At 57.4% G+C, this 55,453-nt stretch carries 59 protein-coding genes (2 of these 59 cut by a window edge); 20 read left to right on the top strand and 39 right to left on the bottom strand.

Annotated features, from left to right (window positions below; all coding sequences use genetic code 11):
• Positions 1-474 carry the end of a YbgA family protein gene (locus V7Q49_RS13375; RefSeq protein WP_333852626.1) on the top strand. 486 nt of this gene lie to the left of the window's left edge, so the window shows 474 of its 960 coding nt (coding positions 487-960); its start codon lies off the left edge, out of view; it ends in the stop codon at positions 472-474.
• 142 nt (positions 475-616) lie between these two features.
• The gene (locus V7Q49_RS13370) at positions 617-1,705 is read left to right on the top strand and encodes an AAA family ATPase (protein WP_333852625.1); all 1,089 of its coding nucleotides are present in this window, start codon (positions 617-619) and stop codon (positions 1,703-1,705) included.
• 19 nt (positions 1,706-1,724) lie between these two features.
• Here V7Q49_RS13370 and V7Q49_RS13365 read toward each other — a convergent pair whose 3' ends face one another.
• Both V7Q49_RS13365 and V7Q49_RS13360 read right to left on the bottom strand, forming a co-directional pair.
• Entirely contained in the window at positions 1,725-2,687 is a 963-nt protein-coding gene (locus V7Q49_RS13365; RefSeq protein WP_333852624.1) for a GlxA family transcriptional regulator, read from the bottom strand.
• 26 nt (positions 2,688-2,713) lie between these two features.
• Positions 2,714-3,493 (bottom strand): MBL fold metallo-hydrolase, encoded by a 780-nt coding sequence (locus tag V7Q49_RS13360; RefSeq protein ID WP_333852623.1) that lies wholly within the window; start codon positions 3,491-3,493, stop codon positions 2,714-2,716.
• A 177-nt stretch (positions 3,494-3,670) separates the two neighbouring features.
• Between V7Q49_RS13360 and V7Q49_RS13355 the strand changes: the two genes are divergently transcribed.
• Positions 3,671-3,850 (top strand): hypothetical protein, encoded by a 180-nt coding sequence (locus V7Q49_RS13355; RefSeq protein WP_333852622.1) that lies wholly within the window; start codon positions 3,671-3,673, stop codon positions 3,848-3,850.
• A 73-nt stretch (positions 3,851-3,923) separates the two neighbouring features.
• Here the strand turns inward: V7Q49_RS13355 and nlpA are convergent, their stop codons facing one another.
• From nlpA to V7Q49_RS13335, 4 genes are all read right to left on the bottom strand, one after another.
• Positions 3,924-4,727, bottom strand: a complete 804-nt coding sequence (gene nlpA / locus V7Q49_RS13350) for a lipoprotein NlpA (RefSeq protein ID WP_333852621.1) — start codon at positions 4,725-4,727, stop codon at positions 3,924-3,926.
• Positions 4,728-4,922: 195 nt separating this feature from the next.
• On the bottom strand, positions 4,923-5,321 hold the full coding sequence (locus V7Q49_RS13345; protein WP_333852620.1) for a type II toxin-antitoxin system VapC family toxin: 399 nt from the start codon (positions 5,319-5,321) through the stop codon (positions 4,923-4,925).
• Between the two features lie 3 nt (positions 5,322-5,324).
• Complete coding sequence (locus V7Q49_RS13340; RefSeq protein WP_333852619.1) at positions 5,325-5,585, bottom strand: antitoxin; 261 nt, start codon at positions 5,583-5,585, stop codon at positions 5,325-5,327.
• A gap of 117 nt (positions 5,586-5,702) precedes the next feature.
• A complete protein-coding gene (locus V7Q49_RS13335) occupies positions 5,703-7,202 on the bottom strand; it encodes an MDR family MFS transporter (protein WP_333852618.1) in 1,500 nt (499 codons plus the stop codon).
• A 78-nt stretch (positions 7,203-7,280) separates the two neighbouring features.
• On the opposite strand from V7Q49_RS13335, the gene V7Q49_RS13330 reads away from it, so the two are divergent.
• Positions 7,281-7,940, top strand: a complete 660-nt coding sequence (locus tag V7Q49_RS13330) for a TetR/AcrR family transcriptional regulator (protein ID WP_333852617.1) — start codon at positions 7,281-7,283, stop codon at positions 7,938-7,940.
• On the opposite strand, the gene V7Q49_RS13325 is transcribed toward V7Q49_RS13330, so the two are convergent.
• Both V7Q49_RS13325 and V7Q49_RS13320 read right to left on the bottom strand, forming a co-directional pair.
• Positions 7,937-8,356: a GNAT family N-acetyltransferase gene (locus tag V7Q49_RS13325; RefSeq protein ID WP_333852616.1), complete on the bottom strand. Its 420-nt coding sequence runs from the start codon at positions 8,354-8,356 to the stop codon at positions 7,937-7,939. The genes V7Q49_RS13330 and V7Q49_RS13325 overlap by 4 nt on opposite strands.
• Positions 8,357-8,368: 12 nt before the next feature.
• Complete coding sequence (locus tag V7Q49_RS13320) at positions 8,369-8,647, bottom strand: hypothetical protein (protein ID WP_333852614.1); 279 nt, start codon at positions 8,645-8,647, stop codon at positions 8,369-8,371.
• 29 nt (positions 8,648-8,676) lie between these two features.
• On the opposite strand from V7Q49_RS13320, the gene V7Q49_RS13315 reads away from it, so the two are divergent.
• A complete protein-coding gene (locus tag V7Q49_RS13315) occupies positions 8,677-8,973 on the top strand; it encodes a YicS family protein (protein WP_333852612.1) in 297 nt (98 codons plus the stop codon).
• A gap of 38 nt (positions 8,974-9,011) precedes the next feature.
• On the opposite strand, the gene V7Q49_RS13310 is transcribed toward V7Q49_RS13315, so the two are convergent.
• Complete coding sequence (locus V7Q49_RS13310; protein WP_333852609.1) at positions 9,012-9,959, bottom strand: LacI family DNA-binding transcriptional regulator; 948 nt, start codon at positions 9,957-9,959, stop codon at positions 9,012-9,014.
• Between the two features lie 294 nt (positions 9,960-10,253).
• On the opposite strand from V7Q49_RS13310, the gene V7Q49_RS13305 reads away from it, so the two are divergent.
• The 6 genes from V7Q49_RS13305 (at position 10,254) to V7Q49_RS13280 (ending at position 16,297) form a co-directional block, all read left to right on the top strand.
• Positions 10,254-10,568 carry a PTS sugar transporter subunit IIB gene (locus V7Q49_RS13305; protein WP_333852607.1) on the top strand — a complete coding sequence of 105 codons (315 nt, stop codon included), beginning with the start codon at positions 10,254-10,256 and terminating at the stop codon, positions 10,566-10,568.
• 12 nt (positions 10,569-10,580) lie between these two features.
• Positions 10,581-11,906 (top strand): PTS sugar transporter subunit IIC, encoded by a 1,326-nt coding sequence (locus tag V7Q49_RS13300; RefSeq protein WP_333852605.1) that lies wholly within the window; start codon positions 10,581-10,583, stop codon positions 11,904-11,906.
• Positions 11,907-11,923: 17 nt separating this feature from the next.
• Positions 11,924-13,309, top strand: a complete 1,386-nt coding sequence (locus tag V7Q49_RS13295; protein WP_333852604.1) for a glycoside hydrolase family 1 protein — start codon at positions 11,924-11,926, stop codon at positions 13,307-13,309.
• 15 nt (positions 13,310-13,324) lie between these two features.
• Positions 13,325-13,627 carry a PTS lactose/cellobiose transporter subunit IIA gene (locus tag V7Q49_RS13290; RefSeq protein ID WP_333852865.1) on the top strand — a complete coding sequence of 101 codons (303 nt, stop codon included), beginning with the start codon at positions 13,325-13,327 and terminating at the stop codon, positions 13,625-13,627.
• Between the two features lie 158 nt (positions 13,628-13,785).
• Positions 13,786-15,165 (top strand): carbohydrate porin, encoded by a 1,380-nt coding sequence (locus V7Q49_RS13285; protein WP_333852602.1) that lies wholly within the window; start codon positions 13,786-13,788, stop codon positions 15,163-15,165.
• Positions 15,166-15,391: 226 nt separating this feature from the next.
• Positions 15,392-16,297, top strand: coding sequence for a DMT family transporter (locus V7Q49_RS13280; protein WP_333852600.1), 906 nt, complete (start codon positions 15,392-15,394; stop codon positions 16,295-16,297).
• A 91-nt stretch (positions 16,298-16,388) separates the two neighbouring features.
• Here V7Q49_RS13280 and nepI read toward each other — a convergent pair whose 3' ends face one another.
• The 9 genes from nepI to rbsK form a co-directional block, all read right to left on the bottom strand.
• A complete protein-coding gene (gene nepI, locus V7Q49_RS13275) occupies positions 16,389-17,579 on the bottom strand; it encodes a purine ribonucleoside efflux pump NepI (protein WP_333852599.1) in 1,191 nt (396 codons plus the stop codon).
• 166 nt (positions 17,580-17,745) lie between these two features.
• On the bottom strand, positions 17,746-18,198 hold the full coding sequence (locus tag V7Q49_RS13270; protein ID WP_333852598.1) for a DUF1198 domain-containing protein: 453 nt from the start codon (positions 18,196-18,198) through the stop codon (positions 17,746-17,748).
• A 156-nt stretch (positions 18,199-18,354) separates the two neighbouring features.
• Complete coding sequence (gene uhpT / locus V7Q49_RS13265) at positions 18,355-19,746, bottom strand: hexose-6-phosphate:phosphate antiporter (protein WP_333852597.1); 1,392 nt, start codon at positions 19,744-19,746, stop codon at positions 18,355-18,357.
• A 132-nt stretch (positions 19,747-19,878) separates the two neighbouring features.
• Positions 19,879-21,198, bottom strand: coding sequence for an MFS transporter (locus V7Q49_RS13260; RefSeq protein WP_333852595.1), 1,320 nt, complete (start codon positions 21,196-21,198; stop codon positions 19,879-19,881).
• Positions 21,191-22,696: a signal transduction histidine-protein kinase/phosphatase UhpB gene (gene uhpB, locus V7Q49_RS13255; protein ID WP_333852593.1), complete on the bottom strand. Its 1,506-nt coding sequence runs from the start codon at positions 22,694-22,696 to the stop codon at positions 21,191-21,193. Before uhpB ends, V7Q49_RS13260 begins: the two co-directional genes overlap by 8 nt.
• Positions 22,696-23,286: a transcriptional regulator UhpA gene (gene uhpA, locus V7Q49_RS13250; protein WP_333852591.1), complete on the bottom strand. Its 591-nt coding sequence runs from the start codon at positions 23,284-23,286 to the stop codon at positions 22,696-22,698. The genes uhpB and uhpA overlap by 1 nt, the downstream gene beginning before the upstream one ends.
• Before the next feature lie 161 nt (positions 23,287-23,447).
• Positions 23,448-24,458 (bottom strand): aldose 1-epimerase family protein, encoded by a 1,011-nt coding sequence (locus tag V7Q49_RS13245; RefSeq protein ID WP_442913067.1) that lies wholly within the window; start codon positions 24,456-24,458, stop codon positions 23,448-23,450.
• An 11-nt stretch (positions 24,459-24,469) separates the two neighbouring features.
• Entirely contained in the window at positions 24,470-25,786 is a 1,317-nt protein-coding gene (gene fucP / locus V7Q49_RS13240) for an L-fucose:H+ symporter permease (RefSeq protein ID WP_333852587.1), read from the bottom strand.
• A gap of 29 nt (positions 25,787-25,815) precedes the next feature.
• Complete coding sequence (gene rbsK / locus V7Q49_RS13235) at positions 25,816-26,736, bottom strand: ribokinase (protein WP_333852586.1); 921 nt, start codon at positions 26,734-26,736, stop codon at positions 25,816-25,818.
• A gap of 322 nt (positions 26,737-27,058) precedes the next feature.
• Here rbsK and V7Q49_RS13230 point away from each other — a divergent pair, with 322 nt between their 5' ends.
• Positions 27,059-27,850 (top strand): DeoR family transcriptional regulator, encoded by a 792-nt coding sequence (locus V7Q49_RS13230; RefSeq protein WP_333852584.1) that lies wholly within the window; start codon positions 27,059-27,061, stop codon positions 27,848-27,850.
• A gap of 1 nt (position 27,851) precedes the next feature.
• Here V7Q49_RS13230 and ilvN read toward each other — a convergent pair whose 3' ends face one another.
• From ilvN to V7Q49_RS13205, 5 genes are all read right to left on the bottom strand, one after another.
• Positions 27,852-28,139, bottom strand: a complete 288-nt coding sequence (gene ilvN / locus V7Q49_RS13225) for an acetolactate synthase small subunit (protein WP_039032259.1) — start codon at positions 28,137-28,139, stop codon at positions 27,852-27,854.
• Positions 28,140-28,142: 3 nt separating this feature from the next.
• The gene (ilvB, locus tag V7Q49_RS13220) at positions 28,143-29,831 is read right to left on the bottom strand and encodes an acetolactate synthase large subunit (protein ID WP_333852581.1); all 1,689 of its coding nucleotides are present in this window, start codon (positions 29,829-29,831) and stop codon (positions 28,143-28,145) included.
• 100 nt (positions 29,832-29,931) lie between these two features.
• A complete protein-coding gene (gene ivbL / locus V7Q49_RS13215) occupies positions 29,932-30,030 on the bottom strand; it encodes an ilvB operon leader peptide IvbL (protein WP_103824263.1) in 99 nt (32 codons plus the stop codon).
• 107 nt (positions 30,031-30,137) lie between these two features.
• Positions 30,138-30,617: an Hcp family type VI secretion system effector gene (locus V7Q49_RS13210; protein WP_333852577.1), complete on the bottom strand. Its 480-nt coding sequence runs from the start codon at positions 30,615-30,617 to the stop codon at positions 30,138-30,140.
• 205 nt (positions 30,618-30,822) lie between these two features.
• Positions 30,823-31,527, bottom strand: coding sequence for a hypothetical protein (locus V7Q49_RS13205; RefSeq protein WP_333852575.1), 705 nt, complete (start codon positions 31,525-31,527; stop codon positions 30,823-30,825).
• Positions 31,528-32,328: 801 nt separating this feature from the next.
• On the opposite strand from V7Q49_RS13205, the gene tisB reads away from it, so the two are divergent.
• The 4 genes from tisB to emrD all read left to right on the top strand — a co-directional run bounded on the left by tisB (position 32,329) and on the right by emrD (position 35,185).
• Complete coding sequence (gene tisB / locus V7Q49_RS13200) at positions 32,329-32,418, top strand: type I toxin-antitoxin system toxin TisB (RefSeq protein ID WP_039032257.1); 90 nt, start codon at positions 32,329-32,331, stop codon at positions 32,416-32,418.
• 64 nt (positions 32,419-32,482) lie between these two features.
• Positions 32,483-32,929 carry a GNAT family N-acetyltransferase gene (locus tag V7Q49_RS13195; RefSeq protein WP_333852572.1) on the top strand — a complete coding sequence of 149 codons (447 nt, stop codon included), beginning with the start codon at positions 32,483-32,485 and terminating at the stop codon, positions 32,927-32,929.
• Positions 32,930-32,991: 62 nt separating this feature from the next.
• Complete coding sequence (locus V7Q49_RS13190; RefSeq protein ID WP_333852570.1) at positions 32,992-33,825, top strand: EamA family transporter; 834 nt, start codon at positions 32,992-32,994, stop codon at positions 33,823-33,825.
• Positions 33,826-34,000: 175 nt separating this feature from the next.
• Complete coding sequence (gene emrD / locus V7Q49_RS13185; protein WP_333852569.1) at positions 34,001-35,185, top strand: multidrug efflux MFS transporter EmrD; 1,185 nt, start codon at positions 34,001-34,003, stop codon at positions 35,183-35,185.
• On the opposite strand, the gene dsdC is transcribed toward emrD, so the two are convergent.
• A complete protein-coding gene (dsdC, locus tag V7Q49_RS13180; protein WP_333852567.1) occupies positions 35,186-36,112 on the bottom strand; it encodes a DNA-binding transcriptional regulator DsdC in 927 nt (308 codons plus the stop codon).
• Positions 36,113-36,320: 208 nt separating this feature from the next.
• Between dsdC and dsdX the strand changes: the two genes are divergently transcribed.
• Positions 36,321-37,658, top strand: coding sequence for a D-serine transporter DsdX (dsdX, locus tag V7Q49_RS13175; protein WP_333852565.1), 1,338 nt, complete (start codon positions 36,321-36,323; stop codon positions 37,656-37,658).
• A 16-nt stretch (positions 37,659-37,674) separates the two neighbouring features.
• Positions 37,675-38,976 (top strand): D-serine ammonia-lyase, encoded by a 1,302-nt coding sequence (gene dsdA / locus V7Q49_RS13170; RefSeq protein WP_333852563.1) that lies wholly within the window; start codon positions 37,675-37,677, stop codon positions 38,974-38,976.
• Here dsdA and V7Q49_RS13165 read toward each other — a convergent pair.
• From V7Q49_RS13165 to ibpA, 6 genes are all read right to left on the bottom strand, one after another.
• Positions 38,973-39,479 carry a radical SAM protein gene (locus tag V7Q49_RS13165; protein ID WP_333852561.1) on the bottom strand — a complete coding sequence of 169 codons (507 nt, stop codon included), beginning with the start codon at positions 39,477-39,479 and terminating at the stop codon, positions 38,973-38,975. The genes dsdA and V7Q49_RS13165 overlap by 4 nt on opposite strands.
• Positions 39,476-39,838: a DUF202 domain-containing protein gene (locus tag V7Q49_RS13160; RefSeq protein WP_333852559.1), complete on the bottom strand. Its 363-nt coding sequence runs from the start codon at positions 39,836-39,838 to the stop codon at positions 39,476-39,478. Before V7Q49_RS13160 ends, V7Q49_RS13165 begins: the two co-directional genes overlap by 4 nt.
• Complete coding sequence (locus tag V7Q49_RS13155; protein WP_333852557.1) at positions 39,828-40,175, bottom strand: YidH family protein; 348 nt, start codon at positions 40,173-40,175, stop codon at positions 39,828-39,830. The genes V7Q49_RS13160 and V7Q49_RS13155 overlap by 11 nt, the downstream gene beginning before the upstream one ends.
• A gap of 73 nt (positions 40,176-40,248) precedes the next feature.
• Positions 40,249-41,910 carry a putative transporter gene (locus tag V7Q49_RS13150; RefSeq protein ID WP_333852555.1) on the bottom strand — a complete coding sequence of 554 codons (1,662 nt, stop codon included), beginning with the start codon at positions 41,908-41,910 and terminating at the stop codon, positions 40,249-40,251.
• A gap of 194 nt (positions 41,911-42,104) precedes the next feature.
• Positions 42,105-42,533: a small heat shock chaperone IbpB gene (gene ibpB / locus V7Q49_RS13145; RefSeq protein ID WP_333852553.1), complete on the bottom strand. Its 429-nt coding sequence runs from the start codon at positions 42,531-42,533 to the stop codon at positions 42,105-42,107.
• Positions 42,534-42,664: 131 nt separating this feature from the next.
• Positions 42,665-43,075 (bottom strand): small heat shock chaperone IbpA, encoded by a 411-nt coding sequence (gene ibpA / locus V7Q49_RS13140; RefSeq protein WP_032615564.1) that lies wholly within the window; start codon positions 43,073-43,075, stop codon positions 42,665-42,667.
• A 311-nt stretch (positions 43,076-43,386) separates the two neighbouring features.
• On the opposite strand from ibpA, the gene V7Q49_RS13135 reads away from it, so the two are divergent.
• The gene (locus V7Q49_RS13135; RefSeq protein ID WP_333852863.1) at positions 43,387-43,719 is read left to right on the top strand and encodes a YceK/YidQ family lipoprotein; all 333 of its coding nucleotides are present in this window, start codon (positions 43,387-43,389) and stop codon (positions 43,717-43,719) included.
• Here V7Q49_RS13135 and V7Q49_RS13130 read toward each other — a convergent pair whose 3' ends face one another.
• The 8 genes from V7Q49_RS13130 to V7Q49_RS13095 all read right to left on the bottom strand — a co-directional run bounded on the left by V7Q49_RS13130 (position 43,720) and on the right by V7Q49_RS13095 (position 51,964).
• A complete protein-coding gene (locus V7Q49_RS13130; RefSeq protein WP_333852551.1) occupies positions 43,720-44,946 on the bottom strand; it encodes a DUF3748 domain-containing protein in 1,227 nt (408 codons plus the stop codon). It lies immediately after the preceding gene.
• Positions 44,947-44,997: 51 nt separating this feature from the next.
• The gene (locus V7Q49_RS13125) at positions 44,998-46,335 is read right to left on the bottom strand and encodes an MFS transporter (RefSeq protein ID WP_333852549.1); all 1,338 of its coding nucleotides are present in this window, start codon (positions 46,333-46,335) and stop codon (positions 44,998-45,000) included.
• A 114-nt stretch (positions 46,336-46,449) separates the two neighbouring features.
• Positions 46,450-47,598 carry a galactonate dehydratase gene (gene dgoD, locus V7Q49_RS13120; protein ID WP_103793431.1) on the bottom strand — a complete coding sequence of 383 codons (1,149 nt, stop codon included), beginning with the start codon at positions 47,596-47,598 and terminating at the stop codon, positions 46,450-46,452.
• Positions 47,595-48,212 carry a 2-dehydro-3-deoxy-6-phosphogalactonate aldolase gene (locus V7Q49_RS13115; protein ID WP_333852546.1) on the bottom strand — a complete coding sequence of 206 codons (618 nt, stop codon included), beginning with the start codon at positions 48,210-48,212 and terminating at the stop codon, positions 47,595-47,597. Before V7Q49_RS13115 ends, dgoD begins: the two co-directional genes overlap by 4 nt.
• Positions 48,196-49,074 carry a 2-dehydro-3-deoxygalactonokinase gene (locus tag V7Q49_RS13110; protein ID WP_333852544.1) on the bottom strand — a complete coding sequence of 293 codons (879 nt, stop codon included), beginning with the start codon at positions 49,072-49,074 and terminating at the stop codon, positions 48,196-48,198. Before V7Q49_RS13110 ends, V7Q49_RS13115 begins: the two co-directional genes overlap by 17 nt.
• Entirely contained in the window at positions 49,071-49,760 is a 690-nt protein-coding gene (gene dgoR, locus V7Q49_RS13105) for a D-galactonate utilization transcriptional regulator DgoR (protein WP_064324218.1), read from the bottom strand. The genes V7Q49_RS13110 and dgoR overlap by 4 nt, the downstream gene beginning before the upstream one ends.
• A 250-nt stretch (positions 49,761-50,010) precedes the next feature.
• Complete coding sequence (gene yidA / locus V7Q49_RS13100) at positions 50,011-50,823, bottom strand: sugar-phosphatase (RefSeq protein WP_333852541.1); 813 nt, start codon at positions 50,821-50,823, stop codon at positions 50,011-50,013.
• 115 nt (positions 50,824-50,938) lie between these two features.
• Positions 50,939-51,964, bottom strand: a complete 1,026-nt coding sequence (locus tag V7Q49_RS13095) for a zinc-dependent alcohol dehydrogenase family protein (RefSeq protein ID WP_333852539.1) — start codon at positions 51,962-51,964, stop codon at positions 50,939-50,941.
• 110 nt (positions 51,965-52,074) lie between these two features.
• Here V7Q49_RS13095 and V7Q49_RS13090 point away from each other — a divergent pair, with 110 nt between their 5' ends.
• A complete protein-coding gene (locus V7Q49_RS13090) occupies positions 52,075-53,025 on the top strand; it encodes a LysR family transcriptional regulator (protein ID WP_333852537.1) in 951 nt (316 codons plus the stop codon).
• A gap of 30 nt (positions 53,026-53,055) precedes the next feature.
• Here V7Q49_RS13090 and gyrB read toward each other — a convergent pair whose 3' ends face one another.
• Positions 53,056-55,453 carry the 3' portion of a DNA topoisomerase (ATP-hydrolyzing) subunit B gene (gene gyrB, locus V7Q49_RS13085; RefSeq protein ID WP_333852535.1) on the bottom strand. 17 nt of this gene lie beyond the right edge of the window, so only the last 2,398 of its 2,415 coding nucleotides appear in the window; its start codon lies off the right edge, out of view; its stop codon occupies positions 53,056-53,058.

Below are 55,453 nucleotides of genomic sequence, written 5' to 3'. Positions count from 1 at the left end.
GAGCGGGTTTTCGCGCTCCATGAGCTGAATACGCTGCGGGCACAAGGCCTGACGCGTCGCGGCTTACTGGACTTCCACAGCCGTTACAAACTCCAGCTGCTGGCGCACCATCAGGCGGGCTACCGCGAAATTGGTCCATTCGTCGCCTCGCTGCACGAGTGGGAGGATCTGGAGGCCTTCTTCGAGGCGTACCGCGAAAAGCTGATGACGATCCTCAGGAAACCCGCGTCGCGGAAAAACCACACCAACGTCCTGATGCATATTCAGGGCTATTTCCGTAACCAGCTGAACAGCCGCCAGCGCGGGGAGCTGCGCGACGTGATTCTGCATTATCGCGACGGATTACTGCCGATTCTCGCCCCGCTCACGCTGCTGAAACACTATCTGGCCGAATATCCCGACCGCTATCTGATGACGCAAAACTATTTTGATCCCTATCCTGATGATTTGGGTTTGCGTCTGGCCGTTAACTGAATGTCAAATGCGAGGCCCCATTGACCCTGAGAGGCCCGAAGCACTACCCCGTTTAGACGACACCTCACTGTCGTCTTTTTTTTGCACTTTGCGTAAAACACTGTAACTCTGTACAGGTTTAGTCCGCAAAAGGGATCTGCCGATGATCACCACCCTGCACATTCAAAACTACCGCTCGATTCGCGACCTGTCGCTGGATCTCCAGCAGCTCAATATTGTTTTTGGCCCGAACGGCACCGGAAAGTCCAATATCTACAAGGCGATCCACCTGATGCACAGCGCGGCGCAAGGACAATTTTCCCAGGCGCTGGCCAACGAAGGCGGGATTTTAAAGGTCTTCTGGGCGGGCAAAACCCGCAGCGACCAGCTGCGGCGCATGAACCTGGCGGTGGAGACAGAGACCTATGAATATGAACTGCAGGTGGGCTTTGTCGAAAAGCTGCCTTATCCCTCGCAGTTTCAGCTCGACCCGGTGATCAAAGAGGAGTCCATCTGGCTGAGCGGTCAGCACCGACGCCCGTCGTCACAGCTGATGAAGCGGAAGAATCAGGCCGTGTTCCTGAACAACGTGCATCACGAAAAAGTGACCCACAGCGGCACGCTGTATGAGAACGAATCGGTGTTCGGCCAACTGGGTGAACCGCACCTCTACCCGGAGGTGTCGCAGATGCGCGAGTCCCTGCGTAACTGGCGCTTTTATCATGAGTTTTCTGTCTCCTCCGGCTCGGCGATCCGCGCCCCGCAGGTGGGGTTCCGCTCCCCGGTGCTGGCCAGCGACGGCGCAAACCTGGCGGCAGCCTTTCAGACCATCGTCGAGATCGGCGACGAGCTGCTGCTGATGCGGATCCTCGACCAGGCTTTCCCCGGCTGCGTGTTTTACAGCGACAACACCGGGGGGCGTTTTCGCATGATGATGCAGCGCGAAGGCCTAAGCAGACCGCTGGAGCCCGCGGAGTTCTCCGACGGCACGCTGCGTTTTCTCTGTCTGGCGGTGGCGCTGCTAAGCCCGCGTCCGCCCGCGTTTATCGCCCTCAACGAACCGGAAAACAGCCTGCATCCGCAGATGCTGCCCGCGCTGGCGAGCCTGATTGCCGAGGCCAGCCGTTACTCGCAGATCTGGCTTACCAGCCACTCGCCGGAGCTGGCGACGTTGATTGAAAAGCACCGGTCGTTTTCGCTGTATCAACTGTCGATGGTGGAAGGGGAAACGCGGATGGAGAAGCTGGGATAAATGCCGCATGGCGCGACGCTTACCCGGCGTGAATCTGTGTGCGGAAGGTTTTGCGCCACTCCGCCGGGCTGACGCCAAAGCGGGCCTTAAACTGCTGCCGCCAGGTCACGGCGGAGAGATATCCCACCTGCTCCGCCACCGCCTCGATCGGTAAATTGCTGCTTTCCAGCAATAGCTGGCTACGCCGCAGGCGTTCGGCGGTGATCCACGAGACAACACTCATCCCGGTGGCTTTCATAAAATGGCGGGTCAGCGTGCGGCGACTCATCGCCACGCTGTCCGCCAGCGCATCCAGGCTCAGCGGCTGGCTGATATTACGCTGGAGATAATCGATCAGGTTGTTAATCCGCGCATCTCGGGTCGTTTCCGGCACCGGCTGAGCGATAAACTGCGCCTGTCCCCCCTCGCGGTGCGGCGGCACGATCATCCGACGGGCAATCTGATTGGCGACCTCGCTGCCAAAGCGCTGACGGATGATGTACAGGCAACAATCCAGCGCGGCGGCAGTACCGGCAGAGGTGATAATATTGTCGTCATCGACGTACAGCGCATTGATATCCAGCTGCACGGCCGGGAACTGCGACTGGAACTGGCGCTCGAACTCCCAGTGGGTCGCCGCCCGTTTACCGTCCAGAATACCGGCATATCCGAGGACAAATGACCCCAGGCACAGCCCGACAATTTCCGCCCCGTTGTCCCGGGCCTGCACCAGGCTGTCGAGCAACGTCTGCGGCGGACGCTCAAGCACATGCTGCCAGTAAGGCACCACGACGATATCGGCCTGCCTGATGGCGGAATAATCCTGTGTGGCATTGAGCGAGAAGCCATCGCGAGACGTCAATAAACCCGGCTTTTCGGCGCAGATCGTCACGTTAAAGCGCTTTTTACTGGAGACGGTGTCGCTAAAAAGAATGCAGGGCACGGAGTAGTGAAAGGGACTGAACCCGTCGACGGCGACAATCGCCACTGTTGTGAGCTTCACACTGTTCTCCTTTGCCCTGATGTTGCTCAGACTATAACGCTTTCCCCGTCCTGAGGAATAATGATCGCCTCACCTGTCTGGTTGGCATCCATGTACTCCCGCAGCGCGCTGCGGGTGAGCAGGCAGTGGTTGAGCGCCTCCATATGGACCACGACGATTTTTGCCTGCGGCAGCAGGAAATGCACATTCAGCACATCCTCCGCGCCCATAATGATTGGCCCAAAGCCGATCACGTGCGCGTATCCGGCGTTGAGCACTACCACATCCGGCTGATGCTTTTGCAGCTCGGTGGCCACCTGCGGGCGCAAAATGGTGTCGCCTGCAATCAGCAGCGTTTTTTCATCGGAATGGCGAAACACCACGCCACAGGCTTCCCCGAGCCGCTCCGCCAGCTCCGGCACCGCGTAGGCGCGGTCGGTGCCGTGCTGACCGCCGTGGGTTTTGCTTAGCCGGATGTCGCCAAATTCACTGTTGTCATTCAGCAATGTCAGATTGTGGAAACCCTGGCTGCGCAGCAGCTGCGCGTCATCTTCGTGCTGGACAAAGATTGGCATCTCTTTGGCGATCCGATCGATAGCGTGCTGATCCCAGTGATCGGCATGGGTATGGGTGACGATCACTGCATCGACATCCAGCAGGTTTTCCACCGCACAGGGCAGCTCCACCGTCGGGTTGCGAATTTCCGCCCGGGCGGTGCCAGGGAAACCAGGGTATGTGTCTTTCGGTGCCAGCATCGGGTCAATCAGGAAGCGTTTTCCAGCGTAGGTGATGAGCTGCGTCGCGTTGCGAATGTGAGTGATGTTCATGGGCTGTTCTCCGGTTAGTATGCGAAAAGCATAGCCGGGAGCATGAAGACTGGATGTGGGCAAAAGGGCGTTCAGCGATGGGATCGGGCCAGTTTTAAGGAGTGCGTTTATAATACGGAGGTCAGCCAAGCTATGCTAGCTTTCCTAAAGTTCTTACTGTGATTGATGAGGTCAGCCATGCAAGCGCATGCTAAATCGATAAACAGCGACCAGAATGATGTAAAGCTGGCGCTGAATAAAGAAAAGCAGACACAACGCCATAACGATATCAAAGTAGGGCTTGCTGATGTCGATCGAGCACGAGTAATAGGCCACTCAGAGATTCTGGATTGGGTGAAACGCCTAAGAAAAGAGTAATTCATAGGGCACTGCGATCTTTATTCTCGACCTCTGGCATCGCCGGGAAGATCGCTAGCGCCCTGCATTTATTCTATTCCCAGCCCGGCACTGCCCCACCGTTAAAGATGGTCTCGGCCGCCTTCGCCACTTCTGGCGACTGATACGACTGGATAAATTCCTTCACGTTTTCTGCGTCTTTATTGTCTTCCCGCGTCACCACGATGTTCACGTATGGCGAGTTTTTATCTTCGATAAAGACGCTGTCATGCACCGGCGACAGTCCGGTTTGCTGGAGATAGGTGGTGCTGATAATCGCCACATCCACTTTCGGATCGTCCAGCACGCGCGGCAGCTGCGCCCCTTCCAGCTCCATGATTTTCAGGTTTTTCGGGTTGGCGGTGATATCCAGCGCCGTCGGCAGCAGGCCCACGTCCGGTTTCAGGGTAATCAACTTTTCGTTCTGCAGCAGCAACAGGGCACGGCCCAGGTTGGTTGGGTCGTTCGGGATGGCGATGGTTGCGCCGTCCTTCAGCTCCGTTACCGATTTGATCTTGCGGGAATAGCCCGCCATCGGGAACACAAAGGTATTGCCGACGGCCACCAGCTTGTAGCCGTGCGCTTTGTTGTCTTCCGCCAGGAACGGACGATGCTGGAAGACGTTGGCGTCCAGCTCTCCGTGGTCGGTAGCGTCGTTCGGCAGCAGCGAGCCGCTAAAGCCCACCAGCTCGACATCAAGGCCGAACTTCTCTTTCGCCACTTTTTTGGCGACTTCCGCCACGTCCTGCTCGGCACCGTTAATCACGCCAACTTTAATATGTTTAGCATCGCTGCCGCTTTGGTCACAGCCCGCCAGCAGCAGACCAGCGAGAAGTACCGCACCTAATCGAAGTTTCACCCGTCATATCCTTTTGATAACTGTTTTATCGACTATATCGGCAACGCAGCGGCAGGCTAAAAAACGAAATAGCATCAATAAGAAGGATAAGTTATATGCGGGTATTGCCGGGTGGCGCTCCGCTTACCCGGCCTACGTTAATATATGGCGAGCTGTTGTAGGCCCGGTAAGCGGAGCGCCACCGGGCGTTGAGGCTCAGGCTGCGGCAGTCCAGTCTTCTACGGTAAGTCCCTGCACCATTGCGAAGGCCTGATCGTTAGTTATCATCGTCGTCCCTCGACTGATAGCATGTGCAGCAATCAACTGATCGAGATCGCCCATCACTTTCCCTTTCTTTTCCATTTCGGCGCGTAGTGTGCCGTAGATTGCCGCGGCGTCACTGTCCCAGTCGCAAACGGTGATAGTTTTGAGGAATTCCGAGATGGTTTCATGCAGTGTATGGCTTTGCTTTTTGGCGATGCCATAAAGTAATTCAGCCTCAGTTACACTTGAAATACACATCTCTTCTGGTGCTATACGAGAATAGTGATCCACCACTCTGGGATGTTGCCTCACGAGGTGACTGACTATGTTAGTGTCCAGCATATGCAGCATTTTCTATAATCCTTCCAGAGGATCTCTTGTCGTATAGCTTTGATTTCGCTCCTCCTTACTCAGGAATGAATCAGGTACCTGTATTTGCTTCAATAAACGCAAAAAATTCTCCCTGTGCTGTTCTTTCTCTGACATAGCCCTCAAAACAACATTCCCTTCCTCATCCCGCCGGATCCAGACACTCTCCGTATCAAACGCGAACTCCTCTGGCAGCAAGACCGCCTGATTCCGCCCTTTTTTAAACAGTTTGGCTTTACGTTCCATCGCAACCTCTGCTGGTTTATTGACCAGGCCAAAGCATGCGCCAGCATCGTTAAGGAAGACAAGCCTGATCCTTCAAATTCGGAAAGCGACTCGCAACAAATAGCGGAATCGCTAACGTTACCCCTCCCGTTTGCGCAACGGGGCCTCGCGTAAAAACCACGACAGCACAAAGGCCAGCACCATAATCCCTGCGGCCATCAGAAACACCGCATGAATGGCGGAGCCAAAGGCATCCAGATAGTCGAGGTGCAGGGCATCAGGCAGATGATGAATCGCAACAGGGTTCATCTCCCGCGGCAGTTCGGTGCCCTCGGGTATCCGCGCCATCAGGCCCGACTGCAACATATGGGTAAAGACCGCGCCAAACAGCGCCACGCCAATCGCCCCGCCAATGGAGCGGAACAGCGTCACGCCGGAGGTCGCCACCCCGTACCGATCCGCAGAGACGCTGTTCTGCACCGCCAGCACCAGCACCTGCATCACCAGACCCAGCCCCGCCCCCAGCACGCCGGTAAACAGGTACAGCTGCCAGATCGGCGAATCAATGGTGATCCGCGTGAGCAACGCCATGCCCACCACCCCCAGCAGGGTGCCGAGGATCGGGAACAGGCGGTACTTCCCGGTGCGGCTGATAATGCGGCCGCTGATAATCGAGGTCAGCAGCAGGCCACCCATCAGCGGGATCAGCTGTAACCCGGCCTGGGTCGGCGTAGCCTCTTTGACGATCTGCAGATACAGCGGCAGGAAGGTCACCGAGCCAAACAGCGACATGCCGATAATAAAGCCAATCAGGCTGCACAGCAGGAAGCTGCGATCCCGGAAGAGCGAAAGCGGAATTATCGGCTCCCACGCCAGCCGCTCCTCATAGATAAACCCGGCGATGCCCGTCAGACCAAAGGCCAGAATGCACCACAGCTGCGGGTCGCTCCACTCGCGGACCGTGCCCCCTTCGCTGGTAAACAGGATGATGCACAGCAGCGCCATGCTGAGGTAAATCGCCCCCAGATAGTCGATCTCATGCTTATTGCGCTTCGCGCTGCCGTGGAACACCGCCCCGATCACCAGCAGGGCAAACAGCCCCAGCGGCAGGTTGATGTAAAAAATCCAGCGCCAGGAGGCGTGCTGCACCAGAAAGCCGCCGACCAGCGGGCCGATCACCGTCGCCAGACCAAAAACCCCGCCGAACAGGCCCTGATAGCGGCCGCGATCCGCGGGCGGGATAACGTCGGCTACCGCCGCCATGCTGATCACCATCAGCCCGCCGCCGCCCAGCCCCTGCAGGGCGCGCATCAGCACCAACTGGGTCATGTTCTGCGCCAGTCCGCACAGGGCCGAGCCCACCAGAAACAGCACAATCGCGATTTGCAGCACGATTTTGCGGCCAAAGAGATCGCCAAACTTGCCGTACAGCGGCACCACAATAGTGGAACTGAGGATATAGGCCGTAACGACCCAGGAGAGCTTATCCAGCCCGCCCAGCTCGCCCACAATGGTGGGCAGTGCCGTGGAGACGATGGTCTGATCGAGAGCCGAAAGCAGCATCACCAGCAAGAGCGCGCTGAACAGCAGTCGGATAGAGGGCGCTTTTTTGGTTTGCGTTGTCGATTCGGACGTCATAAAACACCGCTTGAAATTAATTAATTGGGTAATTAATATTTAATGAAGTTATGAATCAGGTCAAGGGATCCTCCGCGCATGTCAGCACATAAAGATAATTCTGAGCCCACGCCACAGGCCCGCCGCCCGGGACGTCCGCGCGGGAGCAAACCCACCGCCACCAGCCGGGAACAGCTGCTGGATATCGCCCTGGATCTGTTTGCGCGTCAGGGGATTGCCCGCACCTCGCTTAACGCTATTGCGAAAGAAGCGGGCGTGACGCCGGCGATGCTGCACTACTACTTCAACTCCCGGGAGCAGCTGCTTGATGCCATGATCGAGGAGCGTTTTCTGCCGCTGCGCAGCGCCATCGCGACGCTTTTCAGCGCCCACCCGGACGATCCGGTGGCCGCCCTGACGTTGATGGTGAAAAAGCTGGCCGAGCTGGCCGTCGAGCACCGCTGGTTCGCGCCGCTGTGGATGCAGGAGGTGATTGGTGAAATGCCGGTGCTGCGGACGCACCTGCAGACCCGGTTTGGCGATGAGAAATATCAGGCGACGCTGGAGACCATTGCCCGCTGGCAGCAGGAGGGAAAACTGAACCGCGATCTGGCCCCGGCGCTGCTGTTCACCACCCTGTTAAGCCTGGTGCTGGTGCCTTTTTCACGGATGCGCAATGACGAGAGGCTACACTCCCTCTCGCCTGACAGTATCGTGCGCCATGCGCTGGCGGTGATTGGTCATGGTATTGGCGCTTAAAGCGCTTTCGACATGTAATGACGCTGAATTCCCGCGTACGGAAAATCATTCAGCGTCATTGTCACCTCATAACCCTGCTTTTCATAAAACGGACGCGCCTGGAAACTGAAGGTATCCACCAGCGCATGCCGGCACCCCTGCTTTCGGGCCTCGTCTTCGGCGGCGCGCATCAGCTGGCCGCCGAGCCCACTCCCACGCGATTCGTCGCTGACCCACAGATATTTAATGTTCAGCCACTCGCCCTGGCGGTTGCCGATCAGCCCGCCGCGCAGTTTGCCATCATCATCACGGGCATACACGGCGATATCACTCGCCACGCGGGAAAAACTAATGAACTGGCTGTTGTAGATCCGCAACCCTTGCAGTAATTCTTCCTGTTCGTGTTCAGTAATGGTGTCGGTAATACTCAGTTGCATATCATTCTCCCGTTACGTTGCACCTCGACTATCCCACATTCTGCCGACGATAAAAACCGCAAACTCTGGCGTAACGCGCTTAAAAAATGTAAGTGCAATCAAGGCTAAATTGCCTTTGCGAACAGCATCACCCTTTGTGAGCTGACCGCCGCCTGCCGTCACAAATTTTTCTTCCGGGCTTGCCACTCCGTCAAATTCTGCGGCTACGCTTATTCGTACCTCTGCGCAACTATTGGCAAAATTAATACTTTCGGCTTGGGTCGCAAAGGCGGATGTAACGATATATTTCATAAACGTATGTGGTTTTTCCGGAGGTTTTCATGAAGTCAGCGCACCTGTTTTGCCTGGTAGTCTGCCTGCTTTTTGCCGCCTTCGTTCATGCTCAGGAACTGAACGACCCGGTCAAATTAGAACAGATGAAACAGTCGGTTTTGAAGGATGTGAAGAAAGCCTGTGCCCCGCAACGTAAGCAAAGCGATAAAGAGTGGCAGGCGATGATCATGGCTTCTGAAGGCAATCAGATGCTGGTCAAAAATGCGGTCGTGGCGATGGAGCGGAACAACCAGGAAGGTTACTGGGATGCCGTGAACCGGGTGGACTGTATGGAGGATTACTGATTACGTATTAAGGGGCCCGTGCAGCCCCCTTAATTTTTTTAGCGCCGCACATCCGGAATAATCAAATCCCCGCGCAGCACATATGAACCCAGCATCTGGGTCTTCTCATTCAGCCAGCTGACAATCCGTGCCGCCATGGCATCCATCGAGTATTCAATTGCCGGAATGGTCGGAATGCCCGGCAGATGCAGCGAGCCCGCCAGGCTGAATACCATGATGTCGCCCGGTACCGATCTGTTAAACGCCTGCAGCTGCGGGATCACCCGCTGTGCTTCCTGCTCGTCGGCCACCATTAAGGCGTTGAAATTGACCGTGCTGGCGTTATTGAGCAACTCCTGCAGGGCCACGGAGGATGACGTGGCGTCCATAAAGACCAGGTTGCGATTAAACGGCAGGAAGTTCTTTTCCAGGCCATGCTTGTAGCCCAGCAGCACCTGATCGGCAAAACCGCTGCCGTGCGGGTGGATCAGGGCAATCTGGCGTCGACCCTGGCTGGCGAGGAAGTTACAGGCGGTTTCCGCAGCAAAAGCGTGGTCGTACTGGATGCTGTTGACGTTATTGTTTTCCATGCAATCCACCAGGATGACGTTCTCCTGATCGATCTGCAGCGGGAAACGGGCGCCAATAATCAGAATGTCATCGCATAACCCGCAGGAGAGTTCATCCAGCGCGTTGATGACGTCGGCTTTGGTGTTGGCGAAGCGAAGCAGCAGGTGCTTCTGATGCTGGCTGAGGTGTTTTTCCAGCGCGTAGAGGTAACCGGTGGTCTGGTTAATGTTGTCCTGCGCGCAAATGACGCCGATACAGCCGGTAGACTGGCTGAGCAGCGACTGGGCAATCACATTTGGCCGATAGTTCAGCTCTTCCACTGCTTTCAGTACGGCCTGGCGGCTGGCTTCCTTCACGCCGCGCGACCCACTCAACACCCGTGATACCGTGGCTTTGGACACCCCGGCCAGACGTGATACATCGTTGATTGTAGACATCTTTATCCCCTGACAGGTCTCTCCAGGCCCCTGTAATTCCTGATTCCACTTCGGCTCATATTATAGCCACTCAGGAGTATATCTGTTTCCGTTTTGCATGGAAACCGATTTTCCGTTTCCACTCCATTTGATGCAAAAGCAGCCGAAATACGTGACCTGAATCCGATAATCAGGCCCCATAAGTAATGGATCTTGATGGCTGTCACACTTCTGTCTTATATCAATGGAAACCGGTTTCCATATGTTATCCAATCATCTCCGCAATAACTATTTACATTTTGAGGATGGTCGTCGATGTTCAAGATAATGCTGTGCTGTTCTGCCGGGATGTCCACCAGCCTGCTGGTACGGAAAATGGTCGAAGCCGCGAACGAACGCGGTTTGCCTGTCAAAATCGATGCGTACGGTGTTTCAGAATTTGATACACAGTTTCCGCAATACCAGGTGGTACTTCTCGGACCCCAGGTCAAATACATGTTAAAAACGCTCTCAGACAAGGCTGCCGCCCAGGGCATACCCGTACAGTCCATAGATACAATGGATTACGGTATGCAACGTGGCGATAAGGTGCTGGACTATGCTCTGTCGCTCATCGAAGCGGCACACTAAGAAGGTGTTCTCATGAGTTCGTTATATCAATCTATGGTTGCCGTCATTGAGCAGTCCATCGCGCCGCTGGCAGGCAAGCTGGGCCAGCAGAAGTACGTGATTGCTATCCGCGACGGCTTTACCGCCGCGCTGCCGTTTATGATCATCGGCTCGTTTATGCTGGTGTTCATCTTCCCGCCGTTCTCCGCAGACACCACCAACAGCTTTGCCCGCGGCTGGCTTGATTTCTCCGAGACCTACCGCGAACAGCTGATGCTGCCGTTCAACCTCAGCATGGGGGTGATGACCTTCTTCATTTCGGTAGGGATTGGTGCCAGCCTGGGCCGCCAGTTTAATCTCGACCCGGTGATGTCCGGCCTGCTGGCCTTTATGGCGTTCCTGCTGGTGGCTGCCCCCTATGCCGATGGCAAAATCTCTACCCAGTATCTGTCGGGCCAGGGGATTTTTACTGCGCTGATCACCTCTATCTATGCCACCCGCGTTTACGCCTGGCTGAAGGATCATAACGTCACCATCCGTCTGCCGAAGGAAGTGCCGACCGGCGTGGCGCGCTCGTTTGAAATCCTGATCCCGGTGGTAGTGATCATCGGTACGCTGCACCCGCTTAACCTGTTTATCGAAGCGCAAACCGGGATGATCATCCCGCAGGCCATTATGCACCTGCTGGAGCCGCTGGTTTCCGCCTCTGACTCCCTGCCTGCCATTCTGCTCTCCGTGCTGCTGTGCCAGATCTTCTGGTTCGCCGGCATCCACGGCGCGCTGATTGTCACCGGCATTATGAACCCGTTCTGGATGGCTAACCTCTCCGCCAACCAGGCCGCACTGGCGGCCGGCGCGGCGCTGCCGCACGTCTATCTGCAGGGTTTCTGGGATCACTACCTGCTGATTGGCGGCGTGGGTTCTACCCTGCCGCTGGCCTTCCTGCTGCTGCGCAGCCGCGTAACCCATCTACGCACCATCGGCAAAATGGGCGTTGTGCCAAGTTTCTTTAACATCAACGAACCTATTCTGTTCGGTGCGCCGATCATCATGAACCCGATGCTGTTTATTCCGTTCGTGTTCGTTCCGATGATCAACGCTTGTCTGGCCTATACCGCCACCAAACTCGGCTGGCTGGCACAGGTCGTCTCGCTGACGCCGTGGACCACCCCGGCTCCTATTGGCGCCTCCTGGGCGGCAAACTGGGCCCTCAGTCCGGTGGTGATGTGCGTCATTTGTATGGTGATGTCGGCGCTGATGTATTTGCCGTTCCTGCGTGCTTATGAGCGTTCTTTGCTGAAAAACGAAGAACAAAAAGCGCAGGCAACCGTAGGTGCAGCAGAGACCGTCGGCAATTAAGTCAAAGAGGACGTTTTATGAAATATGCATTTCCCGAAAACTTCTGGTGGGGTAGCGCCTGTTCTGCACTGCAAACCGAAGGGGAAAGCCAGGGCAGTGGTAAGGGATTAACCACCTGGGATCACTGGTTCGCGACCGAGCCGAATCGCTTTCACAATGGGGTAGGGCCGCAGAATACCTCCACGTTTTATCAACACTGGAAAGCCGACATTCAGCTGTTAAAGCAGCTGAACCACAATAGCTTTCGCACCTCGATAAGCTGGGCGCGCCTGATCCCGGACGGCACCGGTGAAGTGAACCAGGAAGCGGTTGCTTTCTACAATCAGGTGATCGACGAGCTGCTTGCCCAGGGCATCAAGCCGTTTATCACCCTGTTCCACTTCGACATGCCGATGGCCATGCAGGAGATCGGTGGGTGGGAAAACCGTGATGTGGTAGCGGCCTATGCCCGCTACGCAGAAACCTGCTTTGAGCTTTTTGGCGATCGGGTAATGCACTGGTTTACCTTTAACGAGCCAATTGTGCCGGTAGAGGGCGGGTATCTGTATGACTTCCACTACCCGAACGTGGTCGATTTCCGTCGCGCGGCGACCGTGGCCTACCACACCGTGCTGGCCCATGCCCAGGCGGTTCGCGCCTTCCGAGCCGGGCATTACCCCGGTGAGATTGGTATCGTGCTGAACCTGACGCCGTCCTATCCGCGCTCGCAGAATCCGGCGGACGTAAAAGCCGCGCACCATTGCGATCTGCTGTTTAACCGCAGCTTCCTCGACCCGGTGCTGTGCGGCGAATACCCGGCGGATCTGGTGGCGATGCTGAAAGCGCACGATCGGCTGCCTGCCTGTCTGCCGGAAGACAGCGCGCTGATTGCCGACGGCAAAATCGACCTGCTGGGCGTGAACTACTACCAGCCGCGCCGGGTGAAGTGCCGTGATACGGCCATCAATCCGCAGGCGCCGTTTATGCCGGAGTGGTTCTTCGACAGCTACGAGATGCCGGGCCGCAAAATGAACCCGTATCGCGGCTGGGAAATCTACGAGCCAGGTATTTACGATATTCTTATTAACCTGCGCGATAATTATGGCAACCCACGCTGCTTTATTTCTGAAAATGGCATGGGCGTCGAAAACGAGCAGCGTTTTATTGAGAACGGCCAGATTAACGACCAATATCGTATCGATTTTATTTCTGAACATCTTAAATGGCTGCATAAAGGTATTAGCGAAGGCTGTAATTGTCTTGGCTACCATATGTGGACATTTATTGATAACTGGTCATGGTGTAATGCATATAAAAATCGTTATGGCTTTGTCCAGCTCGATTTGGAAACGCAGCAGCGCACCATCAAAAAGAGCGGAGAGTGGTTTGCTGCTACTTCTCTGAATAATAGTTTCGATAAATAACCCGAGTAACCGATGATGATTGCCTTAGAAGAAGCCGTAATGGAAATCATCGTCAATGCTGGTCAGTCGCGCAGCCTGTGCTTTGAAGCACTGCATGCTGCGCGGCAGGGCAACTTTGACGAAGCGAAAAACCTGCTGCGCGAAGCCGATGGCTACGCGCGCCAGGCGCACCATATGCAGACCAAACTGATCGAGCAGGACGCGGGCGAAGCCCGTCAGCCGATGACGTTAATTATGGTACACGCCCAGGATCATTTAATGAACTCGCTGCTGGCCCGTGAATTATCCGAAGAGATTATTCACCTGTATCAGCGTTAATAATTAAACTTCAGTAATGGAGAAAGTATCACGGTAATAGTGTAAAGCCTCTGGACCCTAAAAAATAAAATCAACTTGTTCTGATGATAGCGACATATTATGTCTTTCAGGGCGGGATGGTTATTGTCTGAATAAAATTTAAATATATTGAGATAACCATGAATATGATTAAAAAACTTCCATTAACAATGGCGGTTATCGCCGCGCTTTGCCCAATTTCTGTCCTCGCCCAGGAATTCACGCAGGAGCAAATCGACGCCATTGTGGCCAAAGCGGTGGATAAAGCCCTGGCCGATCGCCAGGCCAAAATGGACGCCGCGGTGGCGAAAAAAGCCGACGTGGTGACCGAGCCGCAAAGCGCCGCCCAGTCCCCGGATATGGCGATCCCGTTCGGGATTAAATTTACCGGCTATGCCCGCTACGGCGCGCACTTCCAGGCTGCGGATCAGAAATACGTGGCGGTGGACGGCTCCTACAACGGTGCCTCGGCGATTGGTCGTCTGGGTAACGAAGGCAACGGCGGCGAGTTCCAGCTTTCCAAAGCTTTCAAGGGTGAAAACGGCGCCATCTGGGACGTCAACGTGATGATCGACCACTGGGGCGACGAGGTGAACCTGAAAAAGGCCTACGCCGGGGTGACCAACATTCTGGAGTCCAACCCAAATGCCTATATCTGGGCCGGGCGTGACTTCCACCAGCGTCCACAGCAGGGCATCAACGACTACTTCTGGATGAACCACGACGGCCAGGGTGCCGGGGTGAAGAACTTCGACATCGGCGGCGTGCAGTTTGATGTGGCCACCGTGGCGGCGGTGGAATCCTGTAGCCCGCAGGTGATGAATGACGAGGCCAACCCGTCGCGCATCACCTGTACCGGCGGCTCCGGCACCGGCGACAAGGGCAACTACGCGGCCACCTCCAAAATTCACGGCATGAAGCTCGGCCCGATCGACATGGAGCTGTACGCCAACTACGGCTTTGACTCGAAAGCCATCGACAGCGACGACCGTCTGAACGCCTGGCAGGGCGGCGTGGTGCTGAGCCACACCAACGACAGCGGCGTGAACAAGGTGATCGCCCGCTACTCGGATAACTCGGACAACAGCGTGTTCAACAAAACCGAGGACCTGACCACGGTGTACGCCAGCTTCGAAGGGCTGCACAAGTTCACCCAGGCGACCCAGGTGGAGTACATCCTGGCCTTCCACGACTATGACAACAGCCGGGACGGCACCGACAACCGCAAGAACTACAACGCCATCGTGCGCCCGATGCACTGGTGGAACGACGTGCACTCCACCTGGCTGGAAGCAGGCTGGCAGCATGTGGATTACGACCACGGCGGGGATAACAAGGGCTGGAAGCTGACCCTGTCCCAGAACATGTCCATCGCCATGGGCCCGGAATTCCGTCCGATGCTGCGCTTCTACGTCACCGGCGGTAAGGTGGATAACGAACGCACCGCCCGCGTGAACAACACCAAAGACGAAACGCTGGACGACTTCAACGTCGGCGCGATGTGGGAGGCGTGGTTCTAAGGTAAAAGCAAAACGGCAACGAAAGTTGCCGTTTTTAGTGTTTGCGCCCTCTCCCGGTGGGAGAGGGTCGGAGTGAGGGCATCGGGCCGCACATCACCTCACAGCGCCCGGCGGCGCTGCGCTTGCACGGGCCTACAAGGTTTTGTAGGCCGGGTAAGCGTAGCGCCACCCGGCAGGACCCGTGTTATGCTGCTGGCCTTTGAAAGCCAATATCGCAGGGGAGAACATGGGTTCCACACGTAAAGGGATGCTGAACGTCCTGATCGCCGCCATTTTATGGGGCAGTTCAGGGGTTTGCGCGCAGTACATCATGGAGAAAAGTCAGATCCCCTCGCCTTATCTGACCATGATCCGCCTGCTGTTTGCCGGCGTGATCCTGCTGACGCTCTCATTCGTCCACGGCGACAAGATTTTCTCGGTCATCAAAAATCGCAAAGATGCCCTCAGCCTGCTGATCTTCTCCCTGTTCGGGGCGCTGATCGTCCAGCTCACCTTCCTGGTGACCATTGAAAAATCCAACGCCGCCACCGCCACCGTGCTGCAGTTCCTCTCCCCGACCATTATCGTGGCGTGGTTCGCGCTGGCGCGCAAAAAGCGCCCGGGTATTTTCGTGCTGGCGGCGATCCTGACCTCGCTTGTCGGCACCTTTTTACTGGTCACCCACGGCGATCCGACCTCGCTGACCATCTCCCCGGCAGCGCTTTGCTGGGGCATCGCCTCCGCCTTCGCCGCGGCGTTCTATACCACCTACCCCTCCACGCTGATTGCCCGCTACGGCACCCTGCCGATCGTCGGCTGGAGCATGCTGCTGGCCGGATTAATGCTGACCCCGTTCTATGCCGGACGCGGCACCGCCTTCGTGGTGGACAGCAGCCTGCTGCTGGCGTTCTTCTATCTGGTGGTGATTGGCACGGCGGTGACGTTCAGCCTGTATCTGAAAGGCGCGCAGATGATTGGCGGGCCGAAGGCGAGCATTCTGAGCTGCGCCGAGCCGCTGAGCAGCGCCCTGCTGTCGGTGATGTTACTGGGGGTGGCATTTACCCTGCCGGACTGGCTGGGCACGCTGCTGATTGTGTCGTCGGTGGTGCTGATTTCGATGGATTCGAGAAGACGGGTTCAGACATCGGCATAGCCTGATGCCCCCTCACCCCGGCCCTCTCCCCAAGGGAGAGGGAGGTCAAGGTTCCGTCTCCCTGTGGGAGAGGGTTAGGGTGAGGGCAAAATCACTGCGCTTTCACCTTCCCCGCTACCAGCAGCGCGGTAATCAGCATCAGCGTGCCGGAAATGACCAGCGGTGATGTCAGCCCCAGATGGTCAAGCGCAACGCCGCCCACCGCTGCACCGCAGGTGTTCGCCAGCTGGATCACCGCCACCTGAATCGACCCGGCTTTTTCAGCCTGATCGGCAAGCGTTCGGGTGATCCACGTCGACCAGCCCACCGGGATCAGCGCAAAGGCAAAGCCCCAGATAATCGCAATCGCCGACGCTACCCACTTGTCGCTGCCCCACAGGATCAGCACGGCGGCGCTGATCGCCAGCACCAGCGGTGCCCCCGCCAGCGCTACTTTCAGGGAGCGTTTCAGGAACTGCGCCGACAGCGAGGTACCGACAAAGCTGGCGATACCGAAGCTCAGCAGCACCAGCGTCAGGCCGTCGACGTCAAACCCGGCCATGGTCGTAAACACCGGGCGGATGTAGGTAAAGAAGGCAAACTGTCCGGCAAACGACATAAAGATGGCGATCATCCCCGCCATGACGCCGGGGCGTTTCAGCAGGCTGAACATGTTCTGCTTATGATGCGCGGCCTCACCCGGCAGCGACGGCAGCGCTTTCCAGACCCAAGCAATGCACAGCAACCCCATCACCGCGGCACCGTTGAAAACATTACGCCAGCCGATAATCCCCCCGAGGAAGCTGCCCAGCGGGGCGGCAATCACCAACGCAATAGAGACCGCGCCGAAGATAACGGAGAGCGCTTTCGGCACGGTACGCGCCGGCACCAGCCGCATGGTGAGCGAGGCCGACATCGCCCAGAATCCGCCCAGCCCCAGCCCGAGGCAGGCGCGTCCCAGCAGCAGCAACATGAAGTTATCGGCAAAAGAGACCAGCAGGCAGGAGAGCGTCAGCAGGACGGAAAAGAGGATCACCACCTTGCGGCGATCGGTCGTGCCAATCACCTGGGTGATAAACAGGCTGGCAAACATGGCGACAAAGGCGGTAACGGTGACCGACTGGCCCGCCAGCCCTTCAGAAATGCCCAGGTCCTGCGCCATCGGCGTCAGCAGGCTGACCGGCAAAAACTCCACGGTAATCAGGCAGGCGACGCAAAACGCCACGGAAAAAACCGCCGACCAGTTTGGGCGGGAGACCGCTTTGGCATGGGGCGAAGGGGCGGATTGGATCTGTTCTGTCATGGCATCACCTGAGGAGAAACTGAGCGGGAAAGCCGCGCAGTTTAACATCAAAAATGTGACGAATTTAACGTTTTGACAACTTTTGGCACTTTTTGCCGGGCGGCGCTGCGCCTGCACCGGCCTGGGGATTTTGTCGCCCCGGTAAGTGAAGCGTCACCGGAGAATATCAGTGCAGGAAGAAGACCCCCTCTTCCGGCAGGAAGAGCTGGTTATAGCGCAGCTGGAAGGCGTTAAGCTCGTACGGGTCCGGCTCCATATCGCGCATAAAGCCGAGCGCCAGGCGGATCTGGGCATCGGTGATCGGCGCGGCGAGACGCGCCTTGCGCAGCAGTCGATACCAGCTCAGCAGATTGTTTTCGCTGCTGTCGACAATGCACACCTGCCAGATCAGCAGCACTTGGGCGGCATTTTGCAGGTGCGCCTCGTCCGGGCGTTCCAGGTAGCGGATAAACTCATTGCCGGCGCTTTTGCCAAACTGGTCGATCATCGACTCCAGCGGCACAGGGGTGATCCCCAGACGTTCGCTGAGGCGTCGAATGGCGCGTCGGGAGCCCGACGTCATGACGCGAAAGCCCACCACAAACACCACGGCAAGCGTAGCCAGCATTATCCAGACCATGAACTCTCCTTAGGGTTAGGCGAGCATAATATCGGGAAACGCAGCGCGTCAACAGCGGACAAAGTCGTATTAATGCACTGAAAACAGGTGGCAGGGGGCACTGAAACAGGCATAAAAAAGCCCGGCATTACGCCGGGCAAAAAGTTACCTGCACACTCAGGCTGCTTTCAAACGTTGCACGCGTTTTTCGCGGCGGATCTTGCGCTCTTCCAGCACCGCAACCATCGCCATCAGGACGATACAGCCGATAGCGGCGGCATCCAGCGCCGCAAAGGTGCCTGCCCAGCCGGTGAGGCCGAAGATCGGCGTGCCGTCGGCAATCATCCCCAGACCGAGCTTGGCGAAGCTGTCGCCGATCAGGTAGGCGAAGGTGCCCTTGATCCCATCGGCAGCGCCGATCGCTTTTTTCGGCACGAAGCCCACCGCCGCCACGCCAATCAGCAGCTGTGGACCAAATACCAGGAAGCCGAGGGCGAACAGCGACGCGAGGTAGACATACTGGTTGCTGGCGTGCTGATAAATGCCGAGGGTGGCGATAATCAGCGCCAGCGCGACGCAGGCTACCAGCGCACGACGGCCGTTGGCGAGGTCAGAGAGCCAACCCCACAGCAGGGTGCCAACCAGCGCGCCCACTTCAAACAGGGTGAAGCCCTGAATCGCCACTTCTTTAGACAGCTTCAGCTCCTGGAAGGCATACACGGTCGACCACTGGTCGATACCGATACGCACCACGTACAGGAAAATGTTGGAGAAGCAGAGCAGCCAGATGACTTTGTTTTTCAACACGTACTCAACAAAGATCTGCCATTTGGTCATCTCGTTCTCTTCGGTCTCTTTGTCCTCCTCGCTGATCTCCTCATCAAACAGCTCTTCGGCTTTGCCGAGGCCGTAGGATTCCGGGGAGTCGCTACCAAAACGCAGGCCGATAAAGCCGACGATCAGGGCGATAATCGACGGGAAGATAAACATGCCGATCACGTGACCGTCGAACAGCACGTTCGCCCCGAACAGCGCCACCCCTGCGGCACCCGCCCCGCCGAGGTTATGGGAGATATTCCACATACCGAGATACGAACCCCGCTTGCGCCGCGGGGTCCATTTGGTGATGGTGGAGTAGCTGCACGACCCGCCGGTGCTCTGGAAGAAACCGCTCAGGGCGTAGAAGGCGATCATCATAAACAGGCTGACCGAGCCCGCGCCCATGCTGGCGCTGAAGCCGAGCATACAGATGGCGGAGAGGATCAGCATAAACGGCAGGAACTGCTTGGTGTTTTTGCCGTCCGCGTAGTAGGAGACCAGGGTTTTACCCACCCCGTAGGTGATGGAGAAGCCGAGACCAATCATCCCCAGCTGCGTCATGCTCAGCCCGTAGGTGGAGATCATGTCGTTCTGGGCGATGTTAAAGTTTTTGCGGATCAGATACATGGTCAGGTAGCCGATAAAGACCACCAGATAGGACTGCATGAAGGGTTTGAACCACATTTTGCGCCGCACATCGAGCGGCAGATCCAGGGTCGGCTTGCGCACCTGGTTTAAGAAGGCCAGCATGGTTGGTTTGCTCCTGAGCTGATTTTTGCCGCATTGTAAAAATCAGCCGGACGCAACGCCTGAGACAGCGTCCAGGCGGAACCGGGAAAATGTCTTAGTTTTGCCCCACTCGCATCGAAAAAGTGAGGCGCATCACGCTTCGCTCACCTCTCGCGGGGCCTGGGCGTTGAGGAACGGCAGCAGCAGCAGGGCCGAAATCCCCGCCGCGATGGCGATCACCGCGAAGAACCCGCTCCAGTGCCAGGTGTCGATCACCCGCGCCAGCGGCCAGCCGGAGAGCGATGCCCCAAGATAGGCAAACAGCCCGACAAAGCCCGTCGCCGCGCCCGCTGCGTCCTTGTGGGAGCACTCTGCCGCCGCCATGCCGATCAGCATCTGCGGGCCGAACACGAAGAAGCCGGTGGTGAAGAAGCACGCCGCCTGCATCACGTAGCTGGCGAACGGCATCAGCCACAGCGAGCCGACGGAGAGCAAAATCCCGGCGGCGAAAATCAGGTTCATCGGGCCGCGGTTGCCGTTGAACAGCTTGTCCGAGCCCCAGCCCGCCACCAGCGCGCCGATAAACCCGCCCAGCTCGAACATCGTCACAGCCGAGTTGGCGGTCACCAGGTCCACGCCGAGCGTCTCGGACATGTACAGGTTGCCCCAGTCGTTGATCGCCGCGCGCACCACGTAAACCAGCACGTAGCAGAGCGAGAGAAGCCAGATATAGGGGTTTAACAGCACGTATTTGGTGAGGATCTCTTTGCGCGTCAGCCCCGCCCCCTCCTGCTGTTGCGCCATTTCCATCTCGTCGTGCCGCCAGTCGCCCACCGCGGGCAGGCCCACGGTTTGAGGTCGGTCGCGCAGCCGCCAGCAGAGGAACAGCCCGGCGAGAATGGCAAGCCCGCCGGCAATCATCATTCCCGCGCGCCAGCCGTAGTGCAGCGCCGCCGCGCCGACCACCATCGGGATCAGCGCCCCGCCAACGTTATGCGCGGTGTTCCAGACCGCCCACCAGCCGCCGCGCTCGTTGCGCGAGTACCACGCGGTGAGCAGGCGTGCGCAGACCGGCGCGCCCCAGCCCTGGAAAAAGGCGTTCAGCGCCCACAGCAAGGCAAAGGCCCAGAGCGAGGTGGAGAAGCCAAACAGAATATTCACTACCCCGGTCGCAATCAGCCCAACGCCCATGAAATAACGGGCGTTGGAGCGGTCGCTGACGATGCCGGAGAAGAACTTCGACAGGCCGTAGGTGATGTAAAACAGCGTCGCCAGCAGGCCGATATCGGTGCGGGTCATCACGCCGCTGGCAAGGATCTCCGGCGCGGCGGCGTTGAAGCTTTTGCGGGTGAAGTAGAACAGCGCGTAGCCGAGCCAGATGGTAATCAGGATATGGCGACGCCAGTAGCGGTAGCGGGCGTCGATTTCCGCTTTGTTGCCTATCGGCGCGGCGTTCGCGGGGGTTTTAAACATGGTGGCTCCTTAGCGGCAGGCTGACGCTGACGCGCGTCCCGTGGGTGCAGGAGATGTTCAGCGTGCCGCCCAGCGCCTTCACGCGCTCGCGCATGCCCGCCAGGCCAAAGCCCTGCTGTCCGGAGCCCGGCGGCAGGCCGCAGCCGTCGTCTTCAATCACCAGCCTGAGGCTTTCATCCTGCTGCCAGCCCTGCAGCGTCACCGCGCTGGCACTGGCGTGCTTGACGATATTGTTCAGCCCTTCCTGACAGACGCGGAACAGCGTCACGCGCTGGCCTTCGCTCAGCGCCGCCTCGTCGATGTCCCATTCGAGATGGCTGACAATCCCGCGACTTTCCAGCTCCATCTCGCGCATCAGGGAGCGTACCGCCTGCTCCAGCGTCAGGTCATCGAGCTGGCGCGGGCGCAGCCGTCCCAGCAGGCGGCGAACGGAGTCATAAACCCCCAGCGAAAGCTGTTCGATATGCGCCCCGCCCTGCTTCACACCGGCGTTATCCGGGGCCAGACGCTGAACAATGCCCGCCTGGGTGCGGATGGCGGTGATGGTCTGGCCGATATCATCGTGCAGCTCGCGGGCCACCTCCTGCCGCACGCTCTCTTCGGTTTCCAGCAGGCGCTCCGCCAGACGCCGGTTGCGCGCCAGCTCGGTCTGCAGGGATTGGTTCAGCTCGCGCAGGCGCTGAATGCCCGCCCCCAGCAGCAGCCCGGTCAGGCTCTGGGCCAGCAGGGAGAGCAGCAGATCGACCGGATGGTCGTGCCAGGTCTGGCTGGCAATCAGCGCGATGGCGTTCATTAGCGTGGCGATCAGCGCCCCCTGCCAGCCGTAGTGCCAGGCCAGGGCGATGATCGGCAGCGCCAGACAGAACGGCGTAAAGCGCGAAAGCTCGGCGGGCAGACCAAGCTGCAGCCACAGGCTCACCACAAACAGCAGCAGATACCAGATGAGATGCCGGGCGCGCCAGTTCACCGGTTGGGAAACCAGCGCCGGGCCAAGCGGCTGCCAGACGGTGCTGGTGAGGTAATGCCAGATGACGAGGCAGGTCGGGGCCAGGGTCAGGCCGCCGGTCAGGGTCAGCAGCAGCGCGTTAAGCATCTCCTTTTCGCCAATCCACGGCAGAGATTGCAGCAGCGCGGCGGCGATCAGCGCCGCCCCCTGGCGCAGCAGCGTGCGCCAGTCGCGCTGGTGACGATAGCGGGAGATCAGCGCCACGGGAATGAGCGTGAGCACGCTTCCGGTCATCAATAAGGGCAGATGCGCGAGGGCGACTTCCTGCGCCAGCCAGACCAGCATCAGCCATTCAGCACCGAGTAAAACGGGCCAGTAGCCGCGCGGGCATTGCAGCATCAGCCCCAGCCGCAGGCCAAAGGGAAAGAGCAGCACCGCCAGCTCCGGGCGTTCCACCAGGTGCAGGCTGATGCTCCACAGGCAGAACCACGCGGCGGAGAAGATGAAGAAGCTGGCGACCACCGCCACCAGCCGGGAGAAAAAGGTGTGCATTACCAGCCGTCAAACATGCGGCGAGCCAGCTCAACGTCGTTGCTGACGCCGAGTTTTTCCATCAGGTTGGCGCGGTGAACGTGGACGGTTTTCGGCGAGAGGCCAAGCTCAACGGCGATCTCTTTTACCGCCATCCCCTGGGCCAGCTTTTCCGCCACCTGACGCTCGCGCCGGGTGAGCGGATCCTGGCGTCCGGCTGCCAGCTTGATGGCGATATCCGGCGTCAGGTAACAGCCGCCGGTGGCGACGGTGCGCACGGCGGCGATCAGCTCGTCCGGGCTACAGCGTTTGGAGAGAAACCCGCGCGCGCCCGCGTTCAGGGCCTGCTCCACCAGCGCCGGGCTGTCGTGGACCGAAAGCATAATGGTCGCCATTCCCTTCGGCAGCTGGCTCAGCAGCTCCAGCCCGGAGAGATCCGGCATCGAGATATCGCAGATACAGACCTGCACCCCGCGCCCCGGCAGACCGGACAGCGCCTCGCGACCGGAGCCGAACTCGGCCACCACCTGGAAGTCGGGCTCCAGGCTCAGCAGCTGGGCAAATCCGGAGCGGACGATAAGGTGATCATCGATAAGGGCGATGGTGGTCATGGTGGGATCCTGATGCGTGAACGCGCCGGATGGCGGCGTAAACGCCTTATCCGGCCTACGGGTAAAGTCCTTGTAGGCCGGATAAGCGCAGCGCCATCCGGCAAAGCCGCTTACCTTAGCGATAAGCGCGTTGCTGTTCAAGCTATGAACGATTTACACCGTCAGAGGATGCCGGTGGTCACCGTAAAACTGCGCGTTTGCGCCGGGGCCAGCGAAATCAGGCTGCCGCTGCGCTGCGCCGCCAGGGATCCTTCCGGACGGCAGGTGGCCGGGAGCACGAAGGCCGCGACCTGCTGATCGCCGTTGTAGAGGATCCAGCGGGTGGCGTAGTTCAGCTCGGCGCTGGCAAAACGGGTGACAAAGGTGACGCCATCGGGCGCGATCATCCGGAATTCCGGGGTATCCGTATAGCGATCGAGCCGGTCGGTGAACAGGACAATCTCCGGATCGTAGAACTGCGGTTCCGAGAGCGTCGTCAGGGTCGCTTCCCCCTGCTGCAATCGTCGGTTGAACGCCAGCCACTGTTCGGTCGGCTTCACGTGCGCCGGGATCGACTCGCGCAGCTGAATGGCCTCATCCGGGACGTTCTGGCTGAAGGTCGCGCCTTCAACATAGGCATAGTTCATGTGGCACATGTACTGGAGCGGCATCGGCACCGTCGCCAGATTGGTCACCGACATGGCGATATCAAACAGGGCGCTGGCTTTACGTAACGTCACCGCCGGCTGCGCCTGATAATGATGACCGAATCCCATCACATATTCATAGCGCCCGGTCACCGTCAGGCTGTCGCCGTCCAGCGCCAGCCAGGCTTCATCCATTGGCGCGCAGGGCATTTCACCGTGCAGCGGATGGGTATCTTCCGGCGACGGGCAGCCGTTGGCCAGCAGGCCAGAGTGGAAGGCGAAGCAGCCGTAGGTTTCGACCACCTCTTTTGCCGCTTTTGGCTGGCTGAACATATTGCGCATCGTCAGGTCGCGGCCATCAAACTCCGCATCCCAGATCATCTGCCCCAGCCAGGGAAGGATCACCAGGTGACCGCGGCTGTTTTGCACCCGCAGCCCCTCCACGCCGCTGGCGTAGCGGAATGCCGTCACCGTGAAGTCATCGTTTTGCAGCAGAGTGCGCGGCTGTTCGGTAAAGAGCGTGCGCCACAGGGGAAGTTGCGTCATGGTCATTCTCCTCAGGAAGCGGTGGCTTCGGTCAGCTCGCGGCGCACTTTGCTCTCACGCCAGAAGTAGACGCCGACGTAGACAAAGCACAGCATCGAGACCAGGAACGAGGCCTGCAGGGAGTGGAACATATCTGCGACATAGCCCTGTACCGCAGGCACCACCGCCGCGCCGACGATCGCCATCACGATCACCGCGCCGGCCATTTCAGTATGCTCGTTGTCCACGGTATCGAGGGTGCCAGCGTAGATGGTAGCCCAGCACGGTCCGAACAGAATACTGACCAGCACCGCGACGTAGACTGCACTAAAGCTCGGGGCCAGCGCCACATAGGCGAGGAACAGCGCGCCGATGACCGAGTACAGAATCAGCACCTTCGCCGGGTTAAAGCGGGTCATCAGAATGTTGGCGACAAACTTGCCGATAAAGAAGCAGGCAAAGCTGTAGATCATAAAGTTAGAGGCGTCGCGTTCGTTGATATCCCCCAGCTCCAGCGCCAGACGGATGGTGAACGACCACACCGCAACCTGCATGCCCACATAGAGGAACTGGGCCATGATACCGCGACGGAAGCGGGCGTTGGTCGCCAGATAGCGCAGCGTATCCATCGCCGACGGGCGTTTATGATGATCGGTTGGGGCCACTTTACAGGTCGGGAAGCGGGTCAGCAGGAACAGCACCATCACCACGACCAGCACCATAATCATGTACTTATAGGGCTCGAGGGTGTTCTCCAGCATCAGGATCTTGAAGTTGTGGATCTGTTCCGCGTTCATGCCCGCCATCTGTTTTTCCAGGCTATCGCCTTCGGAGAAGACCAGATATTTACCCAGTAGGATGCCCGCCGCCGCGCCAATCGGGTAGAAGGTCTGGCTGACGTTCAGACGCAGGGTGGCGTAGGCTTTCGGGCCGATCATCGAGCTGTAGGTATTAGCCGCCGTTTCGAGGAAGCTCAGGCCGATGGCAATAGCAAATATCGCCGCCAGGAACATGGTGTAGGTTGCCATGTGCGAGGCCGGGAAAAAGAGCGTACAGCCGACAATATAGAGCGTTAATCCGATTAAGATCGCCACTTTATAGCTGGTGTTTTTAATCACCAGCGAGGCCGGAATAGCAATAAGGAAATAGCCGCCGTAAAACGCGCTTTGCACCAGCGCCGAGGCAAAATTACTGAGTGCAAAGACGCTTTTAAACTGCGTAATTAAAATATCATTTAAAGCAGCAGCGCATCCCCATAACGGGAATAAGCAGGATAACAAAATAAACTGGAACAGAGGGGTTTTATTCAGATAGCCGTCAGGCATCTGAATGATGTTTTTATCGTTCATAGTGCTACCTTTTATTTCGCAGGGTTTTATTATTCGTTCAATGCCAGATACTCATTGAATTGTTCAATGCTGGGGTAAGATGACTGGGTGCCTTTTCCGGTGACGCTGAAGGCGGCAAACAGGGACGCTTTTTTCATGGCGGCTTCAACATCACCGCTCTGGACGTAGTAATGGGCGAAGCAGCCGATAAAGGCATCACCGGCACCGCTGGTATCCACCGCATTGACTTTACATGCCGGGACCTTGACTTCCCGATCGCGCGTCATCCATAGCGCGCCTTTTTCACCCATGGTGACGATAATATTATTCAGTCCTTTATCCACCAGCGAGCGCGCCGCAAGGCAGATATTTTCGTAGGTATTCACCGGCATGCCGGTCAGAATTTCCAGCTCGGTTTCATTCGGCACAAAGAAATCACATTTGCAGGCATAGGACATATCTAATTCACGTAATGCCGGGGCCGGGTTTAATAGCACCTGAATACCGTGTTTTTTACCAAACTCGATGGCGTGATATACCGTCTCCAGCTGCACTTCGAGCTGTAGCACAATAAGCTGGCACTTTTTCAGATCGTCTGCCGCGCGGTCGATATCTTCCGGCGAGAGGAATTTATTGGCGCCCTTCACAATCAGAATACTGTTGCTGGAGTTGGCGTTAACAAAGATCGGTGCCACGCCGCTGCTGGTACACGGCACCTTTTCCACATAGGTGGTATTGATGCCCCAGGACTCCAGATTACGGATGGTGTTATCGGCAAAAATGTCGTCACCGACTTTGGTCAGCATCATCACCTTCGAATTGAGCTTGGCTGCCGCCACCGCCTGATTCGCGCCTTTGCCGCCACAGCCGATTTTAAACGCCGGGGCTTCAAGGGTTTCGCCCTCCTTCGGCATCTGATTAATGTAGGTGATGAGATCCACCATGTTGGAGCCGATAACCGCGATATCCATGTTTACTACCTCTCTGAAACAATCACATAACAATGATATTATCGTAACATTATCATGTTATTTTCGTATCATTTGTGACTGCGATCGCGATTAGAGGATCCGCCAGGCCGATTAAGGTTTAAGCGTTATCCCGCGATAAAAGTGTGATGCGACAACAAAAATTATAAATTAAATGATGAATTACAGTATGTTAAATAACGAAGACAGTTTGAGAAGTGGCTTTTCTTTCCCGACGGGCGGCAGTATAGTATGGCGCAACAAGAATGTTCCTTTCGCATCACTAATGTGATTTCAGGAACATCAAAAAGAGCGGAGAGGGTGAATGGAGACAAAGCAAAAAGAACGAATCCGGCGTCTGGTAGAGCTGTTGAAGAAGACCGACCGCATTCACCTGAAAGATGCCGCCAGAATGCTTGAAGTCTCCGTCATGACCATCCGTCGCGATCTCAGCCCGGATAACCACGACATCGTGCTTCCCCTGACGCTGCTGGGCGGCTATATCGTGATGGTTAATAAGCCGGCTACCGCACCTGCGGCACCGGTGGTGCGTAGCCAGACGCACCACCCCGACGATCTGCCCATCGCCATTCTCGCGGCGGGGATGGTGGCGGAGAACGATCTGGTCTTTTTCGATAATGGCCCGGAAATGCCGCTGGTGATTAGCATGATCCCCGATGACATTACCTTTACCGGCATCTGCTATTCACATCGCGTGTTTATGGCGCTCAACGAGAAGCCAAACGCCACCGCCATTCTGTGCGGCGGCACCTACCGGGCAAAAAGCGATGCCTTTTACGACACCAGCAATCCGTCGGTGCTGGACTCTCTGAACCCGCGTAAGGTGTTTATCTCCGCCAGCGGCGTGCATGAGCACTACGGCGTGACCTGGTTTAACCTGGACGACCTGGCCACCAAGCGCAAAGCCATTCAGCACGGCATTCGCAAGATCCTGCTGGCCCGCTACGCCCTGTTTGATGAAGTGGCGCCCGCCAGCATCGGGCCGCTGTCGACTTTTGATGTGCTGATCAGCGACCGCCCTCTTCCGGCAGACTATCCGGCCCACTGCCGGAATGGCTTTGTGAAGATCATTACCCCGGACGCCGCCGGGGAGTGATTTACTCGAAGAACACTGCAATTTTGTTAAACATGGTCGGATCGGACTGGTTGCGCACCACTTTCACCACGTCCTCCAGCTTGTCGATTTGGGCCATCATCTGCTCCAGCCGCTGATCGTCATTCACCAACAGCCAGATGCGGCTGTGCTCGCTCCCCTGAATCGGCAGACAGAGAATGCCCTCCACGTTGAACGCGCGGCGGGCAAACAGCCCGCAGACGTGGGTCATGACCCCGGGGTGGTTGCGGACGGTAAGCTCCAGGATGACGTTATCATTTTGTTTTTGCATGGCTTATTCCCCCACCATTTCAGTATTGGCCGCACCGGGTGGGACCATCGGATAGACTTTTTGTTGTGGATCGATACGGACGTGGATCAGCGCCGGGCCCGGGCGTGAGATCGCCGCCTGCAGCGCCGCGTGAGCATCCTCTTCGGCATTCAGATCGCAGGTGTGCAGACCAAAACCGGCGGCAATCTGCATAAAGTTAATCATCCCCGGATAGGTAGCAGCAAACACGCCCTGCTTGTAGAACAGGCTCTGCTGCTGATGTACCAGCCCCAGCGCCTCGTTGTTCATCAGAATGATTTTCACATCCAGCTGATTTTCCGCCGCGGTGGCCATCTCCTGAATGTTCATCATCAGGCTGCCATCGCCGGAGAAGCAGATCACCTTGCGGTCCGGGTTCGCCAGCGCCGCGCCTACCGCCGCAGGCAGACCAAAGCCCATGGTGCCCAGCCCGCCGGAGGTCAGCCACTGGCGCGGACGGTTCAGCGGATAGGCCTGAGCGGTCCACATCTGATGTTGACCCACGTCGGTGGTGATAATCGCGCTATCGTCCACGCAGGCGGCCACGGCGTTAATCAGCCCGTAATGGCTGAGCGGATCGCCTTCGGTCGGGATCGCGCCCGGGAACTCCTGCTGCAGGCCGGTCACCTGCTGATGCCACGCGCTGCGCGGGGTGGCGTCGATATGCGGCAGCAGCTGGGCCAGCACCTCGTTGACGTCGCCCTGGATCGCCACGTGAGGCTGTTTGATTTTGCCCAGCTCCGCGCGGTCGATATCCACGTGAATGATTTTGGCATTCGGACAGAACTGCTCGGTTTTACCAATCGCCCGGTCATCAAAACGTGCCCCGAGAACAATCAATAAATCAGCCTCTTGCAGAATAAAGTTGGTGCTGCGCGCGCCGTGCATCCCCAGCATCCCCAGTGACAGCGGGTGCGCTTTGGGCAGCATGCCCAGCGCCATCAGGGTCATGGTGGTAGGCAGGCTGGCTTTTTCTGCCAGGGCGCGCACCGCGTCAGGCGCATCGATCACCCCGCCGCCCAGATAGAGCACCGGGCGCTGTGCGGCGTTGATCATCGCCGCCGCCTCGCGCACGCTCTCAACGCTGAACGCCGGCGAGGGCGCGCGGGTGCCGGGCTCCGGCAGCACGTCGATCTCAATCTCAGCGGTCTGCACATCCTTAGGAATGTCTATCCACACCGGGCCGGGACGGCCGGACTGGGCGATACGGAACGCATCGCTGATAACCTGCGGTAATTCGCTGATATCGCGCACTAAATAGTTGTGCTTGGTGATGGGGATAGAGATGCCGTAGGTGTCCACTTCCTGAAACGCATCGGTGCCGATCATCGAGGCAGGCACCTGGCCGGTAATGCAGACTAACGGGATGGAGTCGAGACGCGCGTCGGCGATGGCGGTAACCAGGTTGGTGGCGCCCGGCCCGCTACAGGCCATACAGACCGCCGGTTTGCCCTGGGTTCGCGCCATGCCCTGAGCGATAAAGCCAGCGCCCTGCTCGTGACGCGCCAGCACGTGGCGGATCTGCGTGCTCTGGCTTAAGGCGTCATACAGCGGGAGTACCGTCCCGCCAGGTATACCCGCTACCGTGGTAATGCCCTGACGTTCCAGCAAATGAACGATTAACTGCGCGCCAGTGAAACGCGTCTTGTGTGATGTTGTGCCCGAACTTGCCATGCTCCAGTCCTTCTTATGGGCCGACTTTCCGGGAGGCTTTTAACGAAAAACCCCGCCGGTTTGCGCCGGCGGGGTTTGGAATCGTGTGTTGATTCAGTCCCTACGGCGCATTGCCGACGACCACCACCACACGCACGACGACCACTGCGGCTGGATGCGCAGTTTTTAGTAGGGTCGCGGTGTTCATGGATGCAGTCATGGGGGACCTGTGTTTGGAATCATTGATTGAATTTATACAAACACAGGTTTACAGGCGTGACAACGGAAAATTTTTCATCTGCGCAAAAATATGTCAGGGATCACGTTTTAGTACGTTGCTCGCTCATTCCAGGAGTCACTATAGATGACATTGCCATCGCAATGCTTCCAGGTAATTTTCTCATAGCGTATGAGAACCGTTTCAAGGTGTGTTCCGGTATTTGCGCCTGGATACAGGTCTGGTGTGATTGATGTTATTTTCACATTGTCGAGGATGATATTAAAATATTCCTGTTCTAAACCAGCCTCGTTAATCTGATACATCTTAATGGTGGCGGACTGGAGCGTTCTCCCCGTACTCAACGCCCGAAATAAAAACGGGGTTACACGATCAAATTCCTTCTGGAACATAACGGGCATGTGTATGCGCGTGCCCGTCAATTTTCCGGTATTCCCGTCGACGGGAATGTTGACATTATGAGTGAACGATTTGAGTTCAATTGCGCCTTCACGCCCTGACACAAGGCAAGGACCAACCATGGGAGAACCATTTTCATCTGTTAAAAATAAATAAGCTGGGTTTGACATAAAAACTCCTTTTTATAAAAGTCAATCGTACTTATCAAAGCGCCCAAAAAGTATCGGATGGACAATAATAAATACTACGATAGCAATAAATGTGAGCAATACCCAGTGGCCAGGAAATAACCACAGAAACAAGGAGGCGCACGCAAAAATATAAACGGGAAATAAGATATCCGTAAACAGTATTGATAGCAGACTCTTAAACATACTACCTGTCCTTTAAATCGTTATACATCGCATCGAAATCCCTATAGAACCCCATTTGCACTTTCTTAATAAGTTCAGACAGGAAAGGTTCAAAAAAGTAATACAGCATTTCCAATTGTGCGGCATAGAGGGTGGCGTAGTACCTGGGATGCAGCGTTTTCAGACGACGGGCAGCAAGAGCGCACTTCTGGTCCGTGCCAATCAGTTGAAGTGCCATGACGACATTAGGTACGCGGCGTGCAAGCCGTTCAACGACGATTTCTGAAAGCAGGCAAGATTCCGAAAGGGATTTAGCCAGCGCCCATGCTAGCGCTAAACGCGCTGCCTTACTTGTCGGGATGTTGTTAACAAGCCCGGTTACTTTTGAATCCGTCTTGCGAACGCGATTTTGTTCATTTCCATTTTCAGAATCGGTGATAATACTTTTAAAATAAAGATAGAGCATGTATGCGATTACATCGCGGTAACGGTAAATAGACACAATTGAGAGGTACATCCTCTTTTCTTCTGATATAAGCTCATCACATACATCGTGATAGCTGGGGATTAAGCATGCTGAATACCAACTTACACGTTCCATTCCTGAGTAGATATCAGAGCCGATCCCCTTTAATGCCCTCCATGTCCCTGCAACGCCTTGCTGTCCATAAATAGCCAACTGCCTGTCGCTCTGGAACTTCATCTTTAAATAATCCGATGCTTGCATAATGTATCCATACAATATTTGCGGTCATATAGGTATACATTGAAAAGGCGGACAACTCAAATTTGTAAAATTTATTTATGAAGACATTCATGTGAAAAATAAATTAATTAATTAATTAATATTTGTTACGCCTATAAGCGATACAACTTGAATAGCCTGATTGATATATTTTTTATATTAGTTTACGTATTTGGTGTCGTTATTTCGCAAAATTAGTCTGCTACCCCTGCATAAAATGGGTTTCTTAAGCGAGCCTAACCAGGCCATAGCAAAGCTAAAAAGCAGAACCACCGCTTATCCCGGTATTTTTATAACTTATAATCATATCAAATGAATCATAAATGCATACGCTGTCATTTATTACCATTAAGTCAACAGGCATTTTTATGTGGGTAGCCCAGAAAACAAAAAACCCCGCCGGAGCGAGGTTTTTTTTACAGCGTTTGCGGCTGGTGACCGCAGAGCACACTGTGTTACATCAACGCACAAAGTATACGCGATCGCACGGGAACGCGCAATTTACGGCACGGATTTTGACGCCTTTGAGTATGGCTCCCGCTTCACGTTTTGTCCATAAATTACTGTTCATATATACAGTATTTATCTATACTGGGTATGTTCACAGGGTGCGAGGGGAGCCGCTCGTAGTACACCGGCACAACGAAGTCCTGGCTGAAACGGGTGGTGCCGTCAGCGCCTCCACTCCCCACCTGAGCACACTGTGTTACATCAACAAAGGTGCTGGTTACAGGCGGCGGAAAGGTACGCCAGCATCGTGCTCCTTAACCAGAGGAGACGCGTATGAGCGTAGTGGATATGGTTGTACTTATCCTCAAACTCATTGTTGCAGCACTGCAACTGCTTGATGCTGTCCTGAAATACGTTAAGTGATTCAGGTTCAAGTCGCACCTGAGAGGGGCGGGAAACCGCCCCTCTTTAATAACGAGGGAATGCTATGTTGCGTTTATTAATTGAGCCCGTCACGCCGGACGAACCGGGGTATATCGCGCTCAAAACCGAGAGCACCGCGCGCCATTTCAATATGCTGCGCCGGCTGGAAGAGAACTGGGAGCGGGGTGAAAACCGCTTTAACGCTCCTGGTGAAAAGCTGCTGGGCGCGTTTCTCAACGGCAAACTGGTAGGGATTTGCGGGCTGAACCGCGATCCGTTTAGCCAGCAGCCGCGGGCCGGGCGCATTCGCCATCTTTATATCAGCGAAAGCTGTCGTGGGCTGGGTATCGGCAGGCAGCTGCTCGCCGTGGTGATGGCCGATGCCAGCGTCTGGTTCGATTTTCTCAATACCAATGCGCCCCACACCGCCTGGACATTCTACCAGCACGCTGGTTTTACGCTGGTCGCGGATGAGCCGCGCGTCACCCATCGCCTTTTTTGCGCAATCTGAGCGGCTGGCAGCATCGGAGTGTGAATGTTACAGTTGAGTGACAATTCACCAGCCGATACGCCATGACGCTCTCCGTTTTCTGCATTTTACTCTTTGCCGCACTGCTGCATGCCAGCTGGAATGCCATCGTCAAAGCCGGAACGGACAAGCTCTATTCGGCGATCGGCGTCAGCGGCTCCGCCACGCTGATTGCTCTGGTGTTGCTCCCCTTCTCTCCCCAACCGGCTGCGGCCAGCTGGCCTTTTTTGATCGTCTCCTGCGCCTTACAGGTGGTGTATACCGTTCTGGTCGCGAAGACCTATCAGGTCTCGGATATGAGCCAGACCTATCCGCTGATGCGCGGCACCGCACCGCTGCTGGTGGCGCTGATCGGCACGCTGGCGCTCGGGGATCACCTCTCATGGTTCGCCTGGTCCGGCATCGGCGTGATCTGCCTGTCGATACTGGCCATGGCGATGAACGGACGCATGCAGTCCCGAAAAGGGATCTGGCTGGCGCTGCTGAATGCCTGTTTTATCGCGGGCTATACGCTGGTGGACGGCACCGGCGTGCGGCTATCGGGCACCGCGCTGGGCTATACGCTGTGGACCTTCTTTATGAACGGCTTCTGTCTGCTGAGCTGGGCGATGGTGGCGCGTCGGCGCGAGGCGTCCAGCTACCTGCGTCTGCACTGGAAAAAGGGGCTGCTCGGCGGCATTGGCACTCTGGGCTCTTACGGCCTGGCGCTATGGGCCATGACCCAGGCACCGCTGGCGGTGGTCGCAGCGCTGCGTGAAACCTCCATTCTCTTTGGTGCGCTGATCGCGTTTGTGCTTTTAAAAGAGAAGGTTGCGGGTCTGCGTATTGCTGCGGCGCTGGGTATTGCAGGCGGCGCCATTCTGCTGCGCCTGGCCTGAATCACTGGCAATATTAGTTGCCGATCTTGTTTACAAATCCTGCCTTTTTCCGCTTCTCCATTCATCACAGCAATGCTTATTTTGTCATTTTCCTGTGGTAGATTCCTCGCGCATTTATGGGAATGCGCAGTGACTTACTCTTTATTTATTACTTTTGGCAAAATTATTCAGCGACATGAAAAGACAGCGGAACGTTAATTTACTCTTGATGTTGGTATTGCTGGTCGCCGTCGGTCAGATGGCGCAAACCATCTATATCCCGGCCATTGCCGATATGGCGAAGGCACTCAGCGTTCGTGAAGGCGCGGTGCAGAGCGTGATGGGCGCGTACCTGCTGACCTACGGCGTCTCGCAACTGTTCTACGGCCCGCTCTCGGATCGCGTTGGCCGTCGTCCGGTGATCCTGGTCGGAATGACGATTTTTATGATCGCCACGGTGATTGCCATGACCACCCACAGCCTGAGCGTGCTGATTGCCGCCAGCGCGTTGCAGGGCGTCGGCACCGGCGTCGGCGGGGTGATGGCCCGAACGTTGCCGCGCGATATGTATCAGGGCACCCAGCTGCGCCATGCTAACAGTCTTTTGAATATGGGCATTCTGGTCAGCCCGCTGCTGGCCCCGCTGATTGGCGGCCTGCTGGACACCATGTGGTCCTGGCGCGCCTGCTACGGCTTCCTGCTGGTGCTGTGCGTCATCGTCACCTTCAGCATGGCGCGCTGGATGCCGGAAACCCGGCCCCAGGACGCGCCGCGCACCAAACTGCTCACCAGCTACAAAGTCCTCTTCGGCAACGGGGCCTTTAACTGCTACGTGCTGATGCTGGTGGGCGGCCTGGCGGGCATCGCGGTGTTCGAAGCCAGCTCGGGCGTACTGTTGGGTGCCGGGCTGGGCCTCAGCAGCATGGTAGTGAGTATTCTGTTTATTCTGCCGATCCCGGCGGCGTTTTTCGGCGCCTGGTTTGCCGGACGCGCCAACAAACGCTTTACCACCCTGATGTGGCAGTCGGTAGTGAGCTGCCTGCTGGCAGGGCTGATGATGTGGATCCCGGGGCTGTTCGGGGTGATGAACGTCTGGACCCTGCTGATCCCGGCCGCGCTGTTCTTCTTTGGCGCGGGGATGCTGTTCCCGCTGGCGACCAGCGGCGCGATGGAGCCCTTCCCGTTTCTGGCGGGTACCGCCGGAGCGCTGGTAGGGGGTCTACAAAATATCGGTTCCGGCGTACTGGCCTGGCTTTCGGCGATGATGCCGCAAAACGGCCAGGCGAGCCTCGGGCTGCTGATGACCTTAATGGGGCTGCTGATTGTCCTCTGCTGGCTGCCGCTGGCCTCCCGCGCCTCACATCACGAGCAGGCGATCTAATCAGTTTGCTTTTTCTTTAAGCCAGTGGATAAAGGCATCAATCTTTGGCCACTGGCGTCCTGAAAGGGTCGAGACGTAGTAGTGCTGATGGCATTTCAGCGTCTTGTCACCAAAGGGCGCAATCAGCTCCCCACGATCAAGACGCTTCTGCACCAGCCGTTTGCGCCCCATCGCCACCCCAACGTGATTTATCGCCGCCATCACCGCCAAGTCGGACCGATCGAACCCTATTCCCGATGAGGGCGGCAGGTTCACCGCAAAATGCTGCGCCCAGCTAAACCACTCGTCGGTGCCGGAGTCGTTGCTCCACGCCTGCCGGTCGTGCAGCAGGGTGCAGTGGCGCAGGTTATCCGGGCTGGCGAGCAGCTGATGTTCCCGGGCGTATTCGGGTGAGCAGACCGGCAGGATCGCCTCGTCCATTAAAAAATGGTGTGAAAGCTGAGTTGGCGGCATATCGTCGAAATAGAGCGCCAGATCGACGCCGGTTCGCTGCATATTGACGTAATCATTACCGGTCAACACGGTCAGGGAAATCGACGGATAGCGGCGGGTGAAGTCCCCCAGCATCGGCACCAGCCAGCACTGGGCGATCGACGGACGCGAATAGACGGTCAGCGTGCCGGAGAGGGCCTGGTTTTTGATGTCGAGGATCTCCTGATTCAGCGTATCCAGCGACGATTTCAGGGTCCAGTAAACGCGTTTGCCCTCCGGGGTCAGCTCCACTTTACGGTGCGAGCGTACAAACAGCGCGATCCCCAGCTCCTCTTCCAGCAGGTTGATCCGATGGCTCACCGCGCTCGGGCTGAGCGACAGCTCCTCCGCTGCCAGCGCGAACGACTCGTGACGCGCCGCCACCTCAAAAGTGTGCATCTTCGACAGCTGCCAGCCGTTCAGTAGGCGATTTCTCGCCTCACTCCCCTCGTTCATTGCCCTGCCCTCATTCACCTCTGTTCTGCGCCCAGAATAGCGATTAAAGATGAAAAAATGTGAACCAATGGCAGGAATAGTACTTTTTTTAGAGGGCTATCACTCAGTTGATCCAATCTGGCTCATGTGAACGGCAATTTATATCGTTTGTCAGCCGGAGCGGTTTTTTCGTCAAATACCCGCAGCTAACGTGAGGGTGAGGTGAGATATGGGATCTCCGGTCTGGGTTGTAGCCACGCTGCTGGCAAGCATCGTGCTGATTGTGTTTACCATCGTAAAACTGAAGTTTCATCCGTTCCTTGCCCTGCTGCTGGCGAGCTTTTTCGTCGGCGGCATGATGGGGATGAGCCCGTTGGATATGGTCAACGCCATCGAGAGCGGCATCGGCGGCACGCTGGGCTTTCTGGCGGCGGTGATTGGTCTCGGCACCATTCTGGGCAAAATGATGGAGGTGTCCGGCGCGGCTGAACGCATCGGCATCACGCTGCAGCGCTGCCGCTGGCTCTCGGCCGACGTGATTATGGTGCTGGTGGGGATGATTTGCGGCATCACTCTGTTTGTGGAAGTGGGCGTGGTGCTGCTGATCCCGCTGGCCTTCTCCATCGCCAAGAAGACCCACACCTCGCTGCTGAAGCTGGCGATCCCGCTCTGTACTGCCCTGATGGCGGTGCACTGCGTGGTGCCGCCGCACCCGGCGGCGCTGTTTGTTACCAACAAACTGGGGGCCGATGTCGGGACGGTGATTGTCTACGGCCTGCTGGTGGGTCTGATGGCCTCCCTGATCGGCGGCCCGCTGTTCCTGAAGCTGCTGGGGAACCGTCTGCCGTTTAAAGCGGTGCCGGCGGAGTTTTCCGACCTCAGGGTGCGGGAAGAACATACCCTGCCATCCCTGGGCGCCACGCTGTTTACCGTCCTGCTGCCTATCGGCCTGATGCTGGTGAAAACCGTGGCCGAGCTGAACATGGCGAAAACCGGCCCCCTCTATACGCTGCTGGAGTTTATCGGCAACCCGATCACGGCGATGTTTATTGCGGTGTTTGTGGCCTATTACCTGCTGGGGTTACGCCAGAAGATGGGCATGTCGACGCTGCTGACCCATACCGAACACGGCTTTGGCTCGATCGCCAATATTTTGCTGATTATCGGCGCGGGCGGGGCCTTTAATGCCATCCTTAAAACCAGCGGCCTGGCCGATACGCTGGCGCATATTCTCTCGAACCTGCATATGCATCCGATCCTGCTCGCCTGGCTGGTGGCGCTGATCCTGCACGCGGCGGTGGGGTCTGCCACCGTGGCGATGATGGGCGCGACGGCGATTGTCGCCCCGATGCTGCCGCTCTACCCCAACGTCAGCCCGGAGATCATCACCATTGCCATCGGTTCCGGTGCCATTGGCTGCACGATCGTTACCGATTCTCTCTTCTGGCTGGTGAAGCAGTACTGCGGGGCCAGCCTCAATGAGACCTTCAAATACTATACGACGGCGACATTTATCGCCTCGGTGCTTGCACTCGGCGGCACCTTCCTGCTTTCTTTCATTATCTAGCGCGAAGAGATCTCTTATGGAAAACGCAAACATCACCACTTTAATCGCACAGTATCCTCTGGTGGAGGATCTGATCGCCCTGAAAGAAACGACCTGGCTTAACCCGAACGCCACCACCCTGGCCGCTGGCCTGCCCTATGTCGGGCTGACCGACGCCGACGTGGAGGATGCCCGGGCGCGCCTGAACCGCTTTGCCCCTTATCTCGCCCGCGCGTTCCCGGAAACGGCGGCCACTCACGGAATTATTGAATCTGAACTGGTGGCCATTCCGAAGATGCACACACGGCTGGAGAAGGAATTTAATATCACCGTTCCCGGCACCCTGCTGCTGAAAAAAGACAGCCATCTGCCGATCTCCGGCTCGATTAAAGCCCGCGGCGGGATCTATGAAGTGCTGACCCACGCCGAAAAACTGGCTCTGGCCGCCGGGCTGCTCAGCGTTGAGGACGATTACAGCATCCTGCTGGAGCCGCGCTTTAAAGACTTCTTTAGCCAGTACAGTATCGCCGTGGGGTCGACCGGCAACCTCGGGATGTCGATTGGCATTATGAGCGCCCGCATCGGCTTTAAGGTGACGGTGCACATGTCCGCCGATGCCCGCGAGTGGAAGAAGGCCAAACTGCGCAGCCACGGCGTGACGGTGGTGGAGTACGAACAGGATTACGGCGTGGCGGTGGAGCAAGGGCGCAAGGCGGCGGAAAACGACCCGAACTGCTTCTTTATCGACGATGAAAACTCCCGCACCCTGTTTCTGGGCTATGCCGTGGCAGGCGAGCGCCTGAAGGCGCAGTTTGCCGAACAGGGCCGGGTGGTGGATGCGGAGCATCCCCTGTTTGTCTACCTGCCGTGCGGCGTGGGCGGTGGCCCTGGCGGGGTGGCGTTTGGGCTGAAGCTGGCCTTTGGCGACCACGTTCACTGCATCTTTGCCGAACCGACCCACTCACCGTGCATGCTGCTGGGGGTATATACCGGGCTGCATGACGAGATTGCGGTGCAGGACCTGGGGATCGATAACCTCACCGCGGCGGACGGTCTGGCGGTAGGCCGTGCCTCCGGCTTTGTTGGCCGCGCCATGGAGCGCCTGCTTGACGGGTTCTATACCCTCGCCGATCAGAGCATGTACGACATGCTGGGCTGGCTGGCACAGGAAGAGAACATTCGCCTTGAGCCGTCGGCGCTGGCGGGCATGGCCGGGCCGGTGCGCCTTACCGCTTCCGGTCACTATCCGCTGGAGAACGCCACCCATCTGGTATGGGCAACTGGGGGTGGGATGGTGCCGGAAGAGGAGATGGCGAAGTACCTGGCGAAAGGGCGTTAACTGACCCGGTGGCTCTGCTGTAGCAGGGCCATCAGCTCAACAGGCGAACGGTGATGGCGGATTAAATCGCGCATCACCCGCATATGCGGGGCGGAGTGGCGGAAAAAGGCCTGATACCCTGCACAGAGCGCGCTTTTACCCTCCCCCCGCTGCTCTGGGCTGTCACTGCTGCACAGAGACCGGATCGGACATGCCCGGCACTCGTCGGGAATGGCTCCACAGTCGCTCTGCTGTGGATTGCCGCGCCATATTTCCAGCGTTGAATCAAAGAGTTGTATAAAAATACGACCGATATCTTCCCGTACCCAGACATCAAATACCGCCATCAGGAACGCGGCCCACTGCCGATCGGTGATCGATTCCGGGTTATCGCGTGCCTGCAACGGAATAAACTTCAGGTACGTTATGCCCTGGTCACGCACATCCCGGTATAGCTGTTCCGGCTGGCCGCAGTTCTGGCGGTTAATTACCGTCACGAGCACTTTGACCTGACATCCTGTCATGCAAATTCCCTGATAAAAATAATGAGATGATGAAGATGACTAGCAGCAAACAGTAATGCGAGGGATAACACTGCGAGGGAGATCAAAAATTTACTACGTACCGGTCGGGATGCTGAAAAGTTGTACAGCGACACGTCCATCCGGGCGCGGTTGCGGGTGTAGTGCCAGAGGATCAGCGCCACCATCGCCAGCACCCCCAGCGCCACCCAAAACAGCGGACCCGCCTGCTGCCAGTTGTGCTTCACTGCCAGCACCATTAGTGCCCCGTAGCCAAACAGGGTGCGCAGCCAGGCAAGCGAGGTTCGCTCCGGCTGTAGCCCCGGATCGGCCAGACGGCGCGCTTTGCGGCTATCCGCCATACAGCACCAGCCCCATCACAATCACCGCCACTATCATCAGGATCAGGCTGACCATCAGCAGGCTGCGGGTGTAGGGCAGATCTTCTTTCAGGCGCATCGCCTTTTCATTACGCAGCCAGCGCAGGTAGCCGTAGATCGCCAGCCCCCCGGAAAAGAGGCACAGCAGCAGCGCCAGCAGCTGGCGGATCACCGGTGTGGCAAAATCGGGTGCCAGTTGGTCAAGGCCGACACCGGCCGCCAGAAAGCCCAGCGCGGTGCGGATCCACGCCAGAAAGGTACGCTCGTTTGCCAGCGAGAAGCGATAATCCGGCGCTTCGCCGAGGCGTGAAATTTTCATGACCACTCCTGTCTGACTGCCCGTTGTACAAAACTCCGGCAATGTTAACGTATCCAGGGCAGTAATTCCCGTCTTAACCCATTCCCCAGAACAACACCGCCAGCAGTTGCGGTGTGATGATGCGCATAAACATCACCAGCGGATAGACCGTGGCGTAAGAGAGCGCCGCCGCACCGCTGGTGGCGTGCAGGTTGTTGGCAAAGGCCAATGCCGGCGGATCGGTCATCGAACCGGCCAGCATGCCGCACAGGGTCAGGTAGTTCATCTTCGCCAACAGCCGCGCCAGAATGCCCATGACGATCAGCGGAACCGCGGTAATGAGGATGCCGTAGCCAATCCAGCTGACGCCGTCGCCGCGGGCCAGCGTCTCGACGAAATCCCCGCCCGATTTCAGCCCCACCACCGCCAGGAACAGGACGATCCCCAGCTCGCGCAGGGCAAGGTTGGCGCTCGGGGGCATAAACCAGTAGAGCTTGCCCACGCAGCCGATACGCCCGAGGATCAGGGCCATAATCAGCGGCCCGCCTGCCAGCCCCAGCTTGAGCGCCACCGGGAACCCCGGCACGTACAGCGGGATGGAGCCGAGCAGGACGCCAAGACCGATGCCGATAAATACCGGCAGCATCTGCACCTGCTGCAGTTTTTGCTGCGCGTTGCCCACGATATTGGCAACGGCATCAATGGAGGCCGGACGGCCGACCAGGTTAAGGATATCGCCAAACTGCAGGCTGGCGTCCGGGCTGGCTACCAGTTCGATCCCGGCGCGGTTCAGGCGCGAGATCACCACGTCATAACGCTCTTTTGCCTGCAGTTCGCGGATTTTTTTGCCTAATACCTGCTCGTTGGTGACCACCACCCGCTCAACGCGCATATCGGTGCCGCGGGTGGAGAGCGAAGTATCCACCTCCTGGCCGATCACCAGCCGGGCGTTGTTCAGGTCCGCCGGCTGGCCAACGAGGTGCAGCAGGTCGCCGGTCTGGATCACCGTGCCGGGCAGAGGCACCATCAGGGTCTGATCGCGCTTCAGGCGGGAACAGATAATGTTGGCGCTGTTGAGGATCGGCACATCCTGGATCGCCAGGTTGTTGAGATTGGGGTTGTCGACGCGGATGTTGATGGTTTTAATCAGCGCCTGGCCCTGGGTAAGGGTGGATTCGTGCTGCTGAGCTTCCTGCTCCACGTTAATGCGAAACAGAACGCGCATCAGCCACATGGTAAGCAGAATGCCGCAGATGCCGAACGGGTAGGCCATGGCGTAGCTCATGCCCATCTGATCCACGATCCCTGCTTCAATCCCCAGGTCGCGCAGGATTTGCTGTCCGGCCCCCAGCGCAGGGGTGTTGGTGACCGCCCCGGAGAAAATACCCAGTACCACCGGCAGCGGAATGGCGAAGAGCTTATGCAGCAGGGCGGTGACCAGCCCGCCCATCACCACGATTCCCATTGCAAAGAGGTTGAGGCGCAGGCCCGAGACGCGCAGCGAGGCGAAAAAGCCGGGTCCGACCTGAATGCCGATGGTGTACACAAAGAGGATAAGGCCAAATTCCTGAATGAAATGCAGCATTTGCGCGCTGAGCGTAATGCCCAGCTGGTCGGCAAAGTGGCCGACAAATATCCCGCCAAACAGCACACCGCCAATGCCGAACCCGACGCCGCGGATTTTGATATTGCCGATCCACAGCCCGACCACCGCAACCAACGCCAGAATACTGACCGTTAACGCTATATCACTCATGACGGCATCCCTGTGAATAACATTATTATTACCAGGGATTTTCGCAGAGCGCAGGCGGGTTGTATGGGCGATGGCGCACAAAAAAGCCGAGGTAAAAGCAAAACGGTCACCCGAAGGTGACCGTTTTTAGTGTGTGCGAGGGCATTAACCCCGTAGGCCCGTGCAAGCGTAGCGCCGCCGGGCACAAACCCGCATTAGCTGTTCAACGCCGGGCGTTCGCTGATGGCGATCCGCTGCGGAGCAATCTCATCCGGCACGTTGCGGGTGATGTCGATATGCAGCAGCCCGTTGGTGAAGGTGGCACCCGTCACTTCCATATGTTCAGCGAGGGTAAAGCTCAGGCTGAACGGCTGAGTGACCAGCCCCTGATGCAGCCATTTGGTTTCGGTCTCCGGTTTTTCCGGGGTGCCTTTTACCGTCAGGCGCGTGCCTTCCAGCTGGATATCCAGGTTCTGCTGGCTGAATCCCGCCACCGCGAGCGTAATGCGATAGTGGTTATCGTCGCTCTTTTCGATGTTATACGGCGGGAAGGCCTGGCTTTCGGTGGTGCTTTGCAGCGCGTTAGCCAGTTTGTCAAAACCGATCCACTGACGCAGCAGCGGGGATAAGTCGTAATTACGCATGAGTATTCTCCTTCTGAGAAGCGAGTTCGGCACAATGTTGTGCGCAGTTGTCCCGGCAAATCCTGATGGATCCGCCTCTGCTCCCGATATCGGCAAGCATTCAGGTATGGGCCGCCGCAGCGACCCTGGAATTAATTAATTTCGATACGGCGCGGTTTTTTCGCTTCCGGGATCACACGTTCCAGATCGATATACAGCAGGCCGTTGACCAGGTTCGCGCCGTGAACGTGAATGTTTTCCGCTAACTGGAACTTGCGTTCAAAGTTACGTTCCGCGATGCCCTGATAGAGATAGGTACGTTCTTTCTGCTCGCCCGCATGAGCGCCTTTCACCACCAGCAGGTTGTCCTGCGCGGTGATTTCCAGTTCGCTTTCAGCAAAACCGGCCACGGCAATCGCGATGCGATAGTGGTTTTCGTCAACCAATTCAACATTGTATGGAGGGTAGCCGTTGCTCTGGCTTTGGTTGTTTTCTAAATGATTGAACAGACGATCGAAGCCAATGGCTGAACGATAAAGCGGAGAAAGATCAAAGTTACGCATACGGTTAAAACTCCTGAAATCAGCAAGAATTGTCGCCTTCCACGGTGGACAGGCTGGGGTATCCCAAACGCCCCTCAGGCACGTTTGTTTATCGATACCCTCTTAAAATGGGTCTGCTTCCGTTCTTTTCAAGAGCAGCGCAGCGAGAATTTTTTGCACTTTGCGGGTACTGGAATAGACTGGGACTACAGCACGTAAGGTTAAAATGCGATAGGTGCCACAGAGCGGTACTTTTCAACTATTCATTTAGACGATGGCCCGTTATAAACCCGGTTGCGGGTCTGTTCCAGACCATTGATGATGACTGACTGATAATGAAAAATGTTCTGATAAAGTTGACGATGTTCAGCGCGGTGATGGTGCTTTGCGGGTGTTCGAGCGTGATGTCTCACACCGGCGGTAAAGAAGGGACGTATCCGGGGACGCGCGCCAGTGCGAACATGCTGGCGGATGACGACACCAACTGGGGCACCAAATCGCTGGTGGTGCTGGATATGCCGTTTACTGCTGTTGTTGATACCCTGCTGCTGCCGTGGGATCTCTTCCGCACGGATAAATCCGTTCGCTCCCGCGTGGAGCAAAGCGAGGAGAAGACGCTGGCAACCAACGCCGTCATCCCGCCCGCCGAGATGCCCTCGCGCTGATTAGCACCCGGTTTCTGTCACCCAAATCTGACGGAAGCCGCCGACCTCCTCCATCCAGGCCAGATAGCGCCCGTCAGGCGAGTAAACCACCGCATCCCCCGACGGCGGGTTGCCGTGATCGGACGTCAAAAACGTCACGTCGCCCGAGGTGGCATCACAGCGGGCAATGCGATCTTCCAGCACAAACCCCAGCGAATGGCCCGCCGGATGCCAGTTAAACGCCGACTGAATATCGCGTTGATTATGGGTGAGCTGACGGGGCTCTCCTCCTTCCGCAGCGATCAGCCACAGCTGCACTACCCCTTTATCATCACGCATCAGGAACGCGATTTGCGTCGCCTGCGGGTTGCTGCGCACCCAGTGGCGCGGCACGTTCACCAGCCCCGGATAACGATGGTCATGGGTAAACGTTAAACGACGCTGTACCACTCCGGCAGGCGGCGCGGGCAGACGATCTGCCGTGCCCTGAAGCGGAATATCGCCGGCCTGTTTCCAGCTCTGCTCGTCTTTCGGCAGATCCACGATAAACAGTTCCGGCACTTTTTCACCGTCGGCGGACAGGGTATCGCCGATAAAGGCCAGCCTGTCGTTGCCGACCCAGCCCTCTTCATAGGCGCGGTTGATCTCGTCGCTGCCGGGTGTTGGCGTCGGGGTTGTGCGGCTCACCAGTACGCTCCAGTGCGTGCCGCCATAGTTACGCGGGTGGTCGCCCTGGGGTGTCACCGGGCCGAAGGGTGCGGCCACGCCTACGTTGCGTAAATCGAGCGTCGGATCTAACTCGTGCAGCACGTGGTCGTTATAGGTAAAGCTGACAAACTGCCCGTCCGGGCTATACACATGGACATGGCTACCGCCGCGCAGCGCGCCGGGGGTAAAGGGCGCGGTGATATCCATCGCATCGAGATGGCTTACCTGCCCCTGTCCGGCAATCACCCCCTGGCGGTGGTGAAAATCGTACTGCCAGTGGGCATCAGGATTTTTCGGGCCATGGATAAAAACGTATTTATTTTCCGCAGGATGAACGGTCACGACCCCCACGTGCGCACCCTGGCTGGCGCGATAAATCACCTCCACCTCGCCCGTTTCAACATTTACCCGCTCAATGGTTTCGCCGGTAAAGGACGCGCCGGAAGGACGGACGTCAAAGGCCAGCCACTGGCTGTCTGCGGTCCAGGTGCGGGTGTTGGTGAGCTGATGATTGCGGGGAGCGAAGGTGATTTGTTTCATGAGGATACCCTGATGCGCGGATGTCGCATCAGGGTATAGCATTGCCGGGGATTAGCCTACCCGTTTCACGTCGCCCACCAGCAGGATGTAGGAGAGCGCGCCAACCAGCGCTACCGCTGAAATATAGACCAGCGCCGGGCCGAAACCGTAGTCCTGCGCCAGGTAGCCAATCACCAGCGGCACGGTGATGCCGCCCAGCCCGCCCACGAAGTTAAACACCCCACCGGTCAGGCCAATCAGACGCATCGGCGCCAGGGACGACACCAGCGACCAGGTGATAGAGGCGAAGCCATTCCCGAAGAAGGCAATCGCCATCAGGGTCATAATCCATACCGGATCGTTGGTGTAGTTCGCACCCATGATGCAGGTGGAGATCAGCAACCCGCAGATGATCGGCGTTTTACGCGCAATGCCGAGGGAGTAGCCTTTTTTCACCAGCTTATCGGCCAGCCAGCCGGAAAGCAGTACACCGAAGAAGGCCGCGAGGAACGGCACCGTGGTCATAAAGCCTGCCTTCAGCGCGGTAATCCCTTTTTCCTGAGTCAGGTAGTTCGGGAACCAGGTGAGGAAGAACCACAGCGTCGAGGTCACCGCAAACTGGCCCAGGTAAACGCCCACCAGCTTACGGTGGAACACCAGCTTCCAGTCGGCTTTGGTCAGCGGCTGACGCGCCTCTTTTTTCACCGGCGCATCGCCGTCCACCAGGCCACCACCGTCGCGGATGTAGTCCAGCTCGGCTTTGGTGATGCTTTTGGTCAGACGCGGTGGCTGGTATACCTTGAACCAGACCAGCGACCAGATGATGCCGATCCCGCCGGTGACGATAAACACCCAGTGCCAGCTCAGCAGCTCCTGGATCCAGATCAGCAGCGGGGTCAGGAACGCGAGACCGACAAACTGGCCGGAGGTATAGAACCCGACCGCAGAGGCACGCTCATGCTCCGGGAACCAGCTGGTAACCATACGGTTGTTGGTCGGGAACGCCGGGGCTTCGAAAATACCGGTGATGGCGCGCAGGCCAATCAGCGACATTAAGCCGGTGGCAAAGCCCTGGAACAGGGTCGCCACGGACCAGCCGAAAATGGCGATAAAGTAGGTCAGGCGCGAGCCAACACGGTCGAGGAACCAGCCGCCCGGGATCTGACACAGCGTATAGAGCCAGGCGAAGGCCGAGAAGACGTAACCCATTTCCGCTTTGGTGATACCAAACTCTTCCTGAATATGGGCCGAGGCCACCGCCAGGTTGGCGCGGTCAACATAACAGATGACCACGGTAATAAAGATCATAATCAGCGTCAGGTAACGGCGACGCCCGGTTTTAGTAGCAGTAACTGGAATATCCATCGCAATCTGTCTCCAGATTTTGGGCATAGCGAAGCCGCTCACCATGCCCTGTAAATTACAGAGGGTTATATTTTTGTATGTACGTTTTTATTGCCCGGTGGCGCTACGCTTACCGGGCCTACGGGAGAGTAGGCCGGATAAGCGTAGCGCCATCCGGCTTTACCATTCGGCTACGGAACCGTCCTCATGACGCCATAACGGGTTACGCCAGTCCGGCGCATTTTTACTCAGCTCAATGACTTTGGCTTCGTCAATTTCCACGCCAAGGCCCGGCTTCGTTAACGGTTTGAAGAAACCGCCTTCCATGTTGAAGTCTTCTTTGTTCTTCACAAAGTCGAGCAGCTCCGCGCCCTTGTTATAGTGAATGCCCATGCTCTGTTCCTGGAACACGGCGTTGCGGGAGACAAAGTCCACGTGCAGACAGGCGGCCAGCGCGATCGGCCCCAGCGGGCAGTGCGGTGCCAGCGCCACGTCGTAGGCCTCTGCCATCCCGGCAATTTTGTAGCATTCGGTGATGCCGCCCGCGTGGGAGAGATCCGGTTGCAGGATCGCAATACCGCCCGCCTCCAGCACGCGTTTGAACTCGAAGCGCGAGAACATACGTTCACCCGCCGCGATCGGAATGTGGGTCTGTTCAGCCAATTTCGGATAGTACTCGGCCTGCTCGGCCAGTACCGGCTCCTCAATAAACAGCGGACGATACTGCTCCAGCTCTTTGATCAGCACCTTCGCCATTGGCGCGCTGACGCGGCCGTGGAAGTCCAGACCAAACTCAATCTCATTGCCGAAAGCCTCGCGGATCTGCGCCACGGTATTCACCGCCCGGTCGACCGCACGCGAGTTGTCGATAATGCCCATCTCTTCACAGCCGTTGAGCTTAAAGGTGTCGAATCCGATGCCGCGCAGCTTGTTGATGCCGTCGATCACTTCCGCCGGACGGTCGCCGCCCACCCAGCTGTAGGCTTTGATTTTGTCGCGTACCAGGCCGCCCATCAGTTGCCAGACTGGGGCATTGAGCACTTTGCCTTTGATATCCCACAGCGCCTGGTCGATACCGGCGATGGCGCTCATCATGATCGGACCGCCGCGGTAGAAGCCCGCGCGGTACATCACCTGCCACAGGTCGTTAATGCGTGCCGGATCCTGGCCAATCAGGTATTCGCCCAGCTCATGCACTGCCGCCTCGACGGTGCGCGCGCGGCCTTCGATGACCGGCTCGCCCCAGCCAACCACCCCTTCGTCGGTTTCGATTTTCAGGAACATCCAACGCGGAGGTAAACGGTACGTGGTGAGTTTGGTTATTTTCATTTCACTGCCTCTCGATACGCTTTCACAAATGCCGCCGCCTGCTGCGCGGTACGTTCCACGGACTGCCCGGCGCGATAGAGATCGCTGCCCAGCCCCGCGCCGACACAGCCGGCTTTCATCCACTGGGCCAGGTTTTCTGGCGTTACGCCGCCCACGGCAAAGACCGGGACGCTGGCGGGTAAAACCGCTTTCAGCGCTTTGATGTAATCCGGGCCAAAGGCCGACGACGGGAAAATTTTGAGCGACTGCGCGCCCGCATCGAGAGCGGTAAAGGCTTCGGTCGCCGTGGCACATCCCGGGCAGACGGTCATGCCGTAGCCCACCGCGCGGCGTATCACCTCGGGATTAATATTGGGCGTGACGATCAGTTTGCAGCCCATCTTCGCCAGCCTGTCCACCTGCTCCGGCTGTAACACGGTACCCGCGCCGATCAGCGCTCTGTCGCCAAACGCATCCACAACCGCCGGAATGCTTTTCTCCCATTCAGGAGAGTTGAGCGGGATTTCCACCGCGTCGAATCCGGCGTCGATGACCGCGCCGACGTGGGCTAAAGCCTCGTCAGGAGTGATGCCGCGCAGGATCGCGATAAGGGGAAGATTAGTTTGCCACTGCATGAGCGATGCTCCTTATTCCAGCCTGAAATGCCGTGTCGCCTTCCACCGCCGCCACGTCACGGCCGATGGCGTGAAACGCCTGGCGATAACGTGAGGTCAGCGATGAACCCGCGACGAGGGTGATGGACTGCTGCCCGGCGAACTGCTCGCTCAGGGTGGCGACTTCTGCGCCAATCAGCAGGCCCGATAAAAACTCGCTGACCTGCTCGCGGGGAAGGGTTCCCAGCACGTGCGAAGCGCGAACCTCAAAAAGCTGCGGCAAAACGGCAGGGGAAGCGATCCCGCGCTCAAGCCCGGCGGCAAACGCCTCAGGGGAGGCCTCCTGCTCAGGCAAACCGGCACCCACCAGCGAATGCTTAAGCAGCAAGTGGTGCAATTCGCCGGTCATCACGGTGCGAAAATCATGGATTTGCTGAGCATCGGCCTGCACCCATTTGCAGTGCGTACCGGGCATCACGTAGACAGAAGAAGGAGAGAGCGTGCGCGCGCCGAGCAGCTGGGTCTCTTCACCGCGCATCACGTTGTGGTTATCGTCGCGGGAGACGCACAGCCCGGGAATAATCCAGACATTGTCGCCAACGGACGTTAACTGTTCACCAATGGCAGAAAAATGGGCAGGAACCGGCAGATACGGGGCAACCTTCCAGCCCACGTTGCTGCCGACCATCCCCGCCATCACCACCGGCGTAGCGCCGTCGCGCCAGTTTTGTGTCACCTCTGCTAACACCGCCTCGGGGGATTTACCGTTCAGACGCGTGACGCCTGCTTCGGATTGCCTGCTCTCCAGGCACTGTTCGCCCTGGTAGAGCCAGGCGCGCAGATTGGTCGATCCCCAGTCAATTGCGATGTAGCGAGATATCATGTGATTTCCTTCAACCTTCGTGTTGAGCTGGCGATCATGGTTAACGCCGCCTGCTCTGCCGCATCGCTGTCCTGATGCCGTATCGCATCGAACAGCGCTTTATGTTCCTGGAGCGTCTTCGGCATGTTGGCCTCATCACCCATCCAGGTTCGTTCAAATACTGCTCGCTGTAGCGAGCTGATCGCCACGCTCAACTGCTGTAACACCGGATTATGCACCGACTGCAGCACCGCTTCGTGGTAGCGGATGTCCGCCTCGTTAAAGGCGTCCCGGTCCTGGTTATTGGCGATCATGTCGTTCAGGGCCGACTCAATCTGCGCCAGGTCGCCGGAGGTTGCGCGTTCCGCCGCCCAGCGGGCGATGGCCGGCTCTACCAGGTTTCGCACCTCGCTCATCGCGCCGATTAGCCGTGGGTCGTAGTCGTTTTCCAGCACCCACTGCAGAACGTCGGTATCGAGGTAGTTCCACTGGTTACGCGGCGCGACAAAGGCGCCGCGATAACGCTTCATTTCAATCAGCCGCTTCGCCATCAGCGAGCGGAACACTTCCCGGATGATGTTGCGCGAGGTTTCAAACTCCTCACACAGCTCCGCCTCTGCGGGCAGCGGCGAGCCGGGAACGTATTTGCCACCCACAATCTGGGTGCCCAGCGTAATGACGATGCGATCGGTTTTATTGAGAGTCATGGAGAGTCCTTGTGCTCTGTATGTCCAGCCCTACTTTACCGCGACCGCTGAATTTCGCCTCAATTTTGCAGTACAAACGTGATGCTATTCGTCATTGCCGTGGTCGTAATGTAGTACAATCACATAATGTTGTACTACAATCTGGATCACAAAAAGAACAATCGGTGAAAAGAATGTTAAGGGAAGGTTCCTGCGGGGATAAAAAAACCCGCAACAGGTGCGGGTTGTAGAGCGCGGGTTTTGCCGGGCCTTAATTCAGGACAAACTTCTCAATGGCGTACGCCACGCCGTCTTCAAGGTTGGATTTGGTGACGAAGTTAGCCACCTCTTTCACCGACGGGATCGCGTTCTCCATCGCCACGCCTAAGCCAGCATATTCCAGCATCGCAATGTCGTTCTCCTGATCGCCCAGGGTCATGATCTCTTCCGGTTTGATCCCCAGCGCCTCGGCCAGCGACTTCACGCCGGTACCTTTATTGACGCGTTTATCGAGGATTTCGAGGAAGTACGGCGCACTTTTCAGCACGGTGTATTTCTCTTTCACGTCTGCCGGGATGCGGGCAATGGCTTTGTCCAGGATCTCTGGCTCATCAATCATCATCACTTTCAGGAACTGGGTGGCCGGATCCATCTTCTCCGCTTCGCAGAACACCAGCGGGATAGTGGCAACGAAGGATTCATGTACCGTGTAGTAGCTGATGTCGCGGTTGGCGGTGTAGAGCGTGTTGCGGTCGAGGGCGTGGAAGTGCGAGCCCACGTCACGGGAGAGTTGTTCCAGATAGCGGTAATCGTCATAGCTCAGTGCCGTTTGCGCCACCGTGCTGCCGTCAGCCGCTTTCTGCACCAGCGCGCCGTTATAGGTAATGCAGTAATCACCCGGTTCATTCATGTGCAGCTCTTTCAGGTAGCTGTGCACGCCTGCATAGGGACGACCGGTGGTCAGCACCACGTTCACGCCTTTCGCACGGGCTGCGGCGATGGCGTTTTTAACAGCGGGAGAGATAGTGTGGTCTGGCAGCAGCAGCGTGCCGTCCATGTCGATTGCAATGAGTTTGATAGCCATGAGATCCCCGGGATAAATGAGTGCTGCCTCATGCTAACGCGATTAAGCCCGCAAAAATAGAGCTACATTGCGCAACAAAGCACCCCCTTTTATACGGATCCCGGGGAAAGATGGCTTACGCGCGGGTCAGCACGATTTTGCCAAACGCACCACGGTCGAGGTGTTCCAGCGCCAGGTCAAGCTGGTCAAACCGATAACGATGCTCAATAACAGGTTTCAACCCGTTCACATCAACCGCGCGGACAAAATCTTCCAGCGCACGGCGGTGCCCGACGCCAATCCCCTGAATGACGGGTGATTTCAGCAACAGCTCACTGGCAGGCAATGAAATTTCACTGCCCGCCAGAACGCCAATGACCGAGATACGGCCATGGACCGCAACGGCTCGCAGGGAATGTTTAAGATTCTCTCCGCCGACGGTTTCAATAATATGGTCGATGCCGCGATCGTCCGTCAGGTCGTAAATGCCGTCAACCCAGTCGCCTTTGAGCCGGTTGATACCGTGATCGGCACCCAGCTTTTTCGCCTGCGCCAGTTTTTCATCGCTTCCCGAGGTGACAAAAACCTCTGCACCCTGCGCTTTTGCAATTTGCAACGCGAATATCGCCACCCCACCCGTGCCCTGCACCAGCACCGATTGCCCGGCACGTAAATGACCGCGCTCCACCAGCGCGAACCAAGCGGTAAGCCCTGCACAGGGTAAAGTGCTGGCCTCTGCGTCATCCAGGCTTTCCGGCGCTGCCACCAGCGCGTCTTCACTCACAATGACGTATTCGGCCAGCACCCCCTGGAAGTAACCCCCGAGCGTTTTATAGGGCAAAGTGCGTGCATCGGCTTTTGGCTTTCCGTCAATCCACTCGGGGAAGAAGGTGGAGATGACGCGAGCGCCGGGTTTGAAACGTGTGACCCCTTCACCCATACCGTCCACCACGCCCGCCATGTCAGACGCAGGCGTAAACGGGAAGGAGGGAGTAATCGGCATGTTGCCTTCAATGACCATTTTATCGCGATAGTTGAGCGCAACAGCATTCACCCGTACCCGCACTTCTCCGGGGCCTGGCTGTGGAACAGGCTCCTGCGTGAGCCTGAGATTCTCGCGCCCGAGAGCGGTCATTGACCAGCGTTGCATGTTCTCTGTCATCTTCTTTCTCCTGTCATCAGATAAGCTTCTGTAGTCACAGTCTACCGTTGACTTCAGATCGTCAGTGGCGATAACTTTTCCCACTATTGACGCCATAATGGAGACAATCCATGACCAGCACGCTAAAGGATATTCCCGTCTTTGTGGCCGCCGTTGAGGCAGGAAGTTTTGCCCAGGCGGCAGTCCGTTTGCATCTGTCGCGCTCGGCGGTGGGGAAGAGCATCGCTCGCCTTGAGGAGCGGCTGGGGGTACGTCTGTTTCAACGTACAACCCGTAGCCAAAGCCTGACCGACAACGGTGCCCTTTTTTACGAGCGCTGCCTGCGCGCGCTGGAGGAAATTCGGGGGGCAGAATCCCTGCTGGAAACGGGAAAACACCATATCAGCGGCCGCCTGCGTGTCTCCATGCCAGTGCTGTTTGGTCGCCAGTGCATTGCCCCACTGCTGATAGAGCTCACCCAGGAACATCCTGGCCTTGAGCTGGAAATGTCTTTCAGCGACCGCGTGGTGGATCTCGTGGAGGAAGGGTTTGATATGGCGGTGCGTAACGGCACGCTGTCGGACAGCGCCGTCCTGGTTGCCAGAAGGCTTGGAGAACACAGGATGGTCCTGTGCGCCGCGCCGGATTATCTGTTGAAAAAGGGCCAGCCTGAAACCCTTGCGGATTTACATCAGCATACTGCCATTAACTATCTGCGCGCGGGCAGAGTATTACCCTGGCAGCTTGCAGACAGCAAAGGAGGCGCGCCGCAGACCATCATGCCCCGGTCGTCGCTCAATATGGATGATTTGCAAGCTATCTGCGACGCTACGTTAGCCGGACATGGCATTGCATGGTTACCCTGTTGGATGGTGCGCAAAGAGATTAAGAATGGAACGCTTATCCCGCTCTTTAAACAGGCGCCGGATGTGCGTTTCGACGTTCATGCGGTCTGGCAGCAGACGCCGCATCTGCCCCTGAGGGTGAGAATTGCCATAGACATGCTGGTCAGCCGTTTACCGTCAGTAATGGCGTTGGATGCGCAAGCTGCTGTTCCTGGGCCAATAAAAAAGCCGCGCTAAATGCGCGGCTTCTGTTGCGGGGTAACGACATTAAATATCGATATTCGCCGCTTTCAGGGCGTTCTCTTCGATAAAGGCACGACGTGGTTCAACCGCATCGCCCATCAGGGTCGTGAACAGCTGGTCCGCTGCAATCGCGTCTTTTACGGTGACGCGCAGCATGCGGCGGCTTTCCGGATCCATGGTGGTTTCCCACAGCTGATCCGGGTTCATTTCGCCCAGACCTTTATAACGCTGAATGGAGAGGCCGCGACGGGACTCTTTCACCAGCCACTCCAGCGCCTGCTCGAAGCTGGCCACCGGCTGGCGGCGTTCGCCACGCTCGATGAACGCATCATCTTCGATCAGACCGCGCAGCTTCTCGCCCAGAGTACAGATACGGCGGTATTCCGCACCGGTCACAAACTCCTGATCCAGCAGGTAGTCGGTATCCACACCGTGCGTACGCACGCGGATCACCGGCTCGAACTGCTGCAGCTCGGTGTTCTCGTTGACGTCGAACTTCCACTGGCTGCCGTGCTGCTCGTTCTCGTTCAGGTCGGTCACCAGGGTATTTACCCAACGGGTCACGGCCTGCTCGCTGCTGAGGTCAGCTTCAGACAGCGTCGGCTGATAGACCAGCGCTTTCAGCAGCGTGCGCGGGAAGCGACGCTCCATGCGGCCAATCATCTTCTGGGTGGCGTTGAACTCAGACACCAGACGCTCCAGCGGTTCACCCGCCAGCGCCGGGGCGTGAGAGTTCGCGTGCAGGGTCGCACCGTCAAGGGCGATAGCGATCTGGTACTGATCCATCGCTTCGTCGTCTTTGATGTACTGTTCCTGCTTGCCTTTCTTCACTTTGTACAGCGGCGGCTGCGCAATGTAGACGTGACCACGCTCAACGATTTCAGGCATCTGACGATAGAAGAAGGTCAACAGCAGCGTACGGATGTGCGAGCCGTCGACGTCCGCATCGGTCATGATGATGATGCTGTGATAGCGCAGCTTGTCCGGGTTGTACTCGTCACGGCCAATGCCGCAGCCCAGGGCGGTGATCAGCGTCGCCACTTCCTGAGAGGAGAGCATCTTGTCGAAGCGCGCCTTCTCAACGTTAAGGATTTTACCCTTCAGCGGCAGGATCGCCTGGTTCTTACGGTTACGGCCCTGCTTCGCAGAACCGCCCGCAGAGTCCCCTTCCACGAGGTACAGTTCGGACAGCGCCGGGTCGCGTTCCTGACAGTCCGCCAGTTTGCCCGGCAGGCCTGCTAAGTCCAGCGCGCCTTTACGACGGGTCATTTCGCGGGCTTTACGCGCCGCTTCACGGGCACGTGCTGCATCGATAATTTTGCCGACCACGATTTTGGCGTCGGATGGGTTTTCCAGCAGGTATTCGCTCAGCAGCTCGTTCATCTGCTGTTCAACCGCCGATTTCACCTCTGAAGAGACCAGTTTGTCTTTGGTCTGAGAGGAGAACTTCGGATCCGGCACCTTCACGGAGACAACAGCAATCAGGCCTTCACGGGCATCGTCACCGGTGGCGCTGACTTTCGCTTTTTTGCTGTAGCCTTCTTTGTCCATGTAGGCGTTCAGGGTACGGGTCATCGCCGTACGGAAGCCGACCAGGTGCGTACCACCATCGCGCTGCGGGATGTTGTTGGTGAAGCAGTAGATGTTTTCCTGGAAACCGTCGTTCCACTGCAGCGCCACTTCCACGCCGATACCGTCTTTTTCGGTGGAGAAATAGAAGATATTCGGGTGAATTGGCGTTTTGTTCTTATTCAGGTACTCAACGAACGCTTTGATCCCGCCTTCGTAATGGAAGTGGTCTTCTTTGCCGTCGCGCTTGTCGCGCAGGCGGATAGAGACGCCGGAGTTCAGGAACGACAGCTCGCGCAGACGTTTGGCGAGGATCTCATATTCAAACTCGGTGACGTTGGTAAAGGTTTCATGGCTTGGCCAGAAACGGACCTGCGTCCCGGTCACGTCAGTGTCACCGGTAACGGCCAGCGGTGCCTGAGGCACGCCGTGCACGTAGGTTTGCTGATGCACTTTGCCTTCACGGCGGATCAGCAGCTCAAGCTTTTGCGACAGGGCGTTAACCACAGAGACGCCAACGCCGTGCAGACCGCCGGAGACTTTATAGGAGTTATCATCGAACTTACCGCCTGCGTGCAGGACGGTCATGATCACTTCCGCCGCAGAGACGCCCTCTTCCGGGTGGATACCGGTCGGGATGCCACGGCCATCATCGGTAACGGAGACGGAGTTGTCGGCGTGGATGGTCACCACGATGTCTTTACAGTGACCCGCGAGCGCTTCGTCGATAGCGTTATCCACAACCTCAAATACCATGTGGTGCAGACCGGTGCCGTCATCCGTGTCGCCGATATACATACCCGGGCGCTTACGCACCGCATCCAGCCCTTTCAGGACTTTGATACTGGAGGAG

Origin of the sequence: Leclercia sp., assembly GCF_036780805.1 — a bacterium.
GTDB lineage: Bacteria > Pseudomonadota > Gammaproteobacteria > Enterobacterales > Enterobacteriaceae > Enterobacter.
The sequence above is the reverse complement of the archived record's forward strand: the minus strand, read 5'-3'. Positions and strand labels throughout refer to the sequence as shown.

Bases quoted from the DNA above. Each gene is read 5' to 3' on its own strand.
- V7Q49_RS13370 (WP_333852625.1), top strand. From the start codon at position 617: ATGATCACCACCCTGCACATTCAAAACTACCGCTCGATTCGCGACCTG.
- V7Q49_RS13360 (WP_333852623.1), bottom strand. From the start codon at position 3,493: ATGAACATCACTCACATTCGCAACGCGACGCAGCTCATCACCTACGCT.
- V7Q49_RS13355 (WP_333852622.1), top strand. From the start codon at position 3,671: ATGCAAGCGCATGCTAAATCGATAAACAGCGACCAGAATGATGTAAAG.
- V7Q49_RS13345 (WP_333852620.1), bottom strand. From the start codon at position 5,321: ATGCTGCATATGCTGGACACTAACATAGTCAGTCACCTCGTGAGGCAA.
- V7Q49_RS13340 (WP_333852619.1), bottom strand. From the start codon at position 5,585: ATGGAACGTAAAGCCAAACTGTTTAAAAAAGGGCGGAATCAGGCGGTC.
- V7Q49_RS13335 (WP_333852618.1), bottom strand. From the start codon at position 7,202: ATGACGTCCGAATCGACAACGCAAACCAAAAAAGCGCCCTCTATCCGA.
- V7Q49_RS13330 (WP_333852617.1), top strand. From the start codon at position 7,281: ATGTCAGCACATAAAGATAATTCTGAGCCCACGCCACAGGCCCGCCGC.
- V7Q49_RS13325 (WP_333852616.1), bottom strand. From the start codon at position 8,356: ATGCAACTGAGTATTACCGACACCATTACTGAACACGAACAGGAAGAA.
- V7Q49_RS13320 (WP_333852614.1), bottom strand. From the start codon at position 8,647: ATGAAATATATCGTTACATCCGCCTTTGCGACCCAAGCCGAAAGTATT.
- V7Q49_RS13315 (WP_333852612.1), top strand. From the start codon at position 8,677: ATGAAGTCAGCGCACCTGTTTTGCCTGGTAGTCTGCCTGCTTTTTGCC.
- V7Q49_RS13310 (WP_333852609.1), bottom strand. From the start codon at position 9,959: ATGTCTACAATCAACGATGTATCACGTCTGGCCGGGGTGTCCAAAGCC.
- V7Q49_RS13305 (WP_333852607.1), top strand. From the start codon at position 10,254: ATGTTCAAGATAATGCTGTGCTGTTCTGCCGGGATGTCCACCAGCCTG.
- V7Q49_RS13300 (WP_333852605.1), top strand. From the start codon at position 10,581: ATGAGTTCGTTATATCAATCTATGGTTGCCGTCATTGAGCAGTCCATC.
- V7Q49_RS13295 (WP_333852604.1), top strand. From the start codon at position 11,924: ATGAAATATGCATTTCCCGAAAACTTCTGGTGGGGTAGCGCCTGTTCT.
- V7Q49_RS13290 (WP_333852865.1), top strand. From the start codon at position 13,325: ATGATTGCCTTAGAAGAAGCCGTAATGGAAATCATCGTCAATGCTGGT.
- V7Q49_RS13285 (WP_333852602.1), top strand. From the start codon at position 13,786: ATGAATATGATTAAAAAACTTCCATTAACAATGGCGGTTATCGCCGCG.
- V7Q49_RS13280 (WP_333852600.1), top strand. From the start codon at position 15,392: ATGGGTTCCACACGTAAAGGGATGCTGAACGTCCTGATCGCCGCCATT.
- nepI (WP_333852599.1), bottom strand. From the start codon at position 17,579: ATGACAGAACAGATCCAATCCGCCCCTTCGCCCCATGCCAAAGCGGTC.
- V7Q49_RS13270 (WP_333852598.1), bottom strand. From the start codon at position 18,198: ATGGTCTGGATAATGCTGGCTACGCTTGCCGTGGTGTTTGTGGTGGGC.
- uhpT (WP_333852597.1), bottom strand. From the start codon at position 19,746: ATGCTGGCCTTCTTAAACCAGGTGCGCAAGCCGACCCTGGATCTGCCG.
- V7Q49_RS13260 (WP_333852595.1), bottom strand. From the start codon at position 21,198: ATGTTTAAAACCCCCGCGAACGCCGCGCCGATAGGCAACAAAGCGGAA.
- uhpB (WP_333852593.1), bottom strand. From the start codon at position 22,696: ATGCACACCTTTTTCTCCCGGCTGGTGGCGGTGGTCGCCAGCTTCTTC.
- uhpA (WP_333852591.1), bottom strand. From the start codon at position 23,286: ATGACCACCATCGCCCTTATCGATGATCACCTTATCGTCCGCTCCGGA.
- V7Q49_RS13245 (WP_442913067.1), bottom strand. From the start codon at position 24,458: ATGACGCAACTTCCCCTGTGGCGCACGCTCTTTACCGAACAGCCGCGC.
- fucP (WP_333852587.1), bottom strand. From the start codon at position 25,786: ATGAACGATAAAAACATCATTCAGATGCCTGACGGCTATCTGAATAAA.
- rbsK (WP_333852586.1), bottom strand. From the start codon at position 26,736: ATGGATATCGCGGTTATCGGCTCCAACATGGTGGATCTCATCACCTAC.
- V7Q49_RS13230 (WP_333852584.1), top strand. From the start codon at position 27,059: ATGGAGACAAAGCAAAAAGAACGAATCCGGCGTCTGGTAGAGCTGTTG.
- ilvN (WP_039032259.1), bottom strand. From the start codon at position 28,139: ATGCAAAAACAAAATGATAACGTCATCCTGGAGCTTACCGTCCGCAAC.
- ilvB (WP_333852581.1), bottom strand. From the start codon at position 29,831: ATGGCAAGTTCGGGCACAACATCACACAAGACGCGTTTCACTGGCGCG.
- ivbL (WP_103824263.1), bottom strand. From the start codon at position 30,030: ATGACTGCATCCATGAACACCGCGACCCTACTAAAAACTGCGCATCCA.
- V7Q49_RS13210 (WP_333852577.1), bottom strand. From the start codon at position 30,617: ATGTCAAACCCAGCTTATTTATTTTTAACAGATGAAAATGGTTCTCCC.
- V7Q49_RS13205 (WP_333852575.1), bottom strand. From the start codon at position 31,527: ATGCAAGCATCGGATTATTTAAAGATGAAGTTCCAGAGCGACAGGCAG.
- tisB (WP_039032257.1), top strand. From the start codon at position 32,329: ATGAGCGTAGTGGATATGGTTGTACTTATCCTCAAACTCATTGTTGCA.
- V7Q49_RS13195 (WP_333852572.1), top strand. From the start codon at position 32,483: ATGTTGCGTTTATTAATTGAGCCCGTCACGCCGGACGAACCGGGGTAT.
- V7Q49_RS13190 (WP_333852570.1), top strand. From the start codon at position 32,992: ATGACGCTCTCCGTTTTCTGCATTTTACTCTTTGCCGCACTGCTGCAT.
- emrD (WP_333852569.1), top strand. From the start codon at position 34,001: ATGAAAAGACAGCGGAACGTTAATTTACTCTTGATGTTGGTATTGCTG.
- dsdC (WP_333852567.1), bottom strand. From the start codon at position 36,112: ATGAACGAGGGGAGTGAGGCGAGAAATCGCCTACTGAACGGCTGGCAG.
- dsdX (WP_333852565.1), top strand. From the start codon at position 36,321: ATGGGATCTCCGGTCTGGGTTGTAGCCACGCTGCTGGCAAGCATCGTG.
- dsdA (WP_333852563.1), top strand. From the start codon at position 37,675: ATGGAAAACGCAAACATCACCACTTTAATCGCACAGTATCCTCTGGTG.
- V7Q49_RS13165 (WP_333852561.1), bottom strand. From the start codon at position 39,479: ATGACAGGATGTCAGGTCAAAGTGCTCGTGACGGTAATTAACCGCCAG.
- V7Q49_RS13160 (WP_333852559.1), bottom strand. From the start codon at position 39,838: ATGGCGGATAGCCGCAAAGCGCGCCGTCTGGCCGATCCGGGGCTACAG.
- V7Q49_RS13155 (WP_333852557.1), bottom strand. From the start codon at position 40,175: ATGAAAATTTCACGCCTCGGCGAAGCGCCGGATTATCGCTTCTCGCTG.
- V7Q49_RS13150 (WP_333852555.1), bottom strand. From the start codon at position 41,910: ATGAGTGATATAGCGTTAACGGTCAGTATTCTGGCGTTGGTTGCGGTG.
- ibpB (WP_333852553.1), bottom strand. From the start codon at position 42,533: ATGCGTAATTACGACTTATCCCCGCTGCTGCGTCAGTGGATCGGTTTT.
- ibpA (WP_032615564.1), bottom strand. From the start codon at position 43,075: ATGCGTAACTTTGATCTTTCTCCGCTTTATCGTTCAGCCATTGGCTTC.
- V7Q49_RS13130 (WP_333852551.1), bottom strand. From the start codon at position 44,946: ATGAAACAAATCACCTTCGCTCCCCGCAATCATCAGCTCACCAACACC.
- V7Q49_RS13125 (WP_333852549.1), bottom strand. From the start codon at position 46,335: ATGGTGAGCGGCTTCGCTATGCCCAAAATCTGGAGACAGATTGCGATG.
- dgoD (WP_103793431.1), bottom strand. From the start codon at position 47,598: ATGAAAATAACCAAACTCACCACGTACCGTTTACCTCCGCGTTGGATG.
- V7Q49_RS13115 (WP_333852546.1), bottom strand. From the start codon at position 48,212: ATGCAGTGGCAAACTAATCTTCCCCTTATCGCGATCCTGCGCGGCATC.
- V7Q49_RS13110 (WP_333852544.1), bottom strand. From the start codon at position 49,074: ATGATATCTCGCTACATCGCAATTGACTGGGGATCGACCAATCTGCGC.
- dgoR (WP_064324218.1), bottom strand. From the start codon at position 49,760: ATGACTCTCAATAAAACCGATCGCATCGTCATTACGCTGGGCACCCAG.
- yidA (WP_333852541.1), bottom strand. From the start codon at position 50,823: ATGGCTATCAAACTCATTGCAATCGACATGGACGGCACGCTGCTGCTG.
- V7Q49_RS13095 (WP_333852539.1), bottom strand. From the start codon at position 51,964: ATGACAGAGAACATGCAACGCTGGTCAATGACCGCTCTCGGGCGCGAG.
- V7Q49_RS13090 (WP_333852537.1), top strand. From the start codon at position 52,075: ATGACCAGCACGCTAAAGGATATTCCCGTCTTTGTGGCCGCCGTTGAG.